This window comes from Streptomyces bullii, from assembly GCF_042657145.1.
GTDB lineage: Bacteria > Actinomycetota > Actinomycetes > Streptomycetales > Streptomycetaceae > Streptomyces > Streptomyces bullii.
Map to the genome: position 1 here is coordinate 1 of NZ_JBHSNY010000001.1, position 54,400 is coordinate 54,400.

Annotated in this window: 52 protein-coding genes, 1 other RNA gene and 6 pseudogenes (1 of these 59 cut by a window edge); 31 read left to right on the forward strand and 28 right to left on the reverse strand. The window is 73.2% G+C overall.

Annotation, left to right across the window (positions count from 1 at the left end):
* Positions 1 to 153: 153 nt before the first annotated feature.
* Positions 154 to 384 (reverse strand): hypothetical protein, encoded by a 231-nt coding sequence (locus ACFPZJ_RS00005; protein ID WP_381015393.1) that lies wholly within the window; start codon positions 382 to 384, stop codon positions 154 to 156.
* Positions 385 to 443: 59 nt separating this feature from the next.
* On the opposite strand from ACFPZJ_RS00005, the gene map reads away from it, so the two are divergent.
* A complete protein-coding gene (gene map, locus ACFPZJ_RS00010) occupies positions 444 to 1,301 on the forward strand; it encodes a type I methionyl aminopeptidase (RefSeq protein WP_381015395.1) in 858 nt (285 codons plus the stop codon).
* A gap of 157 nt (positions 1,302 to 1,458) precedes the next feature.
* Positions 1,459 to 2,106 (forward strand): biliverdin-producing heme oxygenase, encoded by a 648-nt coding sequence (locus tag ACFPZJ_RS00015; protein WP_381015398.1) that lies wholly within the window; start codon positions 1,459 to 1,461, stop codon positions 2,104 to 2,106.
* Between the two features lie 38 nt (positions 2,107 to 2,144).
* Here the strand turns inward: ACFPZJ_RS00015 and ACFPZJ_RS00020 are convergent, their stop codons facing one another.
* Positions 2,145 to 2,789: a PhzF family phenazine biosynthesis protein gene (locus ACFPZJ_RS00020; protein WP_381015401.1), complete on the reverse strand. Its 645-nt coding sequence runs from the start codon at positions 2,787 to 2,789 to the stop codon at positions 2,145 to 2,147.
* Between the two features lie 431 nt (positions 2,790 to 3,220).
* Here ACFPZJ_RS00020 and efeO point away from each other — a divergent pair, with 431 nt between their 5' ends.
* From efeO to ACFPZJ_RS00040, 4 genes are read left to right on the forward strand one after another with little or no spacing between them, the layout of a single operon-like run.
* On the forward strand, positions 3,221 to 4,384 hold the full coding sequence (efeO, locus tag ACFPZJ_RS00025; RefSeq protein ID WP_381015404.1) for an iron uptake system protein EfeO: 1,164 nt from the start codon (positions 3,221 to 3,223) through the stop codon (positions 4,382 to 4,384).
* An 11-nt stretch (positions 4,385 to 4,395) separates the two neighbouring features.
* Positions 4,396 to 5,643: an iron uptake transporter deferrochelatase/peroxidase subunit gene (gene efeB / locus ACFPZJ_RS00030; protein ID WP_381015407.1), complete on the forward strand. Its 1,248-nt coding sequence runs from the start codon at positions 4,396 to 4,398 to the stop codon at positions 5,641 to 5,643.
* A 3-nt stretch (positions 5,644 to 5,646) separates the two neighbouring features.
* On the forward strand, positions 5,647 to 6,519 hold the full coding sequence (gene efeU / locus ACFPZJ_RS00035) for an iron uptake transporter permease EfeU (protein WP_381015410.1): 873 nt from the start codon (positions 5,647 to 5,649) through the stop codon (positions 6,517 to 6,519).
* Positions 6,479 to 7,474, forward strand: a complete 996-nt coding sequence (locus ACFPZJ_RS00040) for an SCO2278 family lipoprotein (protein ID WP_381015412.1) — start codon at positions 6,479 to 6,481, stop codon at positions 7,472 to 7,474. The genes efeU and ACFPZJ_RS00040 overlap by 41 nt, the downstream gene beginning before the upstream one ends.
* Positions 7,475 to 7,489: 15 nt before the next feature.
* On the opposite strand, the gene ACFPZJ_RS00045 is transcribed toward ACFPZJ_RS00040, so the two are convergent.
* Positions 7,490 to 8,224: a bifunctional DNA primase/polymerase gene (locus ACFPZJ_RS00045; RefSeq protein ID WP_381015415.1), complete on the reverse strand. Its 735-nt coding sequence runs from the start codon at positions 8,222 to 8,224 to the stop codon at positions 7,490 to 7,492.
* 204 nt (positions 8,225 to 8,428) lie between these two features.
* Here ACFPZJ_RS00045 and ACFPZJ_RS00050 point away from each other — a divergent pair, with 204 nt between their 5' ends.
* The gene (locus tag ACFPZJ_RS00050; protein ID WP_381015418.1) at positions 8,429 to 9,304 is read left to right on the forward strand and encodes a glycerophosphodiester phosphodiesterase; all 876 of its coding nucleotides are present in this window, start codon (positions 8,429 to 8,431) and stop codon (positions 9,302 to 9,304) included.
* Here the strand turns inward: ACFPZJ_RS00050 and ACFPZJ_RS00055 are convergent.
* Positions 9,282 to 9,923, reverse strand: a complete 642-nt coding sequence (locus ACFPZJ_RS00055; protein WP_381015421.1) for a TetR/AcrR family transcriptional regulator — start codon at positions 9,921 to 9,923, stop codon at positions 9,282 to 9,284. The two genes, ACFPZJ_RS00050 and ACFPZJ_RS00055, sit on opposite strands and share 23 nt — an antisense overlap.
* Before the next feature lie 129 nt (positions 9,924 to 10,052).
* On the opposite strand from ACFPZJ_RS00055, the pseudogene ACFPZJ_RS00060 reads away from it, so the two are divergent.
* Positions 10,053 to 10,208, forward strand: a pseudogene (locus tag ACFPZJ_RS00060) (DUF6243 family protein); the annotation flags it as partial.
* 451 nt (positions 10,209 to 10,659) lie between these two features.
* A complete protein-coding gene (locus tag ACFPZJ_RS00065) occupies positions 10,660 to 11,178 on the forward strand; it encodes a potassium channel family protein (RefSeq protein WP_381017247.1) in 519 nt (172 codons plus the stop codon).
* A 37-nt stretch (positions 11,179 to 11,215) separates the two neighbouring features.
* On the opposite strand, the gene ACFPZJ_RS00070 is transcribed toward ACFPZJ_RS00065, so the two are convergent.
* The 3 genes from ACFPZJ_RS00070 to ACFPZJ_RS00080 all read right to left on the reverse strand — a co-directional run bounded on the left by ACFPZJ_RS00070 (position 11,216) and on the right by ACFPZJ_RS00080 (position 14,767).
* Positions 11,216 to 12,208 carry a small ribosomal subunit Rsm22 family protein gene (locus ACFPZJ_RS00070; RefSeq protein WP_381015424.1) on the reverse strand — a complete coding sequence of 331 codons (993 nt, stop codon included), beginning with the start codon at positions 12,206 to 12,208 and terminating at the stop codon, positions 11,216 to 11,218.
* Positions 12,209 to 12,293: 85 nt separating this feature from the next.
* The gene (locus ACFPZJ_RS00075) at positions 12,294 to 13,409 is read right to left on the reverse strand and encodes a serine hydrolase domain-containing protein (protein ID WP_381017249.1); all 1,116 of its coding nucleotides are present in this window, start codon (positions 13,407 to 13,409) and stop codon (positions 12,294 to 12,296) included.
* 11 nt (positions 13,410 to 13,420) lie between these two features.
* A complete protein-coding gene (locus ACFPZJ_RS00080) occupies positions 13,421 to 14,767 on the reverse strand; it encodes a multidrug effflux MFS transporter (RefSeq protein ID WP_381015426.1) in 1,347 nt (448 codons plus the stop codon).
* Positions 14,768 to 14,853: 86 nt separating this feature from the next.
* Between ACFPZJ_RS00080 and ACFPZJ_RS00085 the strand changes: the two genes are divergently transcribed.
* Both ACFPZJ_RS00085 and ACFPZJ_RS00090 read left to right on the forward strand, forming a co-directional pair.
* Positions 14,854 to 15,891 carry a Gfo/Idh/MocA family protein gene (locus tag ACFPZJ_RS00085; protein ID WP_381015429.1) on the forward strand — a complete coding sequence of 346 codons (1,038 nt, stop codon included), beginning with the start codon at positions 14,854 to 14,856 and terminating at the stop codon, positions 15,889 to 15,891.
* A 160-nt stretch (positions 15,892 to 16,051) separates the two neighbouring features.
* Entirely contained in the window at positions 16,052 to 16,828 is a 777-nt protein-coding gene (locus ACFPZJ_RS00090) for an SDR family oxidoreductase (protein WP_381015432.1), read from the forward strand.
* A 246-nt stretch (positions 16,829 to 17,074) separates the two neighbouring features.
* On the opposite strand, the gene ACFPZJ_RS00095 is transcribed toward ACFPZJ_RS00090, so the two are convergent.
* The 3 genes from ACFPZJ_RS00095 to ACFPZJ_RS00105 form a co-directional block, all read right to left on the reverse strand.
* Positions 17,075 to 18,250 (reverse strand): D-alanyl-D-alanine carboxypeptidase family protein, encoded by a 1,176-nt coding sequence (locus tag ACFPZJ_RS00095; protein ID WP_381015435.1) that lies wholly within the window; start codon positions 18,248 to 18,250, stop codon positions 17,075 to 17,077.
* A gap of 128 nt (positions 18,251 to 18,378) precedes the next feature.
* Positions 18,379 to 19,374: an aldo/keto reductase gene (locus ACFPZJ_RS00100; protein WP_381015437.1), complete on the reverse strand. Its 996-nt coding sequence runs from the start codon at positions 19,372 to 19,374 to the stop codon at positions 18,379 to 18,381.
* A gap of 64 nt (positions 19,375 to 19,438) precedes the next feature.
* On the reverse strand, positions 19,439 to 19,765 hold the full coding sequence (locus tag ACFPZJ_RS00105; RefSeq protein ID WP_381015440.1) for a nuclear transport factor 2 family protein: 327 nt from the start codon (positions 19,763 to 19,765) through the stop codon (positions 19,439 to 19,441).
* Positions 19,766 to 19,936: 171 nt separating this feature from the next.
* Here ACFPZJ_RS00105 and ACFPZJ_RS00110 point away from each other — a divergent pair, with 171 nt between their 5' ends.
* Together ACFPZJ_RS00110 and ACFPZJ_RS00115 are read left to right on the forward strand one after the other, a co-directional pair.
* The gene (locus tag ACFPZJ_RS00110; RefSeq protein WP_381015443.1) at positions 19,937 to 20,482 is read left to right on the forward strand and encodes a DoxX family protein; all 546 of its coding nucleotides are present in this window, start codon (positions 19,937 to 19,939) and stop codon (positions 20,480 to 20,482) included.
* A gap of 49 nt (positions 20,483 to 20,531) precedes the next feature.
* The gene (locus ACFPZJ_RS00115) at positions 20,532 to 20,894 is read left to right on the forward strand and encodes a MazG-like family protein (RefSeq protein WP_381015446.1); all 363 of its coding nucleotides are present in this window, start codon (positions 20,532 to 20,534) and stop codon (positions 20,892 to 20,894) included.
* 22 nt (positions 20,895 to 20,916) lie between these two features.
* Here ACFPZJ_RS00115 and rnpB read toward each other — a convergent pair.
* The 4 genes and pseudogenes from rnpB to ACFPZJ_RS00135 form a co-directional block, all read right to left on the reverse strand.
* An RNA gene (gene rnpB, locus ACFPZJ_RS00120) (RNase P RNA component class A) lies at positions 20,917 to 21,334 on the reverse strand.
* 115 nt (positions 21,335 to 21,449) lie between these two features.
* Positions 21,450 to 22,229: pseudogene (locus tag ACFPZJ_RS00125) on the reverse strand (DMT family transporter); the annotation flags it as partial.
* Between the two features lie 19 nt (positions 22,230 to 22,248).
* On the reverse strand, positions 22,249 to 23,088 hold the full coding sequence (locus tag ACFPZJ_RS00130) for an AraC family transcriptional regulator (RefSeq protein ID WP_381015448.1): 840 nt from the start codon (positions 23,086 to 23,088) through the stop codon (positions 22,249 to 22,251).
* 23 nt (positions 23,089 to 23,111) lie between these two features.
* A pseudogene (locus ACFPZJ_RS00135) lies at positions 23,112 to 23,408 on the reverse strand (Uma2 family endonuclease); the annotation flags it as partial.
* Between ACFPZJ_RS00135 and ACFPZJ_RS00140 the strand changes: the two are divergent.
* The 4 genes and pseudogenes from ACFPZJ_RS00140 to eda all read left to right on the forward strand — a co-directional run.
* Positions 23,409 to 23,686 (forward strand): annotated as a pseudogene (locus ACFPZJ_RS00140) (hypothetical protein); the annotation flags it as partial. It abuts the pseudogene before it with no gap.
* Positions 23,687 to 23,810: 124 nt separating this feature from the next.
* Positions 23,811 to 26,813, forward strand: a complete 3,003-nt coding sequence (locus ACFPZJ_RS00145) for a CHAT domain-containing protein (RefSeq protein ID WP_381015451.1) — start codon at positions 23,811 to 23,813, stop codon at positions 26,811 to 26,813.
* A gap of 71 nt (positions 26,814 to 26,884) precedes the next feature.
* Positions 26,885 to 27,667: a peroxide stress protein YaaA gene (gene yaaA, locus ACFPZJ_RS00150; protein ID WP_381015454.1), complete on the forward strand. Its 783-nt coding sequence runs from the start codon at positions 26,885 to 26,887 to the stop codon at positions 27,665 to 27,667.
* A 77-nt stretch (positions 27,668 to 27,744) separates the two neighbouring features.
* On the forward strand, positions 27,745 to 28,380 hold the full coding sequence (eda, locus tag ACFPZJ_RS00155; protein WP_381015456.1) for a bifunctional 4-hydroxy-2-oxoglutarate aldolase/2-dehydro-3-deoxy-phosphogluconate aldolase: 636 nt from the start codon (positions 27,745 to 27,747) through the stop codon (positions 28,378 to 28,380).
* Here the strand turns inward: eda and ACFPZJ_RS00160 are convergent.
* Genes ACFPZJ_RS00160 through ACFPZJ_RS00170 form a run of 3 tightly spaced genes read right to left on the reverse strand, consistent with a single transcriptional unit; the run spans position 28,355 to position 31,268 of the window.
* A complete protein-coding gene (locus ACFPZJ_RS00160) occupies positions 28,355 to 29,659 on the reverse strand; it encodes a bifunctional RNase H/acid phosphatase (RefSeq protein ID WP_381015459.1) in 1,305 nt (434 codons plus the stop codon). The genes eda and ACFPZJ_RS00160 overlap by 26 nt on opposite strands.
* 11 nt (positions 29,660 to 29,670) lie before the next feature.
* A complete protein-coding gene (locus ACFPZJ_RS00165; protein ID WP_381017251.1) occupies positions 29,671 to 30,414 on the reverse strand; it encodes a zinc ribbon domain-containing protein in 744 nt (247 codons plus the stop codon).
* On the reverse strand, positions 30,411 to 31,268 hold the full coding sequence (locus ACFPZJ_RS00170; protein WP_381015462.1) for a Nif3-like dinuclear metal center hexameric protein: 858 nt from the start codon (positions 31,266 to 31,268) through the stop codon (positions 30,411 to 30,413). Before ACFPZJ_RS00170 ends, ACFPZJ_RS00165 begins: the two co-directional genes overlap by 4 nt.
* 197 nt (positions 31,269 to 31,465) lie before the next feature.
* Between ACFPZJ_RS00170 and ACFPZJ_RS00175 the strand changes: the two genes are divergently transcribed.
* Both ACFPZJ_RS00175 and ACFPZJ_RS00180 read left to right on the forward strand, forming a co-directional pair.
* Positions 31,466 to 32,782, forward strand: a complete 1,317-nt coding sequence (locus ACFPZJ_RS00175) for a hypothetical protein (protein WP_381015464.1) — start codon at positions 31,466 to 31,468, stop codon at positions 32,780 to 32,782.
* A gap of 97 nt (positions 32,783 to 32,879) precedes the next feature.
* Positions 32,880 to 33,044, forward strand: coding sequence for a hypothetical protein (locus tag ACFPZJ_RS00180; RefSeq protein WP_381015467.1), 165 nt, complete (start codon positions 32,880 to 32,882; stop codon positions 33,042 to 33,044).
* A 68-nt stretch (positions 33,045 to 33,112) separates the two neighbouring features.
* Here the strand turns inward: ACFPZJ_RS00180 and ACFPZJ_RS00185 are convergent, their stop codons facing one another.
* The 5 genes from ACFPZJ_RS00185 to ACFPZJ_RS00205 all read right to left on the reverse strand — a co-directional run bounded on the left by ACFPZJ_RS00185 (position 33,113) and on the right by ACFPZJ_RS00205 (position 38,861).
* Positions 33,113 to 34,051, reverse strand: coding sequence for a 3-oxoacyl-ACP reductase (locus ACFPZJ_RS00185; RefSeq protein ID WP_381015468.1), 939 nt, complete (start codon positions 34,049 to 34,051; stop codon positions 33,113 to 33,115).
* 11 nt (positions 34,052 to 34,062) lie between these two features.
* Positions 34,063 to 35,139, reverse strand: coding sequence for a Zn-dependent alcohol dehydrogenase (locus ACFPZJ_RS00190; protein ID WP_381015470.1), 1,077 nt, complete (start codon positions 35,137 to 35,139; stop codon positions 34,063 to 34,065).
* 100 nt (positions 35,140 to 35,239) lie between these two features.
* Positions 35,240 to 36,109, reverse strand: coding sequence for a MaoC/PaaZ C-terminal domain-containing protein (locus ACFPZJ_RS00195; protein WP_381015472.1), 870 nt, complete (start codon positions 36,107 to 36,109; stop codon positions 35,240 to 35,242).
* A gap of 280 nt (positions 36,110 to 36,389) precedes the next feature.
* Complete coding sequence (locus tag ACFPZJ_RS00200; protein ID WP_381015475.1) at positions 36,390 to 37,157, reverse strand: class I SAM-dependent methyltransferase; 768 nt, start codon at positions 37,155 to 37,157, stop codon at positions 36,390 to 36,392.
* Positions 37,158 to 37,427: 270 nt separating this feature from the next.
* The gene (locus ACFPZJ_RS00205; RefSeq protein WP_381015477.1) at positions 37,428 to 38,861 is read right to left on the reverse strand and encodes an MFS transporter; all 1,434 of its coding nucleotides are present in this window, start codon (positions 38,859 to 38,861) and stop codon (positions 37,428 to 37,430) included.
* A 222-nt stretch (positions 38,862 to 39,083) separates the two neighbouring features.
* Here ACFPZJ_RS00205 and ACFPZJ_RS00210 point away from each other — a divergent pair, with 222 nt between their 5' ends.
* The 5 genes from ACFPZJ_RS00210 to ACFPZJ_RS00230 all read left to right on the forward strand — a co-directional run bounded on the left by ACFPZJ_RS00210 (position 39,084) and on the right by ACFPZJ_RS00230 (position 43,206).
* Positions 39,084 to 39,734, forward strand: coding sequence for a class I SAM-dependent methyltransferase (locus ACFPZJ_RS00210; protein ID WP_381015479.1), 651 nt, complete (start codon positions 39,084 to 39,086; stop codon positions 39,732 to 39,734).
* 88 nt (positions 39,735 to 39,822) lie between these two features.
* Positions 39,823 to 40,794 carry an N-acetylmuramoyl-L-alanine amidase gene (locus ACFPZJ_RS00215; protein WP_381015481.1) on the forward strand — a complete coding sequence of 324 codons (972 nt, stop codon included), beginning with the start codon at positions 39,823 to 39,825 and terminating at the stop codon, positions 40,792 to 40,794.
* 158 nt (positions 40,795 to 40,952) lie between these two features.
* A complete protein-coding gene (locus ACFPZJ_RS00220; protein ID WP_381015484.1) occupies positions 40,953 to 41,750 on the forward strand; it encodes a DUF5336 domain-containing protein in 798 nt (265 codons plus the stop codon).
* Positions 41,751 to 41,851: 101 nt separating this feature from the next.
* On the forward strand, positions 41,852 to 42,865 hold the full coding sequence (locus ACFPZJ_RS00225) for an LLM class F420-dependent oxidoreductase (protein WP_381015486.1): 1,014 nt from the start codon (positions 41,852 to 41,854) through the stop codon (positions 42,863 to 42,865).
* Between the two features lie 47 nt (positions 42,866 to 42,912).
* Positions 42,913 to 43,206 carry a hypothetical protein gene (locus tag ACFPZJ_RS00230; protein ID WP_381015489.1) on the forward strand — a complete coding sequence of 98 codons (294 nt, stop codon included), beginning with the start codon at positions 42,913 to 42,915 and terminating at the stop codon, positions 43,204 to 43,206.
* A 56-nt stretch (positions 43,207 to 43,262) separates the two neighbouring features.
* Here ACFPZJ_RS00230 and ACFPZJ_RS00235 read toward each other — a convergent pair whose 3' ends face one another.
* Genes ACFPZJ_RS00235 through ACFPZJ_RS00245 form a run of 3 tightly spaced genes read right to left on the reverse strand, consistent with a single transcriptional unit; the run spans position 43,263 to position 46,500 of the window.
* On the reverse strand, positions 43,263 to 44,333 hold the full coding sequence (locus ACFPZJ_RS00235) for a prenyltransferase/squalene oxidase repeat-containing protein (protein ID WP_381015491.1): 1,071 nt from the start codon (positions 44,331 to 44,333) through the stop codon (positions 43,263 to 43,265).
* The gene (locus ACFPZJ_RS00240; RefSeq protein WP_381015494.1) at positions 44,330 to 45,064 is read right to left on the reverse strand and encodes a class I SAM-dependent methyltransferase; all 735 of its coding nucleotides are present in this window, start codon (positions 45,062 to 45,064) and stop codon (positions 44,330 to 44,332) included. Before ACFPZJ_RS00240 ends, ACFPZJ_RS00235 begins: the two co-directional genes overlap by 4 nt.
* Complete coding sequence (locus ACFPZJ_RS00245; protein WP_381015496.1) at positions 45,058 to 46,500, reverse strand: glycosyltransferase family 4 protein; 1,443 nt, start codon at positions 46,498 to 46,500, stop codon at positions 45,058 to 45,060. Before ACFPZJ_RS00245 ends, ACFPZJ_RS00240 begins: the two co-directional genes overlap by 7 nt.
* Before the next feature lie 207 nt (positions 46,501 to 46,707).
* Between ACFPZJ_RS00245 and ACFPZJ_RS00250 the strand changes: the two genes are divergently transcribed.
* Together ACFPZJ_RS00250 and ACFPZJ_RS00255 are read left to right on the forward strand one after the other, a co-directional pair.
* Positions 46,708 to 47,331, forward strand: coding sequence for a TetR family transcriptional regulator (locus ACFPZJ_RS00250; protein WP_381015498.1), 624 nt, complete (start codon positions 46,708 to 46,710; stop codon positions 47,329 to 47,331).
* A 255-nt stretch (positions 47,332 to 47,586) separates the two neighbouring features.
* Positions 47,587 to 47,796: a hypothetical protein gene (locus tag ACFPZJ_RS00255; protein WP_381015501.1), complete on the forward strand. Its 210-nt coding sequence runs from the start codon at positions 47,587 to 47,589 to the stop codon at positions 47,794 to 47,796.
* 130 nt (positions 47,797 to 47,926) lie between these two features.
* Here ACFPZJ_RS00255 and ACFPZJ_RS00260 read toward each other — a convergent pair whose 3' ends face one another.
* Positions 47,927 to 48,196: a ferredoxin gene (locus ACFPZJ_RS00260; protein WP_381015504.1), complete on the reverse strand. Its 270-nt coding sequence runs from the start codon at positions 48,194 to 48,196 to the stop codon at positions 47,927 to 47,929.
* A 9-nt stretch (positions 48,197 to 48,205) separates the two neighbouring features.
* A complete protein-coding gene (locus tag ACFPZJ_RS00265) occupies positions 48,206 to 49,666 on the reverse strand; it encodes an aldehyde dehydrogenase (protein ID WP_381015507.1) in 1,461 nt (486 codons plus the stop codon).
* Positions 49,667 to 49,844: 178 nt separating this feature from the next.
* On the opposite strand from ACFPZJ_RS00265, the gene ACFPZJ_RS00270 reads away from it, so the two are divergent.
* Both ACFPZJ_RS00270 and ACFPZJ_RS00275 read left to right on the forward strand, forming a co-directional pair.
* Positions 49,845 to 50,873 carry an MBL fold metallo-hydrolase gene (locus ACFPZJ_RS00270; RefSeq protein WP_381015510.1) on the forward strand — a complete coding sequence of 343 codons (1,029 nt, stop codon included), beginning with the start codon at positions 49,845 to 49,847 and terminating at the stop codon, positions 50,871 to 50,873.
* A 42-nt stretch (positions 50,874 to 50,915) separates the two neighbouring features.
* Positions 50,916 to 51,374, forward strand: a pseudogene (locus ACFPZJ_RS00275) (nuclear transport factor 2 family protein).
* Positions 51,375 to 51,420: 46 nt separating this feature from the next.
* Here the strand turns inward: ACFPZJ_RS00275 and ACFPZJ_RS00280 are convergent.
* Positions 51,421 to 52,093: pseudogene (locus ACFPZJ_RS00280) on the reverse strand (phosphotransferase).
* A gap of 296 nt (positions 52,094 to 52,389) precedes the next feature.
* On the opposite strand from ACFPZJ_RS00280, the gene ACFPZJ_RS00285 reads away from it, so the two are divergent.
* The 3 genes in view from ACFPZJ_RS00285 to ACFPZJ_RS00295 are tightly spaced (each overlapping or abutting the next) and all read left to right on the forward strand, a layout consistent with a single transcriptional unit that may run on beyond the window.
* Positions 52,390 to 53,598 (forward strand): prenyltransferase/squalene oxidase repeat-containing protein, encoded by a 1,209-nt coding sequence (locus ACFPZJ_RS00285; protein WP_381015513.1) that lies wholly within the window; start codon positions 52,390 to 52,392, stop codon positions 53,596 to 53,598.
* Positions 53,595 to 54,290 (forward strand): SCO2322 family protein, encoded by a 696-nt coding sequence (locus ACFPZJ_RS00290; protein ID WP_381015515.1) that lies wholly within the window; start codon positions 53,595 to 53,597, stop codon positions 54,288 to 54,290. Before ACFPZJ_RS00285 ends, ACFPZJ_RS00290 begins: the two co-directional genes overlap by 4 nt.
* Positions 54,283 to 54,400: the 5' end (the start) of a CbiQ family ECF transporter T component gene (locus tag ACFPZJ_RS00295; protein ID WP_381015518.1), read on the forward strand. 962 nt of this gene lie beyond the right edge of the window; only the first 118 of its 1,080 coding nucleotides appear in the window; it begins with the start codon at positions 54,283 to 54,285; its stop codon lies beyond the right edge, outside the window. Before ACFPZJ_RS00290 ends, ACFPZJ_RS00295 begins: the two co-directional genes overlap by 8 nt.

Below are 54,400 nucleotides of genomic sequence, written 5' to 3' on the forward strand. Positions count from 1 at the left end.
CCGCAGCCGCGCCGCTGCGGCTGCGGCTGCGGCTGCGGCTGCGGCTGCGGCTGCGGCTGCGGCTGCGGCTGCGGCTGCGGCTGCGGCTGCGGCTGCGGCTGCGCGAACGGCGCGCAGCCGCCACGGTGCGGGCCGCGTACGGTTCCGCTCCGCTCAGTCGTCGTCCCGGCCGCCCGCCGGGGCGTCGTGCCATCGGGGGTCGTTCTCCCACTGGAGGTTGCGTTCGCGGGCCGTCTCCATCGCGTGCTCGGCCTCACCGCGGCTCGCGTACGGCCCGAAGCGGTCCTTGGCCGGGCACTCCGGACCCTCCTCGACCTTCTTGTGCTCCAGGCAGTAGTACCACTCGCCCGGCTTCCCGACCGTCCGCTTCTTGAACAGGGGCATGACCGGCTCCTTTCGCCACCGACATGGTCCCCCGTGGGCGCTGTCTTAGACTCGCTGGCATGTCTGGCCAGTCGCTGCTCGTACCAGGGGAGCTGTCTCCCATCCGTTCCGTGCCCGGAAACATCCGCCGCCCCGAGTACGTCGGCAAGCCCGCTCCGGCGCCGTACACCGGCCCGGAGGTGCAGACCCCGGAGACCATCGAGGCGATGCGGGTCGCCGGGCGGGTCGCCGCGCAGGCGCTGGCCGAGGCCGCACGGCACATCGCGCCCGGCGTGACGACCGACGAGCTGGACCGGGTGGCGCACGAGTTCCTGTGCGACCACGGCGCCTATCCCTCCACGCTCGGCTACCGCGGGTTCCCCAAATCGCTGTGCACCTCGGTCAACGAGGTGATCTGCCACGGCATCCCGGACTCGACTGTGCTGCGGGACGGTGACATCGTCAACCTGGACGTCACGGCGTACATCGGCGGGGTGCACGGCGACAACAACGCGACGTACTTCGTCGGCGACGTGGACGAGGAGAGCCGTCTGCTGGTGGAGCGGACGCGGGAGGCCCTGAACCGCGCCATCAAGGCGGTCCGGCCGGGCCGGCAGATCAACGTCATCGGCCGGGTCATCGAGTCGTACGCCAAGCGGTTCGGGTACGGCGTGGTCCGGGACTTCACGGGCCACGGGATCAACACCTCGTTCCACTCCGGCCTGATCGTCCCGCACTACGACAGCCCGCACGCGACGACGGTGATGCAGCCCGGGATGACGTTCACGATCGAGCCGATGCTGACGCTCGGGACGCACGAGTACGACATGTGGGACGACGGCTGGACGGTCGTGACGAAGGACCGCAAGCGCACGGCCCAGTTCGAGCACACGCTGGTGGTGACGGACACGGGGGCGGAGATCCTGACGCTGCCGTAGCGCACCGGGCCCCTTTCCCGGCCCGCTCTCCCCGGCCCGCCCCGCCCGCTCTCCCCGGCCCGCTCTCCTCGGAGGGCGGGCCTTTTCGTCTGATCCGGGGTAGCGTTTTACCGACAAGCAGTCGGCAAAAATGTTGACTTAGGCAAAGGCTGGGTTCATGGACTCGTTCTCCACCCTCATCCGCACCGCCTCGCAGGAGTTGCACGCGGAGGCGAACACGTCGACGTTCATGAGCGACCTGCTGGGCGGCGGGCTGGGGGTGGAGGCGTACGCGCGCTACACCGAGCAGCTGTGGTTCGTGTACGACGCCCTGGAGTCCGTCGCCGAGCGGCTGGCGGCGGACCCGGTGGCCGGCCCGTTCATCCGCCCCGAGCTGATGCGGCTGGCGGCGCTGGAGCGGGACCTGGCGCACCTGCGGGGCGCGGACTGGCGCTCCACCCTCTCCGCCCTTCCCGCCACGCGGGTGTACGCCGATCGGATCGCGCAGTGCGCCCGTGTCTGGCCGGCCGGCTACATCGCCCACCACTACACGCGCTACCTCGGCGACCTCTCCGGCGGCCAGATCGTCCGCGACCGGGCGGAGAAGGCGTGGGGCTTCGCGAAGAAGGGCGACGGGGTCCGGTTCTACGTCTTCGAGCAGATCGCCAACCCGGCCGCCTTCAAACGGGAGTACCGGGACCTGCTGGACGCGGTGCGGGCGGACGACTTGGAGAGGCAGCGGATCGTGGCCGAGTGCAAGCGGGCGTTCACGTTGAACACGGCTGTCTTCCGGGCGCTGAGCGAGGAGTTCCCGCTCTCGGCCTGAGGCCCAGGGCCTGCTGTTCGTCCCGCGCGCCGCTGGGATCAGCGCTCCAGGTACACCCGGCCCCCGACCTCGGTCCACCCGGCCGGCTGCGGCGCCGTGAGGATCTGGGAGCCCGCGCCCTGGGTGATGTTCAGGGCCCGGCCCAGCCGGTCGGTCAGGAGCAGGGCCGCCGCGCCGGTCGCCTCGTCCTCCTCGATGCCGTCGTCGCGGCCGGGGAACGCCCGGGCCCGGACCCGGCCGGCGGGCTCGTCCTCCCAGGCCCAGGCGTAGATCCACTCCCCCGGCGGCGGCACGGGCAGGTCGTCGACCTCGGCGGCGCTGGCGTACTGGCGCAGGGTGCGCGGCGGCACCCACTCCGCCCGGGCCTCGATCCAGCAGAACTCGCCGTCCTGCCGGGCTCCGACCACCCCGGCCGGCGTGACGAGTTCGGGCACGTCCAGCAGCCAGGCCGTTCCGACGCAGGGATGACCGGCGAACGGCAGCCGCAGCGTGGGCGTGTAGATGTCGACGACCCCGCGCTCGGGGTCGTCGACGAACACGGTCTCACTGAAACCGAGTTTCGCCGCGAACTCCTGCCGCTCCGCGGGACCGGGCAGCACCGAGCCGTCGCGCACGACACCGAGTTCGTTGCCGTATCCGCCGCGCGGGCCGCAGAAGACGCGCAGTACGTCGTAGTGAGTCACGGGGGCATTGAAACACCGCGCGGGCGGCCGGGTCGTCCCAGGCGGCGGGCCCGCCGGGGAGCGGGCCGTGCGGGTGGCGGCCTCCTCGTGCGGCAGGCAGCGCAGCGGATCGCCGCGGGCCCGTGCCCGAGGGACGCGTCGGTGTCGCTCGTTCGAGTGGGCGGGCGCGGCGCGAGGCGGGCCCGGTGGCGTTCGTGCGCCGGTGCGCCGCCGGCCCTCGCCGTCCGGCACCCGGACGCGCTCCGCGGCGGGTCACACGGACGGTCCGGCACACCGCCGGTGACCCCACGACGCGACCTTTGACCGGCCCTTGACTCCGCCATGAGGGCGACTTTGAGTCACTTGGGCATCCTTGTGGGCGTTAGGCGAGCCTTACCTTCCTGTGGATGAGGCTCGTCACTCGTACGTTCTCGGCCACCCCTGGAGCCCTCATGCGACCCGCCAGACTCTCCGTCGTCACCGCCGTCGCCACCGCGGCGGCCCTCGCCGCCGTCACCGGCTGCACCGAGAAGAGCAGCGCGAAGGGCGGCGACCGCGTCGTCGAGGTGACGGCGACGGACGACGAGTGCGAGGTGTCCAGGAAGGAGTTCCCGGCCGGGCACGTCGAACTCGCCATCGCGAACAAGGGATCGAAGGTCACCGAGGTCTACCTCCTCTTCCCCGACGACCGCGTGGTCACCGAGCGGGAGAACATCGGCCCCGGCACCACACAGCACGTCACCGCCGAGGTGAAGCCCGGCGACTACCGGATCGCCTGCAAGCCCGGCATGAAGGGCAAAGGCATCCGCCAGACCGTCAGGGCCACCGGCGGCACCGCCACCGGCGGCACCGCCGAGCGCGACCCCCGTCTGGACAAGGCCGTCGCCGACTACCGGGCCTACGTGCAGCGGCAGGCCGGCGAGACCCTGCCGCTCGCCGAGACCTTCGCCAAGGCGGTCGAGGACGGTGACCTGGAGGCCGCGAAGAAGGCGTACGCGCCCTCCCGCATCGGCTGGGAGCGCACCGAGCCGGTCGCCGAGTCCTTCGGCGACATCGACCCGAAGGTCGACGTCCGCGAGGACGGCCTGGAGGACGGCCAGGACCCGGCCACGGACTGGACCGGCTGGCACCGGCTGGAGAAGGCCCTGTGGCAGGAGGGGAAGATCGGCGCCCGGGAGAAGCAGCTCGCCGGCCGGCTGATCACCGATCTGAAGGACTGGCGGGAGCGGGTCGGCAAGGCCGACATCACCCCGACCTCGATGGCCAACGGCGCCAAGGAGCTCCTCGACGAGGTCGCCACCGGCAAGGTCACCGGCGAGGAGGAGCGCTACTCGCACACCGACCTGGTCGACTTCAAGGCCAACGTCGAGGGCGCCCAGAAGTCCTACGAGCTGCTCAAGCCGGTGGCCAGGGAGAACGACCCGGCGCTGGTGCGGGACCTCGACCGGCAGTTCGCGGCGCTGAACGCGCTGCTCGACAAGTACCGCGCGGACAGGACGTCGTACGACTTCACCTCGTACGACAAGGTCGGCAAGGCCGACCGGAAGGAGCTGTCGGACGCGGTCAACGCGCTGGCGGAGCCGCTGTCCAAGCTCGCCGCCGCCGTCGTCAAGTAGGGGGCCCGACCATGACGGACACCAACCCACCGTCCCCGTCCCGGCGTTCGCTGCTGGGCTGGGGCGGGGCGGGTCTCGCGCTCGGCGCCGCCGCGGCCGGCGGTGCGGTGGCGGTGGCCCGCGCCGGCGACGACGCACGCCCGGAAGGAGCCTCGGCCGGCGCCGCGGTGGAGTTCCACGGCACGCACCAGGCGGGCATCGCCACACCGGTCCAGGACCGGCTGCACTTCGCCGCGTTCGACGTGACGACCGGCGACCGGTCCGCGTTCGTCCAGCTGCTGAAGGACTGGACGCGGGCGGCGCGCCGGATGACCGCCGGGAAGCCGGTCGGTGAGGGCGCGTACGGCGGTCTGCCCGAGGCGCCCCCCGACGACACCGGCGAGGCACTGGGGCTCAGGCCCTCGCGGCTGACGCTGACGATCGGCTTCGGGCCGTCGCTGTTCGAAAGGTTCGGGCTCGGCGACCGGCGGCCCGAGGCACTGGTCGACCTGCCGAGGTTCGCGGGCGACAACCTCGACGGGAGCCGCAGCGACGGCGACCTGTGCGTCCAGGCCTGCGCGGACGACCCGCAGGTCGCGGTGCACGCGATCCGCAACCTGGCCCGCATCGGCATGGGCAGGGTCGTCATCCGCTGGTCGCAGCTCGGCTTCGGGAAGATTTCCTCCACCACCCCGGAGAAGCAGACGCCGCGGAACTTGATGGGCTTCAAGGACGGCACCCGCAACATCGCGGGCACGGACACCGCACGGCTGAAGAAGTTCGTGTGGGTGGACGAACGGGACGGCCCCGACTGGATGGTGGGCGGCTCCTACCTCGTCGCCCGGCGTATCCGCATGCACATCGAGACCTGGGACCGCACCTCGCTCCAGGAACAGGAGGACGTCTTCGGACGCGACAAGGGCGAGGGCGCCCCGGTCGGCAGGGCGAAGGAGCGGGACGAGCCGTTCCTGAAGGCGATGAAACCCGACGCGCACGTCCGGCTCGCCCACCCCGACTCCAACGACGGGGCGACGATCCTGCGCCGCGGCTACTCCTTCACCGACGGCACCGACGGCCTGGGCCGCCTCGACGCCGGCCTGTTCTTCCTGGCCTACCAGCGCGATCCGCGCACCGGCTTCATCCGCATCCAGCGCAACCTGGCGACGGACGCGCTCAACGAGTACATCCAGCACGTGGGTTCGGCGGTCTTCGCGATCCCGCCCGGCGTCCGCGACACGGACGACTGGTGGGGCCGGACGCTGTTCTCCGAGGAGGCGTAGCCCGTGTTCTCCAACTACCTGATCGGTCTGCGCGAGGGCCTGGAGGCCTCTCTCGTCGTCTGCATCCTCATCGCCTACCTGGTGAAGACGGAGCGCAGGGACGCGCTCAAGCCCGTCTGGACCGGCATCGCCATCGCGATCACCCTCGCGCTCGGCTTCGGCTGCGTCCTCGAATTCGGGTCCCAGGAGCTGACGTTCGAGGCGCAGGAGGCGCTCGGCGGCTCCCTGTCGATCGTCGCGGTGGGCCTGGTGACGTGGATGGTGTTCTGGATGCGGCGCACCGCCCGGCACCTGAGGTCGGAGCTGCACACCAGGCTCGACGCGGCGCTGGCGATGGGCACGGGCGCACTGGTCGCCACCGCCTTCCTCGCGGTCGGCCGCGAGGGCCTGGAGACCGCCCTGTTCGTGTGGACGTCGGTGCGCGCCGCCGGTGACGGCAGCCCGGCTCCGGTGATCGGCGCGGGCCTGGGCCTGCTGACGGCGGTGCTCCTGGGCTGGCTGTTCTACCGGGGCGCCCTGAGGATCAACCTGGCCCGGTTCTTCACCTGGACCGGCGGCATGCTGGTCGTCGTGGCCGCGGGCGTGCTGGCGTACGGCTTCCACGACCTTCAGGAGGCCGACTGGCTTCCCGGCCTGAACGACGAGGCCTTCGACATCAGCGGCACCGTCCCGCCGGACAGCTGGTACGGCACGCTGCTGAAGGGCGTGTTCAACTTCCAGCCCGACCCGACGGTCCTTCAGGTCACGGTGTGGCTGCTGTACCTGGTCCCGACGCTCGCGCTCTTCCTCGCCCCGGTAGGGTTCGCCTCCGGAAAGGGGAAGGTGAAGGAACCCGATGAGCAGGGATCACGGCCCTCGAAGGCTCCGCAGGCTTGACCGTAGCGCCCTCATAGCGGCCTCGGTGACCGCTTTGTCGTTGACGGCGAGCGGATGCGTGGTGGTCCACGGGGAACGGGAAGTGCTCCCGGCCACCACACGCGCCGAGGCCGCGGAGGCGCTCGAGCGGTTCACGACCGCGTACAACAAGGCCGACAAGGCGTACGACCCCGCGCTGTACGCCGACGAGACCACCGGCGCCCTCGCCGACATCGACGGGGCGCGGCTGAAGGCAGGCAAGGCCAACAACCCGGGCGGCAACCCGAGGCACACGCCGCTGAAGCTGACGGACGCGCGGTTCACCATCCCCAAGAAGGCGGGCTGGCCGCGCTGGTTCGTCGCCGACACGGCCGGCAACAAGGGCGGCACGGCCCGCTGGCTGCTGGTGTTCGTCCGCAACGGCCTGGACGAGAGCTGGCAGGTGACGTACCTGACGCTGGTGGCGCAGGGCGCCGTACCGCAGTTCAAGAAGGACAAGGACGGCTGGGCCGAGGCCGTTCCCGCGGACGCGGCCGACCTGGCGGTGCCACCCGGCGAGTTGAGCCGCGCCTACACGGCCTACCTGAAGAACGGACAGGGGGCCTTCGCCACGGGCTCGCACACCAGCGGGTGGCGTCAACAGCGCCAGGACCGGGCCATCAGGCCGGGTCTGGCCAGGCAGTACATCGACGAGCCGCTGACGAACGGCGCCTACGCGCCGCTGGCGCTGCGCACCGAGGACGGCGGGGCGCTCGTGTTCTTCACCAGCCGCCACTACGAGAAGCAGACGGCCGCGCCCGGCACCTCGGTGCCCACCCCGAACAAGGACGTGCTGGCGCTGACGAAGGGCGAGATCAAGCAGTCGCTGACGATGGAGTTCGTCTCCAACGAGGTCGCCCTGGACCCGGCGAAGGGCAGCGGGAAGGTGTCGGTCCTGGGGCGCATCCAGGGGCTGACGTCGGCGCAGGGCGGGTAGCCGGGCCGTACGGGATCAGTGGCGCAGGGGCCAGGCCGCGTCCGCGTGGCCGGGCTCCTCGCCGACGTACCGGGCGCAGGAGTCGGTGAGGACCTCCAACAGGCTCAACGGGTCCGGCAGCGGGTGCTCGGGGCCGCGCACCCAGTGCACCGCCTGGTCCTCACCGGGCAGCCGGGCCGGCGGTACGAGGACGTAGGAGCCGCGGCAGTGCCAGCGCAGGCCGGGGTGCTCGTCCATGGTCTCGGGGTGGCAGTCCAGCTCGCAGGGCCACCACTCGTCCTCGTCCTCGGGGGTGCCGCGGGTGAGGGTGAAGAAGAGCATGCGGCCGTCGTCGCTCTCGGCGACCGGGCCGACCTCGACGTCCACGGCGAGCAGGCGCGTGAGCGCCTCGCGGCCGGCTTCCAGGGGCACGTCGAGGACGTCGTGCACCATGCCGGTCGCGGTGATGAAGTTGGCCTGCGGCTGGTGGCGGGCCCAGCGTTCGATCTGGGCGCGGTCGGTGGTGGACTGCGTCTGCCAGGCGAACGACACCGGGTGCCGGGCGGGGGTGGGGCAGCCGACGCGGTCGCAGGAACAGCGGTAGCCGGCCGGGTGGGCGGCGGGCGCGAGGGGCAGTCCCGCGTCGGCGGCGGCGAGCAGCAGGGCCTCACGGCCGCCGTCGTCGGCGGCGGCCTCCTTCGGGCGGCGTCCGCGCAGCCACTGGGAGAGTTTGCCCTGCAGGCCGGTCCGGCCGCCGAACGTCTCGCTCATCTATCCCCTCGCCTCGCTGTCGTGCGGAACAGCATGCCCTATGGTCCCATCATCCTGCGCGCCGGGGGGCCAGTGCCCACATCCCGCGCAGCTCGGGCGAGACAGGGGCGAGCGAGGCATATGCCAGGGGAACCAGGCGTACCGCGCACCCAGACGGGGTGTCATTGCGCGCCGCGCCGTGCTGCGGCGCCCTACCGTGGGCCCATGGTCACAAGGGTCGCGCTGACGGGACTGACGTCAGCGGCATCCGTGGTCTCGCTGACCCTCACGGGACCCGGCGGCGGGCCACCGACGCCGCTGGAGTGGGGCACGGCGCCCCTGACGGTGGCGGCCCTGCCCCGCGTCACGTACGTCGCCCACCGCGGCGGCGCCCGCGAGGTTCCGGAGAACAGCATGGCGGGGCTGATGGCCGCCTACCGGCGCGGTACGGCGCACGTGCTGGACTTCGACACGCGACTCCTGCGCGACGGCACGCCGGTCGTCTTCCACGACCCGACCCTGGACCGGACGACTTACCGGGACGGAGAGGTGGGCGCGCTCGACGCCGCCGAGTGGCAGGGCGTGCGGCTGCGGCCGAGGGCGTCGCTGCCGGGGGCCTGGCGGCCGGAGCGGCCGCCGACGGTGGCGGAGGTGCTGGATCGTCTCGGCGGGCGGATCGTGCTGATGCTGGAGGCGAAGGACCCGCGCGGTCTCGACCGGCTGGCCGCGCTGATCCGGGACCGGGGCCTGACCCGCTCGGTCTTCGTGAACTCCAACGACCCCGAGGTGGCCCGCCGCGCGCACCGGCTGGGCCTGCTGGCACAACTGTGGCGTTCGGCACGGCAGATGCGCACGGACCGGCCCGAGCGGTGGCGCTCGTACATCGACCTGCTGGACGTGGACATCAAGGCGCGGGACGCGGACCTGGTGCGGGCGGTGCGCTCGGGGGTGCCGCGGGTGTGGGCGCACACGGTGCTCACCCCGCGGCAGCGGGACCGCGCCCTCGCGTTGGGCTGCGACGGCGTCATCACGGACGTGCCGGGGCGGCTGGCCCGGCACCCGGTGCGGGCGCTCCGGGTCAGCGGGGGGCCAGGCCGTTGAGGGCGTAGTCCACGAGGGTGTCGGTGTACTCGTGGGAGATCGGGCCCGTGTACTGCAGCCACCGCTGGGCGAGCGGGGAGACGAACAGCTCCAGGGCGATGCGCGGGTCGACGTCGGCCCGGACCTGCCCTGCTCGCTGGGCGGCGCGCAGCCGGTCGACGTAGAGCCGGAGGGACGGCTCCAGCAGCTTGGCCACGAACACCCGCCCCAGCTGCTCGTTGACCACGCCCTCGGCGGCCAGCGCGCGGGAGGGGGCCTCGAACCTCGGGTCGCGCAGCTGGTCGACGGTGGCGCGCAGCACGGCCCTGAGGTCGGCGGCGACATCGCCGGTGTCGGGGATGACGTACGGCGCCTGCCCCGCCTCCCGGGCGGCCTGCTCGCTCAGGTCGAGGAACGCTTCCAGCAGGACGTCGGCCTTGGAGGACCACCAGCGGTAGATCGTCTGCTTGCCGACGCCGGCGCGGGCGGCGATGCCCTCGACCGTGGTCTTCGCGTAGCCGACCTCCGCGACGAGCCCGAGGGCGGCGTCGTAGATGGCGCGCCGGGACTTCTCGCTGCGGCGGGTGGCGTCGGGGGTCGTCCTTGCGGAGGCGGCGGGGGCGGACTCGGGTGCGGCCATGGGTCGAATCTACCAGGTTGACAAGACGGAGCGTCTCGCGGGAGTGAGGCGAATGCGAGACGGTACGTCTCGTTTCTTGAAGGCGGCGTACGGAAGGAGCCCTCGATGACCCGAGGTGGAGCCGGAAACATGCTGGGGGTCGGCGGGATGCGGCAGAAGCTCGGCCGCAGGGCCCTGCGCGGCGGCGGCCGGGCCGACCGGATCGGCGGCACCGATCCCCAGGCCCAGAAGCGGGAGTTGCTGCGCAGACTCCAACAGAAACAACGGGAAGAGGGGAGGGAAGGGGGACTGCCCCCAGGTCGTCATGACGGCGGCGCCCGTGACGCCGAGCACTTTTCCGCCCCGGCGGCCCCGACTCCCGCGTCCTGTGGGTCCCGGACGGCAACCACCACGCCAGGATCGCCGCGCTGTCCCCCACCGACCGCGCGGAGGCCGTCAGCCTGGGCCAACGGTGGGCCACCCGCCCCGCGCACCGGGACTGACCGGCCCGGCGCCACCGGCACCGACCGGCCCGGCGTCCCCCGGGACCACCGCCCCGCTCCCCCTGCCCGACCCGGACGGACGCTGCCGGGTGGAGGGGGCCTCGCCCACGCCGGATGATCTGACCGGGCCGGGGCGTCCCGGTCGGGGCCGGGCGCGGGGCGACAGGTCGGAGACACAGGTGACGGGAGACGCAGCCGGACCGGGCGGCGGCCGCACGCCCCTCACGCTGTGGCGCACCGCCTTCCCCTGGCTGATGCCGCTGGTGCTCGCGGCCACCATGACCATCGGGTACTTCGTCCTGCCCCTGGACCGTCTGGGCCCGCGCCGTCCCGCGCTGAGCTGGACCCTGTTCGGCCTGGCCCTGGTGCTCGTGGCGGCACTGCTGCTCCGCCAGGTCCGGCACGTCCTCCTCGACCGGCCGGACACCCGGCCGGGGCTGGTCATCCCCGTCCTGATGTGTCTGTCCGTCCTGGTGTTCTCCGCCGCCTACCAGGCGCTCGCCCAGCACCCCGGCGAGTTCCGCGGACTGACGACCCGGCTGGACGCCCTGTACTTCACCCTGGTCACGCTCGCCACCATCGGATACGGCGACATCACCCCGCACGGCCAGACGGCCCGCCTGATCACCGTCCTGCAGATCCTGTACAGCTTCGTCTTCCTGACCGCGGCGGCGACCGCCCTGAGCCGCCATGTCCGCAACGCGGTACGACGCCATGCGACGTCACCGCCCCCGGCTCCTCGGGAGGGACGGACGACTGACCCGCCTGCCTAGTCCTCCACGGCGGCCAGGCGTCGCCCCGGTCGCCTGCCTAGTCCTCCGCGGGCGGCCAGGCGTCGCCCCAGTCCGTGTCGCGGGCCGCCCGGTACAGGACGCCGTGGCGCTTGGTGACGGTGGCCCGGTGCAGGGACGGTTCGCTCTCGCACAGATCGAGCAGGACCTGGCCCTTGCGGATCTGCGGCCTGCGCACCACGCGGGCGGAGGCGGGGGACACCGGGAAGCGGGCCGCGGCGACGTAGCTGAACTTCTCGTCCTCGTAGGCGAGGGAGCCGCCCTTGACCTGGCGGTGCAGGGAGGAGCGGCTGACCCGGGCCGAGAAGTGGCACCAGTCCGTGCCCGGGGCGATGGGGCAGGCGGCGCTGTGCGGGCAGGGCGCCGCGACCCGGAACCCGGCGCTGATCAGCCGGTCACGTGCCTCGATGACACGGGCGTAGCCGTCGGGGGTGCCGGCCTCGACGAGGACGACGGCCTGGGCGGCGGCCGCGGCGGCGTCGACGAGCGCGGCCCGGTCGGCGGCGGTCAGCTCGTTCAGCACGTAGGAGGCGGTGACGAGATCGGTGCTCTCCAACGCGAGCCCCGCTCCGAGCCGGGCGCGCCGCCACCGTACGTCGCGCAGCCCCGGGTGCGCGGCGGCGATCTCCCGGCCGAGCGCGAGCGCGGGCTCGGCCCAGTCGAGGACGGTCACGGACCGCTCCCCCTGCCAGGTCGCGCTCACCGCCCAGGTCGCCGCGCCGGTGCCGCCGCCGACGTCGACATGACTGCCCGGCACCCAGCCGGGCGCGGCGTCCGCGAGTGCCCCCAGCGCCGACCGCACCGCCTCGAAGGTGGCGGGCATGCGGTACGCGGCGTACGCGGCCACGTCGGCCCGGTCCCGCAAGATCGGCGCGTGGGTCGGAGTGGCCCCCCGGTAGGTGGCGATGAGCCGCTCGACGGCCTGCGCGGCCTGCTTCGCGGGGAGCCCGTCGAGCAGACCGGCGAGAGCGGTGCGGAGGGTTTCGGCCGGGGGGACGACAGGGGCGTTCACCCGGCGATTCTACGTGCGCGGGCACCCGGGGAACCGCGCTGCTCCGGAGCGCGGGCTCTCCACCGGCCGCCGGTGGTCCGCACGGTCAGGCCGCCCGCACCGCCCGGGCCATCCGTGTTCCCGCCGCCGCGCGCGGCCGGCTGTCCGGGGGGCGCCGGCGCGGGTGCACGGTGGTGGCCAGCAGGATCAGGAACGTGTCCGTCGCCGGGTCCAGCACGAGGGACGTGCCGGTGAAGCCCGTGTGGCCCGCCGCTCCCCGCCCGGCGAGCTCGCCCATGAACCACGGCTGGTCGAGGGCGAATCCGAGGCCCGGTGGGGTGAGGAGGAGGTCGACGAAGTCGGGGCCGAGGATGCGGGCCGGCCCGTACGAGCCGCCCGCGAGCAGGGCGCGGCAGAACACCGCCAGGTCCCGGCCCGTGGAGAACAGGCCCGCGTGGCCGGCGACCCCGCCGAGCGCCCAGGCGTTCTCGTCGTGCACCTCGCCCCGCAGCATGCCCCGGTCCGCCCTGGCCCACGGCCGCCGCTGGTCCTCCGTCGCCGCGGCCCGCGGGCACGGCCCGAAGTCCGTCGCCGTCATGCCGAGCGGCCGGGTGATGCCGTCGTGGACGAGCGTGTCGAGCGTGCGGCCGGTGAGGCGTTCCAGGACGTGCTGGAGCAGAAGCATGTTCAGGTCGGAGTAGCAGTACGTGCCCGGCGCCCCGGCCGGCCGCTCGGCGCGCAGCAGCGCCAGGCGTTCGGTGTCGTCGGCGCAGTCGTACAGCGGCAGCTCGGGGCGCAGCCCGGAGGTGTGGGTGAGCAACTGCCGGACGGTGATGCCGTACCGGACGGCCGCCTCGAAGTCCGGCAGGTAGGCGCCCACCCGGGCGTCGATGCCCAGGGTGCCGCGCTCGATCTGCTGCACGGCGGCCACCGACGTGAACAGCTTGGTGAGGGAGGCGAGGTCGAAGGGGGTGTCGACCGTCATCGGGACGCGGGCCTCCGGGGGGAGTTCGACACCCTGGTCCGTCGTCTCGTCGTACGCGGCGTACCGCACGGCCCAGCCCGCCGCCTCCTCCACGGCGATCACCGGTCCGCGCCCGGCGACCACGACGGCGCCCGCCGCCCACGGGTGCTCCCCGGTGGTCAGGGCGCGGACTTCACGGAGGAGGTGCCGGAGCTCCTCGGGGTCGAGTCCGGCCCGCTCCGGTGTGCCGTGGCGCAGTCTCGGTGCGCTCAGTTCTCCTCCCCCGGGCTCTCGGCCGTGGCGGTGCGGGAGCGGCCCGCGTCCTGCGCGCCGGCCCGTCCGCTGTCCGTCTTCCTGGGGCGGCACAGTGCCACGAAGCAGGCCAGCGCCACCAGTGCGGCGGCCAGTTGGACGACGGCCATCGGGACGGCGGTGTCCTCCCCGGCGACACCGACCAGCGGGGAGGCGACCGCGCCGATCAGGAAGGACGACGTGCCGAGCAGCGCGGACGCGGAACCGGCGGCGTGCTTGACCCGCATCAGCGCGAGCGCCTGGGTGTTGGGCAGGGTGACGCCCATCGCGGACATCAGCACGAACAGCGCGGCGGCGACGGGGGCGAGACCGACGTCGCCGAAGACGCCCAGGGACATCAGCAGCAAAGCGGTCGCCGCGGTGACGACCAGGGCGAGGCCGACGGCCAGCACCCGGTCCAGACGGACCCGGCCGACCAGCACCTTGCCGTTGATCTGGCCGACGACCACCAGGCCGACGGAGTTCAGTCCGAACAGCAGGCTGAACGTCTGCGGGGAGGCGCCGTAGATCTCCTGGACGACGAAGGGGGAGGCCGCGATGTAGGCGAACAGCGCGGCGAAGGCGAAGCCGCCCGCGAGCATGTACCCGGCGAAGGCCCGGTCGGCGAGCAGGCCGCGCATCGAGCGCAGGGCCTCGCCGACGCCGCCGCCGTGACGGCCCTCGGCCGGCAGCGTCTCGGGCAGCTTCGCCCAGACCAAGGCCGCCAGCAGTGTCCCGAGCACCACCAGGACGACGAACACGCCCCGCCAGTCCGTCACCCGCAGGATCTGCCCGCCGAGCAGCGGCGCCACGATCGGGGCGACCCCGGCGACCAGCATGAGTGTGGAGAAGAAACGGGCCATGGCCACGCCGTCGTACAGGTCGCGCACGACCGCCCGCGCGATCACGATCCCGGCCGCGCCCGCCAGGCCCTGCACCAGCCGGAACGCGACCAGGGACGCCACGGTGGGCGCGACGGCGCACAGGACGGTGGCGACGACGTAGACGGCGAGCCCCGCCAGCAGGGGACGGCGGCGGCCCCACCGGTCGCTCATCGGTCCGACCACCAACTGCCCGAGCGCCATGCCGGCCAGGCAGGCGGTGAGGGTGAGCTGGACGGTGGCGGCCGGCGCGTGCAGGGAGCGGGTGACCTCCGGCAGGGCCGGGAGGTACATGTCCATCGCCAGCGGAGGCGTGGCGGTCAGGCCGCCCAGGATGAGCGTGACCAGGAGGCTCGTGCGGCGGACCGGAGCGGCGGCCGTGCCCGTTGCCGGTACGGCCGCCTGCGACGCTGTGTTCGGTATGGACGCCCCGCCCTCGGGCATATGACCCTCCCTTTCCATGAATCCGGCACCTATGCTCTCAGGTCGTACAGACTGCTTGAAACCGCAACGGCGAGGGTGGGGCGTAGATGACGGCGGACAGCGTGCGGTGGGGGATCCTGGCGACGGGCGGGATCGCGGCCACCTTCACGGCGGACCTGCTGGACCTGCCGGACGCGGATGTCGTGGCGGTGGCGTCGCGCTCCGAGGCCTCGGCGCGGGCGTTCGCCGACCGCTTCGGGATTCCGCGGGCGTACGGCGACTGGGAGGCGCTCGCCCGGGACAGCGACATCGATGTCGTGTACGTCGCCACCCCGCACTCGGCGCACCGCGCGGCGGCCGGGCTGTGTCTGACGGCCGGTCGGAACGTGCTGTGCGAAAAGCCGTTCACGCTGAACGTGCGCGAGGCGGAGGAACTGGTCGCGCTGGCGCGGGAACACGGCCGCTTCCTGATGGAAGCCATGTGGATGTACTGCAACCCTATGATCCGGCGGGTCAGGGACCTGGTGGCGGACGGCGCGATCGGCGAGGTGCGCACCGTGCAGGCCGACTTCGGGATCGCGGGTCCCTTCCCCCCCTCGCACCGGCTGCGTGATCCGCGGCAGGGCGGTGGCGCACTGCTCGATCTCGGCGTCTATCCGGTGTCGTTCGCGCAGCTGCTGCTCGGTGAGCCCGCCGACGTCACGGCGCGAGCGCTGCTCTCGGAGGAGGGCGTCGATCTCCAGACGGGTGCGGTGCTCTCGTGGGAGAGCGGCGCTCTCGCTTCGGTGCACTGCTCCATCGTCAGCGGCACCCCGCGCACCGCGTCCGTCACCGGCTCGCACGGCCGGATCGACGTCCCGCACACCTTCTTCCACCCGGACCGCTTCGTGCTGCACCGCGACGGCCGTGAACCGCAGGAGTTCGCGGCCGATCCGGCGGACGGGCCCTGCAACACCTTCCGCCACGAGGCCCGCGAGGTGATGCGCGCCCTGCGGGCCGGCGAGACCGAGTCCCCGCTCGTCCCCCTCGACGGCACCCTCGCCGTGATGCGGACGCTCGACGCGATCCGGGACCGCATCGGCGTCCGCTATCCGGGCGAGGCCCCCGACGACGACCTCACCGCGCGGCTCGCACCTGCTGGGTGACGCGCTCGGCGGGCAGTGCGCCGCCGGGCCGGTGCGGGACGGAGCCGGCCGGGTCCACGGCAGGACGGAGCCGGGGACGGCCCTGAGTGGGCGCGTACTGGACACCGCATGACGGACGGCCGAGTCCCGCACGACGGACCCTCCCGTACGCTGCGGGGCCATGAATGCCGAGCAAACTGCCAAGGTGGGGAAGGTCGCGGTGGTGACCGGCGCGGGTTCCGGGATCGGCCGCGCGGTCGCCGTGGAACTGCTGCGCGGGGGCTGGTCGGTGGCGCTGGCGGGCCGCCGCACCGAGACCCTGGAGGAGACGGCGGCGCTGGCACCCGAGGGCTCGGGGGCCTCGCTCGTCGTACGGACGGACGTGTCACGGCCCGATGACGTCACCGCGCTCTTCACGGCGACCGTCGAACGCTTCTGCAGGGTCGACCTGCTGTTCAACAACGCGGGGACGTTCGGGCCGGGCGGGGTGCCGGTCGAGGAACTGTCCTACGACGCCTGGCGGCATGTGGTGGACACCAACCTCAACGGGGCGTTCCTGTGCGCGCAGGCGGCGTACCGGCAGATGAAGGAGCAGGACCCGCAGGGCGGCCGGATCATCAACAACGGTTCGGTCTCCGCGCACACGCCCCGTCCGCACTCGGCTCCCTACACCGCGACCAAGCACGCGCTGACCGGCCTGACCAAGTCGCTGTCGCTGGACGGGCGGCCGTACCGCATCGCCGTGAGCCAGATCGACATCGGCAACGCGGCGACCGACATGACGGCCCGTATGCGAAAGGGAGTGCTGCAGGCAAACGGGGAGGTCGCCCCGGAACCGGTCATGGACGTCGCCGACGTGGCGCGCACGGTGCGGCACATGGCGGAGCTGCCGCTGGAGGCGAATGTGCAGTTCGCGACGGTGATGGCGACGGCGATGCCGTACGTGGGGCGCGGCTGAGGACAAGCCCGCGACCGTCACATCGTCAACCTGCACAAGCGGAATTCACACTTCCGCAGCATTCCGGCCGGTCGCGGGCTTATGCTCGAACCGCCCTCCACCAAAGCTTCACACTTGGAGCAGGAGGCTTCCGCAGACCACATCCCCGGGGGGGAGGCGGCAGCCGTTCCACGGCACCGGAGTGGGGGTGGACCCCGCGCGGGACCGCGGGGTACGCACCGGTACGTGGAACGGCTGCCGCACTCGTCAGCTCCGGTGCCTGCCCCGGCGCCCGCCGGTGTTCCCGGCCCGTCTGTGCACCGCCCACACGCCGCCCGCGAGGAGCGCGGCCGTGCCGCCGGCGCCTTCCAGCAACCGCCAGGACGACGGACTCTCCACGGCCGTTCCGGGCGCCCCCGCCCGCACGGCCTTGCGCACGGCCTTGCGGACGGAAGACGCACCCGCCCCGCCGTCGCTCAGCGGCTCGACCAGCGTGCCGACCGCCCGGGCCGCACCGGCGTGCGCGAAACCCCAGTCGAGCAGCGCGGCCGCCTCCGCGTAGACGGCGTTGCGCCCGTCACCGGGATGCATGACCGTGACGAGCAGCGTCCGGCCGCCGCGGGTGGCCGCGCCGGTGAAGGTGTTGCCGGCGCCGCTGGTGTAGCCGTTCTTCACCCCGACCAGACCCGGGTACGCCCGCAGCCCCCACGCCCCGGTCAGCAGCCGGTCGGTGTTCTGGATCTGGAAGGTCCTCCCGCCGCCGGCCGGGAATTCGGCGGTTGTGGTGGCGCAGTAGGCGCGGAATTCGGCGTTCCTGAGCCCGTACCGGGCGAAGAGTGTGAGGTCGTACGCCGACGACAGTTGCCCCGGGTGGTCGAACCCGTCCGGAGAGACCACGTGGGTGCCCAGCGCCCGCAGGTCGCGTGCCTTGGCCCGCATCTCGGCGACCGTCCTGGCGAGGCCGCCGTTCATGTGGGCGAGCACGTGCACCGCGTCGTTGCCCGAGCGCAGGAAGACGCCCTGCCACAACTGCTCGACCGTGTACGTGATCCCGGCCCTGATGCCGACGAGGCTGGAGCCCGCCGGGATTCCGGCGAGATCGGCGTCGGTGACGGTGTGCCGCCGGCCGCGCGGGAACACCGGCAGCACCGTGTCGGCGAACAGCATCTTCAGCGTGGACGCGGGCGGCAGGCGCCGGTGCGCACGGTGGGCCGCGAGCACCTCGCCGGTGTCGTGGTCGGCGACGAGCCAGGAGCGGGCGGTGAGCTTCCGGGGCAGCCCCGCGGCGGCACCTGCATCGACCTGCACGCCGTCGCGGGCCAGCCGCTCCCCGCCGACCGCAGTGGCCGTGGCGGCCGTCGCGGGCGGGGTCGCCGCGGCCAGGGGGACGGCCGCGGCCAGGGCGAGCAGGGAGCGTCTGGTCAACGAAGGTGAGTGGTGCATCCCGCGACCGTACGAAGCGGGACGGCGGGGGCGCGCACGGAACCCTCAAAGACTGGTCAAAGTAACCGCAATGACCACAGCCGGGCGGCGGGAAGCCTGCCGCGCCCCAGGGGTGGGGAGGCCGGTGCTCACCGCCCGAGAATCCGCTTCACCTCATCCATCTGACCGGCGCTGAGCGGGCCCTTCTCCCGTGCCCCCGCGTTCTGTTCGGCCTGGGCGACCGAGCGGAAGCCCGGGATGGGAACGGTGCGCGGGCTGCGCGCCCACACCCAGGCCAGGGCGCCCTGGGCGAGCGTCCGGCCGTCGCTGGTGAGGACGTCCCGCAGGGCCTCGACACGATGGAGCCACTCCCGATCGGCGCCGGACCCGTCGCCGAAGCCCTGGAGCCAGGCGGGCGGCCTGCTGCGGATGTCCCCGGCCTCGGGCGCCCGGCCGTCGGCGTGCTTGCCGGTGAGGAGTCCCATGGCGAGCGGACTGCGGTTGACGCTCGCGAGACCGGCCTCCTCGCACAGCCGGAGCATGTCGGGAGCGTCCTGCAGGACGTTGAGGGAGTGCTGCACGGCGGCGCAGTGCGGCCCCTCGGCGAACACGGCGGCACGGCCCGGGTCGTCGGTGCTCCAGGCGTAGGTCCGGATCAGCCCCTCCCGTACCAACTCCTCGCACACGTCCCGGAGTTCGGCGGCCCGGACGGGATCGGCGTCGGCGAGGTGGAACTGGTACAGATCCACGTACTCCGTGTCCAGGCGGCGCAGGGAGGCGGTCAGCGCACGGCGCACGTACGCCGGGGAGTCGTCGCTCCCGTTGAGGGTGCGGGTGTCCTCGTCGAAGACGTTGCCCCACTTGGTGGCGATGACGGCATCGGCCCTGCGCTTGCCGAGGGCCCGGCCCAGCAGGCGTTCGCTGTGCCCGGCGCCGTAGGTGTCGGCGGTGTCGAAGAAGGTGACGCCCAGGTCGAGGGCGCGCCGGATCGCGCGTACGGACTCCTCGTCGTCGACCGTGCCCCAGCCGAGCGGCTGCCCGTCGGCGGACTGCCACTCGCCGCCGATCGCCCAGCAGCCGAAGCCGAGGGCGCCGACCTCGATACCGGTGCGGCCCAGTGCCCTGGTGGTCCAGTTGGTTTCCATGTTCCGGACGCTAGGAGTTGGAGCGCACGCGAAGGCAAGGGGGTTCTCGCACCTCTCGGGGTTCTCAGGCCTGCCCGGTCTCGAAGCGGGAGATGCGGCCGTCGTCGTCCACGGTGAAGGTCCAGCGGGTGCACATCTCGCCCCAGGTGTCGTTGCGGTAGCGGGCGAGGATCGAACGTCCTCCGTCGGACTCGTTGTCGACCTCCATGTGGCCGTTGGAGGAGAAGATCTCCCGGTCGATCCACTCGGCGAGGTCGCGGTCGGTGCCGTCGTCCGCCATGGTCGCGCCGGGCGCGAGGATCGCCATGAAGCCCTCGCGGTCGTGGTGGTTGACGGCCGTGACGAAGGCGCGGACCGCCGGGTCACTGAGGCGGGTGGTCTGAATCGTCATGCCGATCAGCCTCGTACCGGCTGCCGCGGCACGCCACCGGCGCCACCCGAACGGCGTCGCGGACGGGCCGGGTGGGCGCCGGGGGTGCGACGGTGGAAACGCGAAGGAAGCGGGAGGGGGACAAGGGGGGATGCGGGGGACATGTTCCTGCTGTCTGCTCTGGGAGACGACGTGACCGGGTACGACCGACGTGATGTGGGCCTGCTGCTGCTCCGGCTGGGAGCGGGCGGTGTGCTGGTGGCGCACGGCACGCAGAAGCTGTTCGGCTGGTTCGGCGGAGGCGGTATCGGGGGCACCGGCCAGTTCATGGAGTCCGTCGGCTACGCCCCGGGCAGGGCCAGCGCGACGGCGGCGGGCCTCGCGGAGGCCGGCGGCGGCACACTGCTGGCCCTGGGTCTGGCCACCCCGGCCGCCGGTGCGGCGGCGGCCGGCGCGATGGCGGGCGCGGCGGCGGTGCACGCACCGGCCGGCTTCTTCAACCAGAGCGGCGGCTACGAGTACGCCGCGACCCTGGGCCTGGCCGCGACGGGCCTCGCGGTCGCCGGACCGGGCCGGCTGTCCCTGGACCACGCGCTCGGCCACCGCTTCGACCGCGGCTGGATGGTGCCGACGGCACTGGCGGCGACGGCGGCGGGTGTTGCGCTGGTCGTGGGGGCGCGGGCGCAGCGGCTGCGCAAGGCGAAGGAGGGCGAACAGGACCCGCTGTTCGAGGAGTAGGACCGTAGGGCCCGCCCGCTGTCAGACCCCCGTGGCAGGCTCTGCCCCCATGAGCGACCCCACGGCACCCGCCCCTTCCACCACGGACCTGTCCCTGTGGGACTCCGTCGACGACCTGTGGACCTGGCTGGACACCAACCGCCCGATCGCCGGCCAGGAAGGCCTCCTGCTGCGGATCCTGAAGCTGTCGGAGGAGGTCGGCGAGGTCGCCGAGGCGGTGATCGGCGCGACCGGGCAGAATCCGCGCAAGGGCGTCACGCACAGCTGGGACGATGTGCAGGCGGAGCTGTGTGATGTGGTGATCACGGCGCTGGTGGCGCTGCGGACGCTGACGCCGGAGGCGCGGGCGGTGTTCGGGCACCACCTGGAGAGGGTGAGGGAGCGGTCGCTGGGGGCGGGTGGGGCGTCCTGACGTGAGGTAGGCGGAGGAGCGGCAGACGAGTCGGGCTGTACGCCGGGTTCTGTTCTCCAGGGTCCTCGCGGTCCCTGGAGCGACGGCCATCCATCTAGGACCGACGTTGCCGCCGGCCTCGTGCGGTCTACCCGCGGACTCGGGCGGGCAGCCCTCGAGCGTCCGCGCAGAGACACCGCTCCTTGCGAAGAGGCGTCTCCTCTTGACCTTGCTCCGGGTGGGGTTTACCTAGCTGCCCAGGTCACCCTGGGCACTGGTGGTCTCTTACACCACCGTTTCACCCTTACCGAGGGCCGGAGCTCTCGGCGGTTTGCTTTCTGTGGCACTGTCCCGCGGGTCACCCCGGGTGGCCGTTAGCCACCACCCTGCCCTGTGGAGCCCGGACGTTCCTCGGGGAGCTCCCCGTCAGGGGGACTCCACGCGGCCGTCCGCCCGGCTCGTCTGCCGTGTCGACCATGGTACCGGGCGGGAGCGCGACCGCGGACCGGCGGCCGTCGCCAGGACCGAGCCCGTGAGGATCAGGGCGAAGGAGGCCAGGACGGTCGCTGTCAGGGGTTCGTCCAGCAGCACCGTGCCGGCCGCGACCGCCACCGCCGGGTTGACGTACGTGATCACCGTCGCCCGGGTCGGGCCCGCCTCCTTGATCAGTTCCAGGAAGGCGACGAAGGCGATGGCCGTGCAGATCACGCCCAGGCCGGCCAGGGCGGCCAGGGCCGAGGCGGACGGCATCCGCGTCGGCCAGGTCAAGGCCGCCGCCCGGGCGTAGACGACAGCCGCCAGCGTCAGGCAGGCCGCCGTCAGATGGAGGGACGGAATCTCCTTCAGCCAGCGGGCGGCGATCAGCGGGGCCGTCGCGTAGCCGAGCACCGTGAGCAGGACCTCGGCCAGGGAGCGGGCGTCGCCGCCGGTCAGGTTCGGGAGGGTGAGGACGGCCACGCCCGTGAGGCCGAGGGCCAGGCCGGTCAGGCGGCGTACACCCAGGCGTTCGGTGTCGCCGAAGAAGCGGGCCAGGGCCACGCCGACGATCGGGACGCCCGCGATCAGCAGGCCCGCCGTGGAGCTGGAGAGGTGGCGTTCGGCGTCGGTCAACGTCCACCAAGGGCCGATGATCTCGATGCACGCGAAGGCCAGCAGCGGGCGCCAGTGCGTCCGCAGGGTCGTCGTCAGACCGCCTTGCCGTACGGCGAAGGGGAGCAGGAGCGCGGCGCCCAGCGCGCAGCGCGTGAAGACCACCATGGACGGGGACATCTCCTCCACCGCCACCTTGATCATCAGGTAGGGGATGCCCCAGACCACTCCCATCAGGGAGAACAGGAACCAGCCGCGTGCCGTCATGCGGCGAGTGTGCGTCCCGTCAGCGTCCGCCGTCTTGAACGCTGTTGCGGTACGCCGCCGGGGTCACGCCCAGTACCCGGCGGAACCAGCGGGTCAAGTGCGCCTGGTCGGCGAAGCCCACGCGTCCCGCCACCTCGGCGGGGCGCAGCCCGGATTCCAGGAGTGCGCGGGCCCGGGTCACGCGGTACTGGGCGAGCCAGGCGTACGGCGGCACTCCCATCGTCGTACGGAAGGCGCGCAGCAGCTGGTAGCGGGACAGGCCGAGGTCGGTGGCGAGGGCGGCGAGGGTCGGCGGGGCGAGGAGTTCGTCGGCGAGGCGGTCGCGTACGGCGCGGGCTACCCGGTCGGCGCCGGGGACGGTGTCGTCGCCCGCCCGGGCCGTGGAGTGGCGGCGCGCCAGGGCCGTGAGCAGCCAGGGGAGGCGGGACTCGGTCTCCAGGGGGTCGGGGCAGCGGGCCACGTCCGTGTGGGCGGCGCGCAGGGCGCGGGCGAGCTCCGGGTCGTCGAGGACGGGTTCGCGGAAGTGCGGCAGGCCGCCGAGGGTGCCGTCGGTCAGGAGGGCGGGTTCGGCGTACAGGGCGCGGTAGGCGTAGCCGTCGGCGGCGGCCGGGCCGCCGGTGTGCATCTCGCCGGGTTCGAGTACAACGATGGAGCCGGGGCCGGAGTGGATGCGCTCGCCTCGGTAGGCGATGACCTCCAGGCCGCCGACGGTGACGCCGATCGTGTACTCCTCGTGCGCGTGCGGGGCGTACACATGCCGGTCGAAGCGGGCGGTGAGCAGGTCGAGGGGCGGGCCGCGGTGTCCCAGACGTGCCCTGGTCCAGTGGGCCTGTTCCCGTATGCGCTGCCGCGTGCTCACCTCACACCCCCGCTCACAGGGGATCAGAGGAAGTCGTCGGTGTCCAGGTCCAGGGCGAAGGGCTCGGGGAGGCTGATGGGTCTGCCCAGCGGGCGGGTGCAGTGCTCGCGGTAGTCGTCCTTCTCCGGGTCGCTGAACAGGGTGATCGAGGAGGCTTCGCGGTCGACGAGCAGGTGGAGGGGGACGCCGCCGCGGGCGTAGCAGCGGCGCTTCGCTTCGCGGTCCGCCTGGGGCTTGGTGGGCGTGACTTCGAGGACCATGGCGACGCCGTCGCAGGGCATCCAGGAGTCGGCGCCGCGGTAGAGCCGCCGTTCGGTGGGGCCGCCCACCTCGATGTGCGGCTACCGCTGGAGCGGATCGCGGCCGTCCGGCGTGAGCTGCGCCTGAGCCACGAGAAGGCCGACGGCGTCCTGGAGGTCGAGGCGGGCAGACGACGGTCACGCTGGAGCTCGCCGAGCCCGTCACCCACGTCACCCTCCTCGGGCGGCGGCGGGAGGTGAGCCTGGTGCGCGTGTACGCCGACGAGGCCGACGCCCTCGTCCAGGCCGTCACGCGGGCGCGAAGCGCGCCTTCGCCGCTCCCGGATCTCCCTGCCTGAGGCATGTCCGGAACGGTGAGCACCCAGTCGCGGCCACCCGACTCTTCAGAAAATCGCCTCATTCTTCGTATGTACGGGTCATGATGTCGGCAACAGGCCATTTCGGCCGCTCGGGGGGGGCGTCATGAACGTTGAGGATCTCGGTTTCGCCATGGAGGAGCTGCTTGATGCCTACGGCTCCAGCGGGGACCCCGCGCTCCTGAGGGAGCCTCGCGCCCAGCAGTTGACCGACCGCCTGTATTACGCCGTGGACTGGCTGGCGCCCTGCCTGGACGCCGTGGAGATGGCCCGGAGGATCAACTTCGCCATGCTGCTGGCGCCCTTCTACTGGCACCGCTACGAGCACGACGGTTCGAGGGAGGACGCGGTTCGGGCCGTGTTCCTCTATCGGCAGGTGTGTCAGGTGGCCCCGCACTGCCTCCCCGAGTGGCTGCCGCAGCTCCTGGCGGAGGAGGGGGACCAGGTCGACACGCTGTCCTCCAGTGACCTGGCGGCGTACGCGGCGGAGGCCGTCAACCGGCTCAAGGAGGCGGAGGCGAACGGCGATCCACAACTCCTCGACGACGCCGTCGCGTTGAGCCTGTTCGCCGCGCGCGCGAACCCCCGGCAGGACGTGACCCGGGCGGAAGCCCTCACCACGCTCGGAAACGTCCTCACGCGCAGGTACGAGTACACGGGGAACACCGGCGACCTGGACAGAGCCCATGTGGTGCTCGCCAGAGCGGCCGAAGCGACTCCGGTGGACGACCCGCACTTCCTCAAGTGCTGTTCCGCATTCGGGCACATGGCGATCCGGATGTATCAGCGCACCGGGGATCTCGACACGCTCGACCAGGCGATCAACGCACTGCGCCAGGCGGCGTACCGGGCTCCCGACGACGACCCCCACCGCGCCGCCCACCTCACCAACCTCAGCTCGGCGCTGAACAGCCAGTACCAGCACATCGGCCTGGACGAGGCCCGCAACGAGGCGCTCGAAGCGTGCTACGAGGCGGCTCGGATCACTCCGCGCGACCATCCCGACCTGCCGAGCCGGTTGCTCAACCTGGCGAGCGCCGTCATCAACCACCCCGACGCCGAGGGCGACGATCTGGCCGTCGATCTGTTACGGGACGCCCTGTCCCTCACCCCCGACGGCCACCCCGACCGGCCGGGCTGCCTGCATCTGCTGGCCGGCGCCCTGCGCGCGCGGTTCGAACGGAAGGGTGACGCTAAGGACCTCGCCGAGGCGGTAAAGGTCGGCCGGTCCTCGGTCGCGGCCGGGGCGACCGTCGACTACCTCCGGCCGAACCGGTTGGCGGGCTTCGCCCGGTCCCTGCAGGCATACGCCGATCACTTCTCCGCACCCGAGGCACTCACCGAGGCCGTCGAGACCCTCGGGGAGGCCATGGCGTTGCTTCCCGAGGACCACCCGGACCGCACGGACACCTTGATCACCCTGGGGTTCGTGCTGTGGAACCGGTTCAGGACCGGGAAGGACCCGGCAGACCACGCACAGGCCCTCCGTGCGATGCGCGAAGCCGCCTCCGTCGAGACCGCACCGGCCCGGGACCGCGCCCGTGCGGCCGCCGCCGCGGGACACCTCGCGGCGGGCGCCCGGGACTTCGCCGCCGCCACCGAGTCCTTCGCCCTCGCCCTGGACCAGCTGGAGCTGACCGCCTGGCGCGGTCTGGAGCGCGACGACCAGGAACGCCTGATCGCCACGTTCCCCAACCTGGTCACGGACGCGGCGGCCTGCGCCGTACGAGCCGGACAGGTGGAGCGTGCGGTGGAACTCCTCGAACAGGGACGGGGCATCCTGCTCGCACAGGCCCTGGAGACCCGCACCGACCACCACGAGCTCCAGGCCCGGGCACCGGAACTCGCCGAACAGCTCGGGCAGGTGCTCGACGAGCTGGACCGGCTGGCGCACGCCGACTCCAGTGGTGACCCGGTCGAGGTGCACAACCGGCGGGTTGCGAACGAGCGACGAGCGCAGCTGGCCCGGGAGCGTGACGCACTCCTCGCCGACATCCGTGCGCTGCCCAAGCTCTCCGGCTTCCTGCGCCCTCCCTCCTTCGCCGCGCTGCGCGCCGTCGCCGCGCATGGCCCGGTCGCGCTCCTCAACGCGAGCGAGTACGGCTGCTCCGCTCTCCTGCTCACCACGGCAGGAGTGCGGGTGGTGCCCCTCGACCGCATCCCCCACAAGGCACTGACCGAGCAGCTCGTCGCATTCGTGCACTCCCTCCAGGCCGCCATCGCCGAGGGGCGGCCCGTGACCGCCCATGCGGCCGTCGTGACGACCCTCGCCTGGCTGTGGGACGACGTCGCCGAGCCGGTGCTGAAAGAGCTGGGGCACACGCGACCGGTCGGCCCCGGCGGCACCTGGCCGCGCCTGTGGTGGTGTCCGACCGGGCTGTTCACCCTGCTGCCGCTGCACGCCGCGGGGCGGCACCGTGCTCGCGGTGGCGGTGACACGGTGCTGGACCGGGTCGTCTCCTCGTACACCCCCACGCTGCGGGCCCTGCTCCATACGCGCGAACGCCCCCGCCCATCGGCCGGCCCGCACACCCGTGGCCTCATCGTGTCCCTGCCCACCACGCCCGGCTGCTCCGACCTGCCCGCCGCCGAAGACGAAGCCCGAGCGCTGCACCGGCGGCACCCGGACGCCGAGCTCGTCACCGGCCCCGCCGCCACCACGCGGACGGTGCTGAAGGCGCTGGCCCGCTGCTCCTGGGCCCACTTCGCCTGTCACGGCGCCCAGGATCTCGGCCGGCCGTCGCGCGGCGCGGTCATCCTGCACGACGGTCCGCTGACGCTGCGGGACATCGTGCGGCTCCGGCTGCCGCACGCGGAGTTCGCGTTCCTGTCCGCCTGCGAGACCGCGCGCGGCGGCGTCGTCCTGGCCGACGAGGCGATCAGCTTCGCCGCCTCCCTCCAACTCGCCGGATTCCGGGACGTCATCGGCACCCTGTGGTCGATCGACGACACCCTCGCACCGGAGATCGCCGAGCTCGTGTACGAGAACCTGTCCCGCCAGGGCAGCCGCGACCCGGCGGCCGCCCTGCACGCCGCGCTGCACGCGGTGCGGGCCCGGCGTCCGCATGCCGTCGCGAACTGGGCGCCGTACGTCCACGCAGGTCCCTGACGGGTCCGGCGGGAAACGGCGGGGAAGCGACACGCCGTACCCTGTCGCGGAGGTCTACCGAAGGAGAATCCGTGCTGGTCCTGCTGCCGCCCTCGGAGGGCAAGGCGCCCTCCGGCCGGGGCGCACCGCTGAAGCTGGAGTCGCTCGCGCTGCCGGAGCTGAACGGCGCCCGGGAAGCCGTCCTCGACGAACTGGTCGAGCTGTGCACCGGCGACGAGGACAAGGCACGCGAGGTGCTGGGGCTGAGCGAGGGACTGCGCGGCGAGGTCGCCAAGAACGCCGCACTGCGCACCGCCGGGGCACGGCCCGCCGGGGAGATCTACACGGGTGTGCTGTACGACGCCCTGGACCTGGCCTCGCTGGACGCGGCCGCCAAGCGGCGTGCCGCACGTTCGCTGCTGGTGTTCTCGGGGTTGTGGGGTGCGGTCCGGGTGACGGACCGCATCCCGTCGTACCGCTGCTCGATGGGTGTGAAGCTGCCCGGGCTGGGTCCGCTGGGCGCGCACTGGCGTACGGCCATGGCCTCCGCGTTGCCCGAGGCGGCCGGGGGCGGGCTGGTGCTGGATTTGCGGTCGTCGGCGTACGCGGCGGCGTGGAGGCCGAAGGGAGAGGTCGCGGGGCGGACGGCGACGGTACGGGTGCTGCACGCGCCGACACGGAAGGTGGTCAGCCACTTCAACAAGGCGACCAAGGGGCGGATCGTACGGAGCCTGCTCACGGCGGGGGCGGCTCCGAAGGGACCGGCCGAGCTGGTGGAGGTGCTGCGGGAGCTCGGGTACGTGGTGGAGGCCGAGGCGCCCGCGGGCGCGGGGCGGGTCTGGTCGCTGGACGTCCTGGTGGACGAGGTCCACTGAAGCCGCTCACCGGGGTCTATTGCAGTGCGCGCAACGCTCTTTGCGCATGGCGCATTGCCCCGGGCACGATGAGGCGCATGACCGACTCCGTGCTTGATCTCGCTCCCGTCGTCCCCGTGGTCGTCGTCCCGGATGCCGCAGACGCCGTACCGCTGGCGCGGGCGCTGGTCGCCGGAGGGCTGCCCGCGATCGAGGTGACGTTGCGGACGCCGGCCGCGCTCGACGCGATCCGGGCGATCGGCGCGGCGGTGCCCGACGCCGTGGTAGGGGCCGGGACGGTGATCACGCCGGGGCAGGTCGAGGAGGCGGTCGCGGCGGGGGCGCGCTTTTTGGTGAGCCCGGGCTGGACGGACGTACTGCTGGAGGCGATGCGCCGGTCCGGCATGCCGTGTCTGCCGGGGGTGTCGACGACGTCCGAGGTGGTGGCGTTGCTGGAGCGCGGGGTGCGGGAGATGAAGTTCTTCCCGGCCGCCGCCGCGGGGGGTACGGCGTATCTGAAGTCGCTCGCCGGGCCGTTGCCGCAGGCGCGGTTCTGCCCGACGGGCGGGATCGGGCTCGCGTCGGCGCCGGAGTATCTGGCGTTGCCCAACGTCGGGTGTGTGGGCGGCAGTTGGATGGTTCCGGCGGACGCGGTGGCAGCGCGGGACTGGGGGCGGATCGAGGGGCTGGCCCGGGAGGCGGCCTCGCTCAGCGCAGGTGGGAGGTGTCGTTGAGGAGGCGGACGCTGGCGTTGCCGTCGGCGTAGTACGCCACGACCGACAGGGAGGCCGCCGCGAGTTCCATGCGGAACAGGGACTCGGGCGGGGCGCCGAGGGCGAGGCGCACCAGGGTCTTGATCGGGGTGACGTGCGTGACGAGCAGGACCGTGCGGCCGGCGTATGCCGCGATGAGCTTGTCGCGGGTGGCGGCGATCCGGGTGGCGGTCGCCGCGAAGCTCTCGCCGCCACCGGTGGGTTCGGCGTCCGGCGAGCTCAGCCAGGCACTGAGGTCGTCGGGGTAGCGCTCGTGCACCTCGGCGAAGGTGAGGCCCTCCCAGGCGCCGAAGTCCGTCTCGCGCAGCCCGTCGTCGATGCCGACCTCCAGCCCGAGGCGCGCGGCGACGACACCGGCGGTCTCGCGGGCCCGCGCGAGCGGTGAGGCGACGACAGCCTGGATCGTCCCGCGTCTCGCCAGCGCGAAGGCCACCCGCCCGGCCTGCTCCCGGCCGACGTCGGAGAGGGAGGGATCACTGCCGCCGCTGCCCGAGAAACGCTTCTCCGGCGTCAGGGGCGTCTCTCCGTGCCGCAGCAGCACGAAGGTCGCGGGCGCGCCCAGGTCCGGGGCACCCCACCCGACGCGAGGGGTCGCGACGTTGCGCGCGGCGTTCGCATCCGTGCCGACCGGGGCCGCGGAGGAGACAGGCGCGGCAGCGGGCTCGGGGGCGCCGGAGGTCGGTGGCTCCGCAGCGGACGGCGTTCCCGCCGGCGACCGTCCCGCCAGCGCGGCGCGCGCCTGTGCCGCGCCGGCCGCCGCGTCACCGGGCGGCCCCTCGGGCTCGGGAACCGTCGGTGCCCCGGCCGCCGGGGACGGCGTCCAGGTCTCGCCGCGCGTGCCCGCGTCCATCGCCTCGTTGGCCAGCCGGTCCGCGTGCTTGTTGCTCTCCCGCGGCACCCACTCGTACGTCACCCGTTCCGGCGGGAACACCCGTGCCGCCTCGGCCGCCAGCGGCTTCATGTCGGGGTGCTTGATCTTCCAGCGGCCCGACATCTGCTCGACGACGAGCTTGGAGTCCATGCGGACGTGGACCGTGGCGGACGGGTCCAGGGCGTGGGCGGCGCGCAGGCCGGCGACCAGGCCCCGGTACTCGGCGACGTTGTTCGTGGCGACGCCGACGTACTCGGCCGTCTCCGCGAGGGTCTCGCCCGTCGCCGCGTCGCTCACCACGGCCCCGTATCCGGCCGGGCCCGGGTTGCCCCGCGACCCGCCGTCGGCCTCGACGATGAACTCCCGCACGCCCAAGCCCCCTACAGGCCCGACTCGGCCGTGCGCACCAGGATGCGGCGGCAGTTCTCGCAGCGCACGACGGTGTCGGGCGCGGCCGAGCGGATCTCGCTCAGCTCGGTGATGGCGAGCTCCTGGCGGCAGCCCTGGCAGGTACGGGCGTACAGCTTGGCCGCGCCGATGCCGCCCTGCTGCTCGCGCAGCTTGTCGTACAGCTTCAGCAGGTCCGCGGGTACCGAACCCGCGATGACCTCGCGCTCCTTGGTGACCGAGGCGGCCTCGCCGTCGATCTCCTCGAAGGCGGCGTCCCGGCGCGCGGTCGCGTCGTCGATCTTCGCCTGGACGGAAATAACCCGCTCGGTGAGTTCGGCGACCCGCTGCTGCGCGGACTCCCGGCGCTCCATCACCTCCAGGACGACGTCCTCCAGGTCGCCCTGCCGCTTGGCGAGGGAGGCGATCTCGCGCTGGAGGTTCTCCAGGTCCTTGGGCGAGCTGACGGCACCGGAGTCCAGGCGCTGCTGGTCGCGAGTGGCGCGCTGGCGCACCTGGTCCACGTCCTGCTCGGCCTTGGTCTGCTCGCGGGCGCAGTCGCTCTCCTCGGTCTGCGCGGCCACCAGCAGGTCGCGCAGCTGGGTGAGGTCCTTGGTCAGCGACTCGATCTCGGCGTGCTCGGGCAGCGACCTCCGCTTGTGTGCCAGCTGCTGGAGGCGGACGTCGAGGTCCTGGACGTCGAGGAGTCGAATCTGGTCGGCGGGCGCGGCGTTCAGTTGGGGGCTCCCATTGTGCTAGAGGTCGGGGCGGACGCCGCGTGGGCGGTCCAGGGGTCGGTGACCGTCTTGGAGACGTGGACCCTCAGGCCCCATCCGTTCCGGTCGGAGATCTCGTCGAGCTGGCTCGCGGCCAGCTCGCACCAGGGCCACTCGGTGGCCCAGTGCGCCGCGTCGAGCAGCGCGAGGGGGCTGTGGGCCACGGCCTCGGAGGCCGGGTGGTGGCGCAGGTCCGCGGTGAGGAAGGCGTCCACACCGGCGGCCCGTACGTGGTCGAAGAGGCTGTCGCCGGAGCCGCCGCTGACGGCGACCGTGCGCACGGTGGCCTCGACATCGCCGGCGACGCGGATGCCCTGCGCGGTGGCGGGCAGTCGATCGGCGGCGCGGGCGGCGAACTCGCGCACGGTCAGCGGGTGGTCCAGTTCGCAGATCCGGCCGAGGCCGCGGCGGCCCTCGGGGTCGCTCACGTCCGGGACGAGGGGCCGTACGACGCGCAGGTCCAGGGCGCCGGCCAGCGCGTCGCTGACCCCCGGGTCGGCGGTGTCGGCGTTGGTGTGGGCGACGTGCAGCGCGATGTCGTTCTTGATGAGCGTGTGGACGACACGGCCCTTGAAGTGCGTCGCCGCGACCGTCGTCGTACCGCGCAGGTAGAGCGGGTGGTGGGTGACGAGCAGGTCGGCGCCCAGCTTCACCGCCTCGTCCACGATCTGCTGGACCGGGTCGACGGCGAACAGGACCCGCTCGACCTCCTGGTCGGGGTCGCCCACGACGGTGCCGACCGCGTCCCAGGACTCGGCCCGCTCGGCGGGCCACAGGTTCTCCAGCGCGGCGATGACTTCAGACAGACGGGGCACGGGTGCAAGGCTACCTGGGTGTTCGGCGCCGCTGAACCGCCACCGCCCTCCCGGAACGGGCCCCGCCCCGCCGAGCACAACCACTCCGGTTCCCTCAGGCGAATCGTTCCTGGAACACCCTTATGTGTGAAGCCGGAGCCCGGCCCTCCCCGCCTGTCCGTGCGAAAACTAGGTTCGTCACTGGAGGTGACCGAACGATGACGGCCTGTGTAACCGAGGCCCCGGCGGCGGACGAGGACGCTTTCTCCGCGCGGGCAGGATGCGTGATCACGGTGGACGGCGGCTACGCCGCGCGCCTCGCCCGCAGCGGCGACTCCTGGTACCCGGAGCGCTGGACCCTGGACGGCCCCGAGCCGTACGCGGTGCCGCTGCCCGGCAACCAGCCGGAGGAGCCCGGCACGGAGGTGCAGCCGATGGGCGACGGACGCGTCCTCATCCACCGTCTGGTGGCCGGACGGCACGCCTTCTCCCTGCTGTATCCGACCGGCCCCGGCACCGGCGAGCTGCCGCTCGGCGCGGTGGAGTGCCCGGACGACATCACCCGGCTGCGGCTGCTGCCCCCCGCGCCCGACGGCGAGCGGGCGTACGCCCTCGCCGTCGGCCGGCGCTCGACGGCCGTGTGGCTGGTGGCGGGCGGCGCGTTCGGGCCGGAGCTGCTGGCCGAGATCCCCGGCCGCTGCTCGGGCGGGGTGTGGCTGGACCGCGCCGGGCGGATGCTGGCCGTGGACCGGGAGATGGGCGGGCCGGTCAAGACGATCGTGGTGGACCTGGAGCGGGGCGGGGAGGTGTCGCCGCTGCTCCAGATCGCCGCCGACAGCGACGACCGGCTGCTGCTCGCCGACCCGGACAGCGGCCTGCTGCTGATCCGCTCGGACGCGCCCTCGCCGGGGCGGGACCGGCTGGGCTGGGGCGTACTGGGCAGCACCCTGCCGGTGCGTTTCCCGGAGAGCCTCAAGGTGGCCGGCTGCAGGGTCACGCCGTTCGCCGTCCAGCCGGGGCAGGTGCTGACACCGGAGAGCTGCGCGGTGGCGCTGCGGGTGGACGGCCCGCTCGGCACCTGGGTCGGCGTGTGGCGGCCGGCCGGGCGGCGGGTCCATCATCTGCCCGCGCCGGCGGGGTGGTTGGCGGGCTCCGGACTGTGGACACCGGACGGCGTACTGCACCTGCCGTACGCCACGCGGGAGGCACCGTGCGGGCTGGCACGGCTGAACGCGCCGACGCAGCCACGGCAGACGCGACCGACGCAGACACCGGCATCGGCAACGGCACTGACTGCGGCAACGGCATCGGCATCGGCAGCAGCCGCGGCACCGGCACCGGAGAACCCGACGGAACGGAGGCAACCACTGGAACAGCTGGAACATCTAGAACAGCTGAGCCAGACGGACCAGAAGCCGGGAAGGCCGCCTGAGCACCCGTCCGGAAGACCCTCGGAACCGGAACCTCCGGCACCCGTCACTCCCCGCCCCGTACCCCTGCAACAGGCCCCGCTTGGAGGGCTTGTAACGAACTAGTGCCGGTTGGCGTGGCCGTCTGGATCCGTGGTGAGGCACGCCGGTTAGACTCGCCCGGCTGTACGAAAGATCATGTTGACGGGGTGAATTCCTTCCGATGAGCGACGCCAGCACGAACCAGCCGACTGCCGACGTCCAGGGGACCGCCGCGGGCCACGGCCGGCACCGCGGCCCGGTGTCCACGCAGGACAGCGAGACGGCACCGCGCGGCCGTCACCGCAAGCCGGTCCAGGGGACCGAGCAGGCCGGAACGGCGGCCTGACGGTACGTCGGTCCACCAGGCGGCCTACGGCCCCGCTCGTCGTGCGACGGGCGGGGCCGTGCCGCGTCTCAGGCCCGCCCGAGTCCCAGCACCTCCACCGCCGCGAACGTCTCCCCCGCCGGCCGGTCCGCGTAGTACGGGCCGAGGACGGCGTCCAGCTCCTCGTACGTGAAGGTGTCCTGCAAGCTGTCGAACCGCGCGGCCACCCGGGGCCGTTCGACGACCGCCACCATGCCGCCGTGCGCGACGAGTACCTGTCCGTTGACGTGGGAGGCGGCGGGCGAGGCCAGGTAACCGACGAGCGGGGCGACATGCTCCGGGGCGAGCGGGTCGAGGCCGTTTCCCGGCTGTCCGACGCCCGCGAAGACGTCCTCGGTCATCCGGGTGCGGGCGCGCGGGCAGATGGCGTTGGCCGTGACGCCGTACCTGGCCAGGGCGTGGGCGGTGGAGGTGGTCAGGCCGACGATGCCGCCCTTGGCCGCCGCGTAGTTGGGCTGCCCGGCGCTGCCGGCCAGGAACGCCTCCGAGGCGGTGTTCACGATCCGCCCGTACACCGGCCCGCCGGCCCGCTTGGACCGCTCCCGCCAGTGCGCGGCGGCGAAACGGGTGGTGGTGAAGTGCCCCTTGAGGTGGACGCGGATGACGGCGTCCCACTCGTCCTCGGTCATGGAGAACACCATGCGGTCGCGCAGGATGCCCGCGTTGTTGACGAGGATGTCGAGCTGCCCGAACTCGGTGACCGCCGACTCGACGAGATCTGCGGCCTGTTCGTAGTCGGCGACGTCCCCGGTGTGGACGAGGGCGGTGCCGCCCCCGGCCCGGATCTCGGCGGCGACCCGCTCGGCGGGCCCCGCGGACGCCTCGCCCGTGCCGTCCCGGCCCGGCTGCCCGTGGTCGTTGACGACGACGGCCGCGCCGAGCCGGGCGAGTTCCAGCGCCTCGGCCCGTCCGAGCCCGCGCCCGGCGCCCGTGACGATCGCGGCGCGCCCTTCCAGCGGCAGTGACATGGGGGCCGCCCTCAGATCTCGATGCAGGTACGCAGGGCCGTACCGGTCCGCATCTGGTCTAGGGCCTCGTTGATGTCGGCGAGCGGTACCCGGTGGGTGATCAGGCCGTCCAGGTCGACGCGGCCGGCCCGCCACAGGGCGATGGTCCGCTCGTAGGAGCGCAGCACGTCCCCGCCGCCGTACAGGGACGGCAGGATGCGCTTCTCGTCGAAGAACAGCTCGAACATGTTGAGCTGCAGGACGTCGTCCACGGCGCCCGCGCCCACGATGACCAGCGTGCCGCCGCGCCGGGTGTTCTCGTACGCCGTCCTGGCCGTGGCCGACCTGCCGACGACCTCGAAGACGTAGTCGAAGCCCTCACCGCCGGTGACCTGCTGCCTGGTGCCGGCCAGTTCCTCGGGGGACACGGCCCGCGTGGCGCCGAACCCCAGAGCCGACTCCCGTCGCGAGACGATCGGGTCGACGGCGACGATCTCGGCGGCTCCGCTCAGCCGGGCACCCTGGATCACCGAGATGCCCACGCCTCCGCACCCGATGACGGCGACCGACGAACCGGCCGTCACGGCCGCCGTGTTGAGCGCGGCGCCCAGCCCGGTCGTCACCCCGCAGCCGATGAGCGCCGCGATGTCGAAGGGCACGTCGTCCGGGATCGGAACCGCGCACCCGGCGTCGACGACGAGTTCCTCGGCGAACGTGCCGGTGCCCGCGAAGCCGAAGACGTCGCCGCCGGGCCGCCGGAAGTTGGGGGTGCCCGCGTTCGTGAACCCGGCCAGGCACAGCTCGGTCTGGCCCCGTGCGCAGGCGGGGCAGGCCCCGCAGGCGGACAGCCAGCAGACGACGACCCGGTCGCCGGGCCTGACCCGCGTGACGCCCTCGCCGACCTCCAGGACCTCGCCCGCGCCCTCGTGGCCCGGCACGAACGGCGCCGGCTGCGGCAGTACCCCGCGCATCGCGGACAGGTCGGAGTGGCACAGCCCGGTGGCCCGCACCCTGATCCGCACCCTGCCCGGGCCGAAGCCCACCGCCTCGACGTCGTCGAGGACCTCCAGCTTGTCCTGTCCGGTCTCGTGCAGTACGGCTGCGCGCATGGTGCGACTCCCCTCGGAGTGCTGACTTCAGTGGTGCCGGCGTCAGGGGTCCTGGCTCAGGGGTCCCCTGACTCACGAGTGGTGCCTGAGAAGTGGTGACTCAGGAGTGCTGAACGACGGTGTCGGCGAGCACGGGCGCGTCGTCCCGCTCGGCGGCGCTCACGGCGACGCGCACCTCCGCCTCGGTCTCGGCCGTGTGCCGCCACATGCGGATCCGCAGGGTCTCCCCCGGGTACACGACCCCGGCGAAGCGGGTGGTGTACGCGCGGACCCGCGTCACGTCCCCGTCGAGCAGCGTGTCGACGACCGCCTTGAGCGTCATGCCGTACGTGCACAGTCCGTGCAGGATCGGCCGCTCGAACCCGGCGAGCTCGGCGAACTCGGGGTCGGCGTGCAGCGGGTTCCAGTCGCCGGAGAGGCGGTACAGCAGCGCCTGGTCCTCACGGACCGCCCGCTCGACGACCCGCTCGGGCTCGCCTGCGGGCGGCTCCAACCGCGTCGACGGCCCCCGCTCACCGCCCCAGCCGCCCTCCCCGCGTACGTAGATCTGCGCGTCGTTGGTCCACAGCGGTCCGTCGGCGTCGGTGACGTCGGTGCGCAGGACGAGGACGGCCGCCTTGCCCTTGTCGTACACGGCGGCGACGCGGGAGGTGGCGGTCGCGTGCCCCCGCACCGGGATCGGGCGATGGAGCCGCAGGCTCTGCCCGCCGTGCAGCACCCGGGCCAGGTCCACCTCCACGCCCGGCATGGACAGTCCGCTGATCACGCCGGGTGATCCGGCGCCGGCGACGGTGGCGAAGCTCGGCAGGACGTGCAGCCGGGACTCCAGGGTGTAGCGCAGTTCGTCGGGATCGGTGGCGGGGCTGCCCGCGCCGATGCCGAGGTGGTAGAGCTGCACGTCCTTGGGGACCCAGGAGATCTCACCGGTCCGGGGCTCGGCGGCGAGCGCCTTGGCTGCGTCGATGGGCATGGGGCTCCTGATCACCGTCGGAAGACATCGAAGACGTCGGCGGACTGACGAAGAGGCCGGAAGGGGGCGGATGGTCGAAAGGGTCGAAGGGTCGGAGGTTCGGTGCGGCACTCGGAAGGGGCCGGAAGGCCGGAAGGGTTCGGCGGAGACCTCGGCACGGCCGTCCGCACCGTCGTCCGCGCCGAGGTCGCCGTGGCCGGGACTGGAACGCGTTTCAGTCCGGCGCCCTCTGTATAGCCCAGCGTTCCGGAGTTGTGAAGGATCCTGACGAGACGTCAGATCACATGGACGCCCGTGGATCCTGCTCGTCCCGTCCCCGCCGGAACAGCGCCGTCCACAGGAAGCTCTCCCCGAAGCGGGGCGAGTCCTCCGGTTCGTCGCGCATGCGGCGCAGTTCCACCTCGGTCAGCTCCGAGAAGATCCACCGCAGCGACTCGGCCGAGTACGCGAGCCCGCCCTGCAGACCGGCCCGCCGGTAGAACTCCGCGTCCGGCAGTTCCGACCCCATTCCCCCGGCCCCGGCCGCGAAGCAGGTCAGTCCGAACAGGCCGCCCGGAGCCAAGGTCCGTTCCAGCAGGGCCAGATAGCTGATCCGGCGATGCGGCGGCAGATGATGGAAGCACCCGGAGTCGTAGACCAGGTCGTACGGCCCGCTGAACCGCGCACCGGCCGGCGCGAACACGTCCCCGCAGTGGAACCGCACACCCCCCGTACCCGACTCCCCGGCCCGCTCCCGCGCCCACTGCACCGCCGCCGGCGACAGGTCCACCGCATCCACCTCGAACCCGCGCGCGGCCAGGTACAGCGCGTTGCGTCCCGGTCCGCAGCCGAGGTCGAGGACCCGGCCGCCGCGCAGCAGTCCCCGGTCGACGTACGACACCAGGTTCTCGTCCGGCTTCGCCGCGAAGAACGGCACCGCCCGGGAGCGGTCGGCGTAGAACCCGTCCCACCAGGCGGCGCCCCGATCCGTCCACCGGTCAAACTCCGCCGCGAACAGGCCGTCCAGCAGCTCCAGCACGTCGTCCACCGTGCGCGTCTTCCGGTCCATCCGGCCTCCTTCCTCGCCCGGCGATCGTATGCCGGTACGGCCCGAAATCCCAGGTCAGGATGGTTGCCGGAGGTTCTGGGAAGGCTCTGGCCGGGCCCGTGCGGGGTCGGCCGACGAGCCGGCGGTGCATCACCCGAGCCCGGGTGCGAAGTCGCAGCGGCACCCCGTCCCAGGGCCGTGAAGACCCTCTCCCCGACCACGCGGCGCCCGCTTTCCCAGCGCGTCCCCCACAGCACCTCAGCTCACAGCCACGGAGTACTCAGCCACCGCTCATCCGGCGCCCACCGCTCCCCTACGCGGCAGCCACACCCACATCAGCAGCGCCCCCACGCCCAGCACCACCGCGCCGACGCGGAACGCCAACGCGTATCCCTCCGTCAGCGCCCCCGGCGTGGCGCTCCCGGCCGACCGCGCCGCCGCCAGCGTCGACATCACGGCCAGTCCCAGCGAACCGCCCATCGTGCGCGAGGTGTTGACGAGCCCGGACACCAGGCCGGCCTCCTGCGGCGGAGCCCCTGACGTGGCCAGCGCGGCGAGCGGCGTGCCGGCCAGCCCCGCGCCCAGCATCATCAGCACGCCCGGCAGCATGATCGCCGTCAGGTACGCCCCGTCCGCGCGCATCGTCGACTGCCAGGCGAAGCCGGCCACCGCGACCAGGGTGCCCAGCACGGCGACGGTGCGCGCCCCGAGACTCCGCATGAACCGGGGCGCGATCTTCGACCCCAGCACCACGGCCAGGGAGCTCGGCACCAGCGCGAGCCCGGCCTCCACCGGTGAGTAGCCCAGCACGTTCTGCGCGTACAGGGTCATGAAGAACCACATGCAGAACATCGCGGAGCCGGACAGGAACATGGCCACGTTCGCGGAGGACACGGCCCGCAGCCGCAGCAGGCCGAGCGGCATGAGGGGGGCCTGCGTGCGTGCCTCGACGACGAGGAACAGCGCGAGCAGCACGAGCCCCGTCAGCAGCGGCACCAGCGTGGCCGTCGCCGTCCAGCCGGCGGCCTCGGTCTGTGAGATGCCGTACGCGAGCGTGGCGAGCCCGGCGGTGACCAGCAGCGCGCCCGGCAGGTCGAGCCGGCGCCCGTCCCCGGCCCGCCCTTCGGCCAGGTACAGGACCGCTCCGGCCAGGACGACCGCCCCGACGGGCACGTTGATCAGCAGCACCCACCGCCACGACAGCGCGTCCACCAGGACCCCGCCGACCAGCCCCCCGGCCGCGCCGCCGCCGGCGCCCACCGCGCTCCAGGTGCCGATCGCCCGGGCCCGTGCCGCCCCCTCCGGCACCGACGCGGTGAGGATGGTCAGGGTCGAGGGGGCCAGCACGGCGGCCCCGAGGCCCTGCACCGCCCTCGCCAGCAGCAGCTGCCAGCCGTCCTGGGCGAGTCCGCCGCCCAGCGAGGCCAGGGTGAACAGGCCGAGCCCGACGAGGAACATCCGCTTGCGGCCGTAGAGGTCCCCGGCCCGCCCGCCGAGCAGCATGAACCCGGCGAAGGCGATGGCGTACGCGTTCACCACCCACTGCAGGCCCTGCTCGCTCAGGCCGAGCCCGGTGCGCATCGAGGGCAGGGCCACATTGACGACGGAGATGTCGAGCACGACGAGGAACTGCCCGGCGCAGGCGATCGCCACCACCAGCCAGGTGGGGGGCGCGCCGCGACGGGAGAGGCGGGGAGCGTCAACGGCTTCGAGCATGGGTGTCATGCTCTCAACCCCCGCCCACCCCTTGCATCGGCATTTCGCCCCGTCGTGTCCCCCAAGGCGAAGAACCCTGCTCGTACCGGTCGTCAAGGATGAGCCGGAGCCGCCGGGCGCGACAGTCAGCGCGTGAGAGCCGCGCTCCTCCGCACCCCCGTTCGGCCGAGCCCGGTGGGGGTGCGGCACGATGGGGCCCGTACCGGCGTACGACCGAGAGGACCGACCCCCATGCCCGCGGCACCCAAGCCCGAGATCCTGGCCGCGTTCGAGGCGGCGAAGGGGTTCATGCCCACGGGCGAGGGCCTGGCCCTGTACGCGGCGGCCGTGGAGGCCGGACGGCTCGGCCTGCCGCTGCTGGAGGTCGGCACGTACTGCGGCCGTTCCACCGTCCTGCTCGCCGACGCGGCCCGCCAGGGCGGCGTGACCGCGCTCACCGTCGACCACCACCGGGGCAGTGAGGAGCAGCAGCCGGGCTGGGAGTACCACGACCCGGAGACGGTCGACCCCGAGGTGGGCCTGATGGACACGCTGCCCACCTTCCGCCGCACGCTGCACCGGGCGGGCCTGGAGGACCACGTGGTCGCCCTGGTCGGCCGCTCCCCGCGGGTGGCGGCAATCTGGCGGACCCCGCTCGGCCTCGTCTTCATCGACGGCGGCCACACCGACGAGCACGCCACCGCCGACTACGAGGGCTGGGCCCCGCACGTGGCGGAGGGCGGTCTCCTCGTCATCCACGACGTCTTCCCGGACCCGGTGGACGAGTTCACCGGTCAGGCCCCGTACCGCGTCTACCTCCGGGCACTCGGCTCCGGCGCCTTCACCGAGGTCTCGGCGACCGACTCGCTGCGCGTGCTGCGGCGCACGGGCGCGGGGATCTGACCCCACCGGCCCGCCGGCCGCCCCCCGACCACCCGTGGGGCCGCCGTACGCCCTGTGGTGCCCAGGGACGGCCGCTAGGGTGGCAGACGTGTCGTACGTAGGCCCGGACTTCGATCCCCCCCAGCCCCGCCGCCCCCGGCGCGGCCCCGTGACGGTGGCGGTCGCCGCGCTGGTGCCGGGGGCGCTGCTCGGATGGCTGGTGTACGAGGCGGTGGGCGGCTCGGGTGACGGGGGCGGCGCGGGGAACACCGCGGTGCGGACGTCCGCGGCCTCGACGACGAGCGCTCCGCCGAGGACCTCACCCGGTGATGGCTCGGACGCCAAGGAGCCGAGCGCGTCGCCGGCACCGTCGCGCACGCCGTCGGCTTCCGCGCCCGCCGCCTCCGGCCCCCTGAAGGGGAAGGTCGTCGTCATCGACCCGGGCCACAACCCGGGCAACTTCCAGCACGCCGCCGAGATCAACCGGACGGTGGACATCGGCACGAACCGCAAGGAGTGCGACACCACGGGCACGTCCACCGACTCCGGTTACACGGAGGCCGAGTTCACCCTGGACGTGGCTCACCGCCTGCGCACGCTGCTGCGGCAGCAGGGCGCCACGGTGCGACTGACACAGGACGGCGACCGGCCCTACGGCCCGTGCGTGGACGAGCGGGCCCGGATCGGCAACCAGGCCGGGGCCGACGCCGTCGTCTCGATCCACGCGGACGGCTCCGCCGCCGGCAACCGGGGCTTCCACGTCATCCTGCCGGGCAGCGTGCACGCGGGCGCCGCCGACACCCGCCCCATCGTCGCCTCCTCCCGCGCCCTGGGCGAGCGCGTCGCGGGCACCTTCGTCCGCGTCACCGGCAGCGCGCCCTCCAACTACGTCGGCGGCGGCACCGGTCTCGTCACACGCAAGGACCTGGGCGGTCTCAATCTGTCAACGGTTCCCAAGGTGTTCATCGAGTGCGGCAACATGCGCGATAGCAAGGACGCGGCACTGCTGACCAGCGGCGCCTGGCGGCAGAAGGCGGCGCAAGGGATCTCTGAGGGAATCGTGAGCTTCTTGCGCGGGTAGCGATGGGCGGGCAGATCCGGACGGACACGTCGACCGGGCGGACGATAGTGTCGCCCCTACGATGAGGGGCCACCCCCGCGCTTCCCACCCGGGCCGGACGGCGACATGGTGACAGCGACGCCTCTACCGACGACGAGACGACTGACGAAGGACCTGAAGTGAATATCCGCTCCCTCACTCGAGGCGACGGCGTGGTGATCGGAGCAGCGGTGTTGCTGTTCATCGCGTCGTTCCTCGACTTCTACTCGTCCGACGGCGCTCCGGACGGCCTGGACATGCCCAGCCTGTGGGGCAGCGGCCCGGTCCTGATGAGCGTCGTGCTGGCGGGACTCATCGGCGCCGCGCTGGTCGTCGTGAGCCGCGGGCTGCCGCAGGCCCCGAAGGTCGCCGGTCTCGAACTGGGCCAGCTCGGTGTCGCGCTGACGGTGTTCGCCGCGTGGAGCGCGCTCGGCAACGTCTTCGACCCGGCGAGCGCGGCCAACAACTTCGGCACGGATGCGTCCGACGGCCCCGACCCCGGCATCGGCCTGATCCTCGCCCTCGTCGCCACGCTGCTGATGGCGGCCGCCGCCATCGCCACCCCCCTCGTGCCCGCCCTGAAGGGCGCCCTCATCCCCGCCCCGCGCCCGGCCTCCCCTCAGCAGCCCTACGGCGCCCAGCCGCAGGGCGGTTACGGCTACCCGGGCGCGCAGCAGCCGCCGTACGGCGGTCAGCCGTACGGTGGTCAGCCGCAGCAGGCCCCGCAGCCGCCGGCCGCGGACTTCTCGCCGTTCTGGTTCGCGGTGCCGGTGCCGCGGCCGCTGTTCCCGGAGGACGGCTCGCCGACGCCGATCGCCGAACTGGCGCCGGGCACCTGGTACCTGGCGGTCGAGCAGCGCGGCGCGGCCCTGGTCGCGCAGACGCAGGACGGCCGCCGCGGCGTGCTCCAGGACACCTCGGGCATCCAGCGCGGCTGAGCCCATGGCCGGCCGCTCACGGCCCCGCACCCCTTCCGGGTGCGGGGCCGTTGCCGTACAGTCGGCGCCCCGCTCGGCTGACGGATCGTCGGGAGGCACAGGTGCGGCTCGGTCTGGCGCTCGGCTACTGGGGCCGCGGCCCCTCCCCCGACCACGTGCCGCTCGCCCGGGAGGCCGAGCGGCTGGGCTACCACTCGGTGTGGACGGCCGAGTCGTGGGGCTCGGACGCGTTCACCCCGCTCACCTGGATCGCCGCCCACACCTCGACCATCCGGCTGGGTACGGCGGTCGCGCAGATGGCGGCCCGGTCGCCGACCACGACCGCGATGCACGCGCTGACGCTGGACCATCTCTCCGGCGGACGGATGACGCTGGGCCTCGGGCTGTCCGGTCCGCAGGTCGTCGAGGGCTGGTACGGCCGCCCCTTCCCCAGGTCGCCGCTGACCGCGACCCGCGAGTACGTCGCCGTCGTACGGCAGGTGCTGCGGCGCGCGGCGCCGGTCGAGCTCGACGGGCGCTTCCACGCCCACCCCTACCGGGGCCCGGACGCCACCGGCCTCGGCAGACCGCTCAAGCCGATCACGCACCCCCTGCGGCCCGACCTGCCCGTGCTGTTGGGCGCGGAGGGACCGAAGAACGTGGCGCAGACCGTCCGGATCGCCGACGGCTGGCTGCCGCTGTACTGGTCGCCGAGCCGGCCGACGGAGGTGTACGGCAAGGCGGTCGCCGACCTGCCGGAGGGCTTCGTCGTCGCCCCCCTGGCGCAGGTGCGGGTCTGCGACGACGTCCGAGAGGGGCTGCTCCCGGTGAAGGCCATGCTCGGCTTCTACATCGGCGGGATGGGCCACGCGGCCCGCAACTTCCACGCCGACCTGATGGCGCGCATGGGGTACGAGGAGCAGGCCCGTCGGATCCAGCGGCTGTTCCTCGCGGGCCGCCGGCAGGAGGCGGTCCTGGCCGTCCCCGACGCGTTCGCCGACGAGATCTCGCTCGTCGGCCCGCGCGAACGCGTGGCCGAACGCCTGGAGATGTGGCGCCAAGGCCCGGTGACGGACCTGCTGGCGCTGGCGCCGGACCGTCACACCCTGCGCGTCCTCGCCGAGTTGAACACCTGAGCGATACATACGGGTTTCATCCCGGCATGACGGGCTACCCGACGGGCATGTCCCCTCGATATCGCAACGGCGCGAATCAGGCCGGCACGATCATCGCGGTCGTCGCCGACATCATGGCCCTCATCCTGGGCCTGTGGATTCTGATGTACCTGCTGGACGCGAACCGTGGAAACGACTTCGTGCAGTTCGTCCACGACGCGGCCCGCTGGCTGGCGGGCTGGTCGCACGACCTGTTCACGTTCGACGCGGCGTGGGCCCGGGTCGTGGCCGGTTACGGTCTGGCCGCGGTCGTGTACCTCTTCGTGGGTCACGCGATCGCCAACCGGGTGCACCGGCACTGAGCAACGGCGCGGCGGCCGGGACGCGCCGGGTTCGTGGGCGCCGTCGGCCGTTCGCGTCAGTCGCAGCAGTCCGGGTCCAGCCCCTTGGGCAGCTGGTCGCCGCCGAACACCTGGCAGGTGGCCTCGTGCCCGCCGAGGGCGGCGACGGCCAGCAGCAGTGAGCCGGCCGTCCAGGTGGTCAGCTCGCGCGGCCAGACGGCGTCGTCGTCGAAGACGTAGCCCGTCCAGTACAGGCCGGTCTCCGCGTCGCGCAGGTGCTGGATCGACTGGAGCACGTCCAGCGCGCGGTCGGACTCGCCCACCGCCCAGAGCGCGAGGGCCAGTTCGGCCGACTCGCCGCCCGTGACCCACGGGTTCGGCACCACGCAGCGCACCCCGAGGCCGGGGACGACGAAGCGGTCCCAGCTCTCCTCGATACGGGCCTTGGCCTCCGCGCCGGTGAGCGCGCCGCCGAGCACCGGGTAGTACCAGTCCATCGAGTAGCGGTCCTTGTCGAGGAACCGCTCCGGGTGGCGGCGTATCGCGTGCCGCAGCATGCCCGCGGCCAACTCCCAGTCGGGCTGCGGCTCCTCGCGCTGCTCGGCGATGGCCAGCGCGCACCGCAGCGCCTGGTGGATGGAGGAGCAGCCGGTCAGCAGCGCGTCCGTGGTGTCGGTGCCGTCCTCGTCGCGCCGCCAGCCGATCTGCCCGCCCGGCTGCTGCAGCCGCAGTACGAACTCCACCGCCGCGTACACCACGGGCCACATGCGGTCCAGGAACGTGTCGTCGCCGGTGGAGAGGTAGTGGTGCCAGACGCCGACGGCTGTGTAGGCGACGAAGTTGGTCTCCCGGCCCCTGTCGGTGACCTCCCGCGCGTCGCCGTCCGTGTAGGCCGCGTACCAGGAGCCGTCCTCGTTCTGGTGCCGGGCCAGCCACAGGTACGCCCGTTCGGCGGCCTCGTGCTCGCCGGCCGTGTCCAGGGCCATCGCGGCCTCGACGTGGTCCCAGGGGTCCAGGTGGTGGCCCCGGAACCACGGGATCGCCCCGTCCTCCCGCTGCACGGCGAGGATGCCGGCGACGGTCGCGGCGGCCTGCCCGGCGGTGAGCACCCCGGGCAGGACCAGGTGTTCCGTCCGGGGAGTCGTCACTGGGCGTCCACCACCGGAAGGTGCGGCTTGGTCGCGTACGCCACGAAGCTCTTGCCGATCAGCGGGTTCAGCGCCTGCTCCGCGAGCCGGGTCGCCAGCGGCTTCTTCATGATGTCCCAGACCAGCAGCTTGTGGTACGCCCGCACCGGCAGCGCCTTGTCGTTGTCGACGCCGAACGCGCACTTCAGCCACCAGTACGGCGAGTGCAACGCGTGCGCGTGGTGCGTGCCGTACGGTTCGAGACCGGCCTCGCGCATCTTCGCCAGCAGCTCGTCCGCCCTGTAGATGCGGATGTGGCCGCCCTCGACCTCGTGGTAGGCGTCGGACAGCGCCCAGCAGACCTTCTCGGGCCCGTAGCGCGGCACGGTGACGGCGATCCGGCCGCCGGGCTTCAACACCCGCACCATCTCGGCGAGTACGCCCTTGTCGTCCGGGATGTGCTCCATCACCTCGGAGATGATCACGACGTCGAAGGACCCGTCGGGGAAGGGCAGGGCGAGGGCGTCGCCCTCCATCGCCGTCGCGGTGGCGCCTTCGGGGGCCTCCCCGGCCTCCTTCATCGCCGCGAACCACTTCGCGACCTCGCGGATCTCCTCGCCGTTCTGGTCCAGCGCCACGACCCGCGCGCCGCGCCGATAGCACTCGAACGCGTGCCGGCCGGCACCGCAGCCGAGGTCCAGGACACGGTCGCCCGGGGCGAGCGGGAACCGGGAGAAGTCGACGGTCAGCACGTGGCCCTGCTTTCGGGGTAGACGCCTTCAACACCTGCGGACGCCGCGGAAGCGGCACCTGTCGCGGCCGCGGGTCGGCCGGGGCTCCGGTCCGCGGAGCGGTCGGTGCCCGTCGGGGAGCGGCGGGCGGATGCCGGGTCGCGGGCGATGGCCTCGCGGTACCGGGCCACCGTGCCCTGCGCGGCCCGCGCCCAGGTGAACTTGTCCAGCACCCGTGCACGGCCCGCCGCGCCCAGCCGCGCCCGCAGCCCGGCGTCCCCGAGCAGCCGGCCCAGCCCGGCGGCCAGGGCGCCCGCGTCGCCCGGCGGCACGGCGAGGCAGGTCTCCCCGTCGCGCCCGGCCACCTCCGGGATCGCCCCGCCGGTGGTGGCGACCAGCGGGGTGCCGGTCGCCATGGCCTCCGCCGCGGGGAGGGAGAAGCCCTCGTAGAGGGAGGGCACGCAGGCGACCTCGGCCGAGCGCACCAGGTCGACGAGTTCCGCGTCGGAGATGCCCTTGACGAACTCGACGGCGCCCGACAGTCCGTACCGTTCGACCGCCTGCGCGACGGGTCCCTCCGTGGGCCGCTTGCCGACGACGACGAGATGGGCGTCGGGGTGCTCGGTGCGCACCTTCGCCAGCGCCTCGACGAGGAAGACCAGGCCCTTGAGCGGCACGTCGGCGCTGGACGTCGTCACGATCCGGCCCGGCACCTGCGGCACGGACGGGTCGGGCGAGAACAGGTCGGTGTCGGCGCCGATGTGCACCACGTGGACGCGGTCCTCCCGCACGCCCAGGTGGTCGACGATCTCCGCCCGCGACGACCCGGACACGGTCAGCACCGACGGCAGGCGGCGCGCGACGCGCTTCTGCATCCGGGTGAAGGCGTACCAGCGGCGCACGGAGCAGCGCCGCTGCCACGTCTCCGCGGCGTCCAGCTCCAGCTGCCGGTCGACGGTGATCGGGTGGTGGACGGTGGTCACCAAGGGCGCGCCCAGGTCGCCCAACAGGCCGTAGCCGAGCGTCTGGTTGTCGTGCACGACGTCGAAGTCGCCACGCCGGGCCCGCAGATGACGGCGGGCGCGCAGCGAGAAGGTCAGCGGCTCGGGGAAGCCGCCGGTCCACATCGTGGCGACCTCCAGCGCGTCGATCCAGTCGCGGTACTCGTCGCGCTTGGGGGTGCGGAAGGGGTCCGGCTGGCGGTAGAGGTCGAGGCTGGGCAGCTCGGTCAGGCTCAGGCCGTCGTAACCCTCGTCGAGGACGGGGTACGGCTGTGCGCCGATGACCTCGACCCGGTGGCCGAGACGGGCCAGCTCGCGCGAGAGGTGCCGTACGTAGACGCCCTGGCCCCCGCAGAACGGGTTCCCTTTGTAGGTGAGGAGCGCGATGCGGAGCGGTCGCAAGCCGTCGGCGGCAGGGCCCTCCGGAGGCCCGGCCTGACTGGCCTCAACGGTCACTCTGGGCCCCCTTCTGCCTGCACTGTCCCGCGAGATTACGCCGGGACGCTAATCTAGAACAAGTTTCAGAGTTGATCGTCCGGAGGCTCTGAATCTACCGGCAGGTAGGGGCGCTGTGGTCAGTGGATCAGGTGATTCACGCCACGGCCGACACCGTGCCATGCTGTCTGATCACTCGCCCTCACCGACTGTCACGGAACGGGACCCATGTCTGCGGAAGCCAAGGTGAACAAGGCGGACAGTCCGGCCGCGCCCCTCACCGAGCGGCAGGAGGCCCGCCGGCGCCGCATCCTGCACGCCAGTGCGCAACTGGCCAGCCGGGGCGGGTTCGACGCGGTGCAGATGCGCGAGGTCGCGGAGTCCTCCCAGGTGGCGCTCGGCACGCTGTACCGCTACTTCCCCTCCAAGATCCACCTGCTGGTCGCCACGATGCAGGACCAGTTGGAGCACATGCACGGCACGCTGCGGAAGAAGCCTCCGCAGGGCGAGACGGCGGCGGAGCGGGTCGCGGAGACGCTGATGCGGGCCTTCCGCGCGCTGCAGCGCGAGCCGCACCTGGCCGACGCGATGGTCCGGGCCCTGACCTTCGCCGACCGCAGCGTCTCGCCCGAGGTCGACCAGGTCTCCCGCCAGACCACGGCGATCATCCTGGACGCCATGGGCCTGGAGGACCCGACCCCGGACCAGCTCTCCGCGGTCCGCGTCATCGAGCACACCTGGCACTCCGCGCTCATCACCTGGTTGTCCGGCCGCGCGTCCATCGCCCAGGTGAAGATCGACATCGAGACGGTGTGCCGTCTGATCGATCTGACGAGCCCGAAAGTTTCGTAGCCGTTCCGTTAGCCACGACGCGCCCACCGACGGGGCTGCCCTTTGCCGCTCCACGACAACCCCCTGCGCGAACGGTTGACGGAGCTGTGCCTCCTACGTACGTTCTCCGCATCCATTCGGATAAAATCCCGAAAATTTCGAAGCCGAGACCTTCGAGACCAGCACCAGCCCGGCCCCGGACGTACGCACCACGGCACGGACCCTCGCACCCGACGAAGACCCGCACCTGTACGACAGTCAGAGGATGACATGCTCATGATCAGATTGGCCGAGCGACGAGGGCGGCGTCGCGCCGCCCCCCTGAGCCTCACCACGACCGCCCTGCTCACCCAGCGGCAACGTCATGACGATGCGCCCGACGGCAACGGCAGCCTCGCCCCCGGGGCGTCGACGAGCTTCGGCTTCACGGTCATGAAGAACGGCACCAGCACGCCTCCGGCGATCGGAGCGTGCGCGGCCTCGTAGGGCAGGCGGGCGGCCCCGTACCCGGGTGGTGGGCGTGCCCCTCATGCCACCCGGGTACGGGCAAGAGCGCACCCCCGTCCACGCCGACGAGCGGGCCCCTCGGCCAGGGACGCCGTCGTCCGCGACCGGCCTACTCCTCCGGAGGGAACACCGCCTCCCCGCTGCCCAGCAGGGTGATCACGATGGCCTCCACCGGGCAGTTCTCCGCCGCCGCGAGGATCTGTTCGCTCGCGTCCGGCTCCGGGTCCGCCGGACGGGACCGGCGACCGGAGTCGAGGTGGAAGGCGCCGGGGGCGTGGTGGAGGCACTGGGCGGATCCGACGCACAGGGAACGGTCGACGCCGACGTGCCAGCGGTCGCCCGCTCCCGAGCTCCCTCCTCCGCCCGGCCGGGGGGACACCCCCACCCCTCAGCCCTCCCAGCCGGCGGGGAGGTGGACCATCTTGTGTTCCAGGTACTCGCCGTAGCCCTCGGGGCCGAACTCCCGCCCCAGACCCGAGTTCTTGTAGCCGCCGAACGGGCCGAGCATGTCGAGGCTGAAGGTGTTCACCGAGTAGGTGCCGGTGCGCACCTGCCGGGCGATCTCGATGCCGTGCTCGACGTCCGCCGTCCACACGCTGCCGCTCAGCCCGTACTCCGAGTCGTTCGCGATCCTCACCGCCTCGGACTCGTCGTCGTACGGGAGCAGGCAGATCACCGGGCCGAAGATCTCCTCGCGTGCGATCCGCATGGTGTTGTCGACCTCGCCGAAGAGGGTGGGCTCGACGTACCAGCCGCGGTCCAGGCCCGCCGGGCGTCCGCCGCCCGTGAGGAGCTTCGCGCCCTCCTCCTGTCCGACGCGGATGTAGTCGAGGCTGCGCCGCTGCTGCCGCCTGGCCACCAGCGGCCCCACCTGGGTCGCCGGGTCGAGCGGGTCGCCGACCACGAGCGCGCTCGCGGCCCGCGCGAAGGCGTCGGCGAACTCCTCGTAGCGGGCGCGCGGCAGGAGGATGCGGGTCTGGGCGACGCACGCCTGGCCGTTGTTCATCCAGGCCGCCGGGACGATCCCGGCCACCGCCGCCCCCACGTCCGCGTCCGGCAGGACCACGGCCGCCGACTTCCCGCCCAACTCCAGCGTCACCCGGGTGACATGGCGGGCCGCCACCTCCATGACGCGTTTGCCCGCCGCCACCGACCCGGTGAACGACACCTTGTCGACGCCGGGATGCCCGACCAGGTACTCGCTCACCTCACGGTCCGCGGGCAGGATCGACAGCACGCCCTCGGGCAGCCCCGCCTCCCGTGCGATCTCGCCGAGGAGGTAGGCGTCCAGGGGCGACTCGGGTGACGGTTTGAGGACCACCGTGCAGCCGGTGAGCAGCGCGGGCGCGAGTTTGGCGGCGGCCACGAACTGCGGCACGTTCCAGGGGACGACGGCCGCGACCACCCCGACCGGCTCGCGCCGCACGAGGATGCGGCCGAGCACGCCGTCACGCCTCTCCTCGTACGGGAAACGGCGTGCGACCGTGATCGCCGCGTCCCACACCATCACCGCGCCGAGCGCCTGCGCGAGGACGCTCCAGGAGTAGGGGGAGCCGTTCTCGGCGGAGATGACGCGGGCGATCTCGTCGTGCCGGGCGGCGACGCCGTCCTTGATCCGTGTGACGATCTCGATCCGCTCGTCGAGGCTCGTGCGGGGCCAGGGCCCCTCGTCGAAGGCCCGGCGCGCCACCGCCACCGCCCGGTCCACGTCGGCCGCCGTGGCGTGCGGGACCCGTCCGATGACCTCTTCCGTGTGCGGCGAGACCACCTCGATGACGTCCCTGCCCAGGGGGTCGGTCAACTTCCCGCCGATGAACAGCTGTCCGTGTTCCACGAGCTCGGTCGTCATGGCGACTGCCTCCCCGGGGACGGTATCTGACGCTTCATCAGATGTGGGAACAGATACCAGCTCCCCTCGCAGGAGTCCACAGCCCGCGCGCCGCTCCACCGGGCCGGACGGATGACTCGGGCTACCGTCGGAACCTGTTCTAGTTATAGTGGCGGGAGCGCGGCGATCGGGGGAGCCCATGACGCAGGTGCACGACCACGGCGGCGGCGTCCATTCCCTCCGGGTCCCCATCCCGGACAACCCCCTCGGCCACACCCTGGTGTACGTCGTCGACACCGACCGCGGCCCGGTCCTCGTGGACACCGGCTGGGACGACCCGGCCTCCTGGAACGCCCTCGCCGAGGGCCTCACGGCGTGCGGCACCTCGGTCGCCGACCTGTACGGCGTCATCGTCACCCACCACCACCCCGACCACCACGGCCTGTCCGGCCGGGTGCGGGAGGCCTCCGGGGCGTGGATCGCGATGCACGCCGCCGACACCGCGGTCGTCCGCCGCACCCGCGAGGCCCGCCCCGGGCAGTGGCTGTCGTACATGGCGGCCAAGCTGGCCGCGGCCGGCGCCCCCGAGGAGCACCTCGCTCCGCTGCGCACGGCCCGTCCCCGCGCCCTGCCCGGCCTGTCCCCCGCGCTGCCCGACCGCGAGATCGTGCCCGGCGACCTCCTCGACCTGCCCGGCCGCCGGCTGCGCGCCGTCTGGACCCCGGGGCACACGCCCGGCCACGTCTGCCTGCACCTGGAGGAGGACCACCCCGCCGGGCTCCCGGGCCGCGGCCGCCTGTTCTCCGGCGACCACCTGCTGCCGGAGATCACCCCCCACATCGGCCTGTACGAGGACCCCGACGACACCTCGGTCACCGACCCCCTCGGCGACTACCTCGACTCCCTCGAACGGGTCGGCCGCCTCGCCCCCGCCGAGGTGCTCCCCGCCCACCAGCACGGGTTCACCGACGCCCCCGCCCGCGTACGGCAGTTGCTGCTGCACCACGAGGAACGGCTGAACGGCCTGCTGGCCCTGCTCTCCCAGCCCCTCACCCCCTGGCAGCTCGCCGAGCGCATGGAGTGGAACCGCCCCTGGCAGGACATCCCCTGCGGATCGCGGAACATCGCCGTGTCGGAGGCCGAGGCCCACCTGCGCCGGCTGGTCGGGCTGGGCCGGGCGGAGGCGGTGGCGGGGAGCGACCCGGTGACGTACGTGGCGGCGTCGTGAATCCCGGGCGCGCCCGCAGGAAGCCCTGCTGCCAACGTCCGCATGGACCCCTTGGAGGGCCTCCTGGCCGAACGCGCCTGCGAGCGCCTGATCCTCGACTTCGCCCACCGTCTCGACCTCGGTGAACCCTCCTCGGTCGCCGACCTGTTCACCGAGGGACGGCACCTGGCAGTGGCCGGAGGGCCAGCGGCTGATCGAGGGCCGGGACGCCCTGCGCGCCTGCTTCGGCTCCCGTCCCGCCGACCGCCTCTCCCGGCGGATGATGGCCAACGTCCTGGTGACGGTGGTCTCGCCGGAGACCGCCACGGCGACCTCGTACTTCGCGACGTACCGCGTCGACGGGCACGACGGCGGCATGGTCCGGCCGGGCCGCCGGTCCAGGTCGGGCACTACGAGGACACCTTCCGCGCGACCGCGGACGGCACCTGGCTGCTCGCCTCCCGCACGCTCCGCCTCCCCTTCGGCGGCCCGACCCCGCACGCCGGACGGGCAGGGCGCTGACGCCCCGCCATCACCTGGCCGCCAGGGGCCGGACGGCGACCGCGCGTCAGGGCAGCCGGGCGCGGATCAACTCCCCCGCCGGCGCGAGCAGTGGGACCTCCTGCCGGTTCATGGCCGGCTGGGCCGCACGACGGCGCAGGGCCTCGGCCAGACCGGCCCCCGTACGCGGCGACGGGTCGGCGAGCAGCGCGTCCAGCAGCGTGCGGGCGAGGGCGGCACGCGGGTCCGGGGCGACGGCGACCTGGGCGAGGATCACCGCGGACATGGCCCAGTCCAGCCCCGGGTCGCCCTCCTCGGTGTCGGTCCAGTCGATGACGCGTGGGCCGTCGGGTGTGAGCAGCACGTTCTCGGGGTGCAGGTCGAGGTGCAGGACGCGGACGGCCGGGTCGGCCAGGTCCCGGGCGGGAAGCCGGTGGAGATGGCGGAGGAGGCCGGCTAGGACGGCCCCGGCCTCCGCGGGGTCCAGGGAGCCCGCCAGGCACGCCTGGAGCATCGTCGGCCCGGACAGCCGTTCCATGACCAGGTCGGAGCCCGAGGAACGGTCGAGCCGCACGCGGGGCACGGGGTAGCCGTGCCGGCCCCACGTGCGCCATCACGGCCGCCTCGGCGGCGGCGTCGCCCCGGCCCTCCCGGTCGCGGCGCAGCACCCACGCCCCGTCGATCGCGTACACGTCGGCCGAGCGTCCCGAGCCGAGCAGTCTCCCCGGAGGTATGGGCATGACGCGAACCTACCCAGCCGCGTGGGCGCCCCTCGGCCCGTTCCCTACGGGCGGGTACAGTAGCCAGGTCGTCATCACACCCGTACGGGGGAAAGCCGGTGCAATTCCGGCGCTGACCCGCAACCGTGAACCGCCCGTCCGCGGGCGGTGAGCCGGATCGCCCCGGGCGGGAACGTGACCGGCTCACGTGCGTCGGCGCTCCCGCCGCCGCACGGCACCGTCGAGGAATGCGGAGCCGAGCCGCCGGGGTGTCCCGTGCTGCCCGGCTCCCTCGCAGGGGAGGGCACCCGCCCATCATGAACGTCCGCCGCAGCGCCGCGGTCCTGGCCGCCATCGCCGTGATCGGCACCACGACGCCCGCCGTCGCCGCCCCGTCCCCGTCGCCGTCCCGGGCGTTGCCCGCCGCCCTGTACGGCGACAACGACCCGCGGTACGACGGCGTCTGGCGCCAGTCGCTCGCGCTGCTCGCCCAGGACACGGTGGGGGTCAGGCCCGCGCGGCAGGCCGTCGACTGGCTCGTGGACCAGCAGTGCGCGAGCGGCGCGTTCGCCCCGTACCGCGCCGACACCGGCCGGCCCTGTGACGCGAAGACCCCCGTCGACACCAACCAGACGGCCGCCGCCGTGCAGGCCCTGGCCGCGCTCGGCGGGCACGCCGATGTCACCGGCAAGGCGGTCGCCTGGCTGAAGTCCGTGCAGAACGAGGACGGCGGGTGGGGTTACACGGCGGGCGGCCCGAGCGACGCGAACTCGACGTCCGTCGTCATCGGCGCGCTGGCCGCCGCCGGCGAGAAGCCGGCCGAGGTGACGAAGGGCGGCCGGTCGCCGTACGACGTGCTCGCGAAGCTGTCCCTTCCCTGCCATGAGGACGGCGCAGGCGCCGTCGCGTTCCAGCCGGGCAAGCGGGGCGAGCTCGTGCCCAACGCGGACGCGACGGCCGCCGCGGTCCTGGGCGCCCTCGGCAAGGGCTTCGTGACGAAGGCCGGGAAGGCCCCGGGAGACCAGCACGGGTGCGCCGGTTCCGACCGGCTCACCCCGCAGGACGTGGCCCGCAACGGCGCCGCCTACCTGTCCGAGGAGACGCGCGCCACCGGCCATCTCACGTCCGCGCTCGGCGGCGGCCCGGACCAGCCCGACCACGGCACCACCGCCGACGCGGTCGTCGCGCTCGCCGCGCAGGGCCTGACCGCGCAGGCCGAGAAGCCGTACGCCTGGCTGGAGGAGAACTCCGCGCGGTGGGCGAAGCAGAGCGGCCCCGCCGCCTACGCCCAGCTCGTCCTCGCGGCGCACGCGATGGGCGCCGACCCCCGCGACTTCGGCGGCACCGACCTGGTGAGGCAACTGAACGCGACCGGTCCGGCCCCGGCGGCGGCCGAGCAGACCGAGCCCGCCGAGAAGCAGGACGACGGCTCCCCCTTCGGCGTCTGGTGGTACGTCGGCGTCTGCCTCGTCGCCGGCATCGGCATCGGGTTCCTGTTCAGCGGCCGCAGGAGGCAGCAGTCGTGATCCGCCGGGTCGTCCCGCTCGTGCTGGCCGCCCTCCTGGTGTCGGCGGGGGCCGGACAGGCGCAGGCCGCCGGATACCGCTACTGGTCCTTCTGGGAGCGTGACGGCGACCGCTGGACCTACGCCACGCAGGGTCCGTCCACCACCCGCCCCGCCGACGGCGACGTCCAGGGCTTCCGCTTCGCGGTGAGCGAGGACTCGGCGGACGCGGCCCGGCCGCGGGGCACGGCCGGCTTCGCGTCGATCTGCGCCAAGACGCCCCCGCGGGACGGCAGGAAGCGGGTCGCGCTCGTCCTCGACTTCGGTACGGCGGCGCACGCCCCGTCCGGCGAGACCCCGCCGGCCCGCCGCACCGCCTGCGCCCGCGTCTCCCCCGACGCGACGACCGCGGAGGCCCTGGCCGCCGTCGCCGGGCCCCTGCGCTACGACACCCACGCCCTGCTGTGCGCGATCGCGGACTACCCGCGGCAGGGCTGCGGCGCGCAGGTGACGGGCGGCCAGGGCAAGAAGACGGACGGTCAGGAAGAACAGTCGGACGGCCGGGAAGAGCAGGGGGACGGTCGGGCGAGCGAGCGGCCGGCGGCACGGCAGGAATCCTCGGACGGCGGGCCGTCCCTGGGGCTCGTGGCGGGCGTCGGCGTGGTCGTGCTCCTCGCCGCCGGGGCCGTCTGGCAGGCGCGCCGCCGTGCGTAGTCCGCAGGGCAGGTGCCTGCACCCCGGCGCCTGGTGGGTATGGGCCCTCGCCCTCGGCACCGCCGCCACCCGCACCACCAACCCCCTGCTGCTGGGCCTGCTCCTTGCGG

Bases quoted from the DNA above. Each gene is read 5' to 3' on its own strand.
- ACFPZJ_RS00080 (WP_381015426.1), bottom strand. From the start codon at position 14,767: ATGCCCGAGGGCGGGGCGTCCATACCGAACACAGCGTCGCAGGCGGCC.
- ACFPZJ_RS00195 (WP_381015472.1), bottom strand. From the start codon at position 36,109: ATGCCCATCGACGCAGCCAAGGCGCTCGCCGCCGAGCCCCGGACCGGT.
- ACFPZJ_RS00250 (WP_381015498.1), top strand. From the start codon at position 46,708: ATGTCTGCGGAAGCCAAGGTGAACAAGGCGGACAGTCCGGCCGCGCCC.
- ACFPZJ_RS00185 (WP_381015468.1), bottom strand. From the start codon at position 34,051: ATGTCACTGCCGCTGGAAGGGCGCGCCGCGATCGTCACGGGCGCCGGG.
- ACFPZJ_RS00085 (WP_381015429.1), top strand. From the start codon at position 14,854: ATGACGGCGGACAGCGTGCGGTGGGGGATCCTGGCGACGGGCGGGATC.
- efeO (WP_381015404.1), top strand. From the start codon at position 3,221: ATGCGACCCGCCAGACTCTCCGTCGTCACCGCCGTCGCCACCGCGGCG.
- ACFPZJ_RS00040 (WP_381015412.1), top strand. From the start codon at position 6,479: ATGAGCAGGGATCACGGCCCTCGAAGGCTCCGCAGGCTTGACCGTAGC.
- ACFPZJ_RS00255 (WP_381015501.1), top strand. From the start codon at position 47,587: ATGATCAGATTGGCCGAGCGACGAGGGCGGCGTCGCGCCGCCCCCCTG.
- ACFPZJ_RS00285 (WP_381015513.1), top strand. From the start codon at position 52,390: ATGAACGTCCGCCGCAGCGCCGCGGTCCTGGCCGCCATCGCCGTGATC.
- efeB (WP_381015407.1), top strand. From the start codon at position 4,396: ATGACGGACACCAACCCACCGTCCCCGTCCCGGCGTTCGCTGCTGGGC.
- ACFPZJ_RS00175 (WP_381015464.1), top strand. From the start codon at position 31,466: ATGACGGCCTGTGTAACCGAGGCCCCGGCGGCGGACGAGGACGCTTTC.
- ACFPZJ_RS00105 (WP_381015440.1), bottom strand. From the start codon at position 19,765: ATGACGATTCAGACCACCCGCCTCAGTGACCCGGCGGTCCGCGCCTTC.
- ACFPZJ_RS00270 (WP_381015510.1), top strand. From the start codon at position 49,845: ATGACGCAGGTGCACGACCACGGCGGCGGCGTCCATTCCCTCCGGGTC.
- ACFPZJ_RS00180 (WP_381015467.1), top strand. From the start codon at position 32,880: ATGAGCGACGCCAGCACGAACCAGCCGACTGCCGACGTCCAGGGGACC.
- ACFPZJ_RS00115 (WP_381015446.1), top strand. From the start codon at position 20,532: ATGAGCGACCCCACGGCACCCGCCCCTTCCACCACGGACCTGTCCCTG.
- map (WP_381015395.1), top strand. From the start codon at position 444: ATGTCTGGCCAGTCGCTGCTCGTACCAGGGGAGCTGTCTCCCATCCGT.
- ACFPZJ_RS00265 (WP_381015507.1), bottom strand. From the start codon at position 49,666: ATGACGACCGAGCTCGTGGAACACGGACAGCTGTTCATCGGCGGGAAG.
- ACFPZJ_RS00065 (WP_381017247.1), top strand. From the start codon at position 10,660: ATGCCGCTGGTGCTCGCGGCCACCATGACCATCGGGTACTTCGTCCTG.
- ACFPZJ_RS00055 (WP_381015421.1), bottom strand. From the start codon at position 9,923: ATGGCCGCACCCGAGTCCGCCCCCGCCGCCTCCGCAAGGACGACCCCC.
- ACFPZJ_RS00145 (WP_381015451.1), top strand. From the start codon at position 23,811: ATGAACGTTGAGGATCTCGGTTTCGCCATGGAGGAGCTGCTTGATGCC.
- ACFPZJ_RS00190 (WP_381015470.1), bottom strand. From the start codon at position 35,139: ATGCGCGCAGCCGTACTGCACGAGACCGGACAGGACAAGCTGGAGGTC.
- eda (WP_381015456.1), top strand. From the start codon at position 27,745: ATGACCGACTCCGTGCTTGATCTCGCTCCCGTCGTCCCCGTGGTCGTC.
- ACFPZJ_RS00045 (WP_381015415.1), bottom strand. From the start codon at position 8,224: ATGAGCGAGACGTTCGGCGGCCGGACCGGCCTGCAGGGCAAACTCTCC.
- ACFPZJ_RS00230 (WP_381015489.1), top strand. From the start codon at position 42,913: ATGTCCCCTCGATATCGCAACGGCGCGAATCAGGCCGGCACGATCATC.
- ACFPZJ_RS00205 (WP_381015477.1), bottom strand. From the start codon at position 38,861: ATGACACCCATGCTCGAAGCCGTTGACGCTCCCCGCCTCTCCCGTCGC.
- ACFPZJ_RS00100 (WP_381015437.1), bottom strand. From the start codon at position 19,374: ATGGAAACCAACTGGACCACCAGGGCACTGGGCCGCACCGGTATCGAG.
- ACFPZJ_RS00090 (WP_381015432.1), top strand. From the start codon at position 16,052: ATGAATGCCGAGCAAACTGCCAAGGTGGGGAAGGTCGCGGTGGTGACC.
- ACFPZJ_RS00015 (WP_381015398.1), top strand. From the start codon at position 1,459: ATGGACTCGTTCTCCACCCTCATCCGCACCGCCTCGCAGGAGTTGCAC.
- ACFPZJ_RS00050 (WP_381015418.1), top strand. From the start codon at position 8,429: ATGGTCACAAGGGTCGCGCTGACGGGACTGACGTCAGCGGCATCCGTG.
- ACFPZJ_RS00200 (WP_381015475.1), bottom strand. From the start codon at position 37,157: ATGGACCGGAAGACGCGCACGGTGGACGACGTGCTGGAGCTGCTGGAC.
- ACFPZJ_RS00095 (WP_381015435.1), bottom strand. From the start codon at position 18,250: ATGCACCACTCACCTTCGTTGACCAGACGCTCCCTGCTCGCCCTGGCC.
- ACFPZJ_RS00005 (WP_381015393.1), bottom strand. From the start codon at position 384: ATGCCCCTGTTCAAGAAGCGGACGGTCGGGAAGCCGGGCGAGTGGTAC.
- ACFPZJ_RS00210 (WP_381015479.1), top strand. From the start codon at position 39,084: ATGCCCGCGGCACCCAAGCCCGAGATCCTGGCCGCGTTCGAGGCGGCG.